The sequence below is a fragment of the Candidatus Nitrosopumilus sp. genome (genome assembly GCF_028278985.1).
In the GTDB taxonomy this organism is placed as follows: Archaea; Thermoproteota; Nitrososphaeria; order Nitrososphaerales; family Nitrosopumilaceae; genus Nitrosopumilus.
The window spans coordinates 1-44,606 of record NZ_JANQTA010000014.1; the positions used below are offsets into that span (position 1 = coordinate 1).

The following is a 44,606-nucleotide window of genomic DNA, read 5'->3' on the forward strand; positions in this document are numbered from 1 at the left end:
ACTCCCGAACCCCAAAGTCCAAGAGGTTCATTACCAAAAGAATCATCAGAAGAACTTGCTCAAGAATTGGATTTAGCTCCAGAACCTGTTACTGAAGAAACTCCAGAACCAAAAGAGGAAGAAGCTACCGAAGAACAATTAGCTTACTTGGAAAAACTCCAAGAACAAATTAATGATTTAGAGGGAATTCTTCAATCTCAATCAACTGAACCACAACCAGAGCCTGAACCAGAAGAGGAAGAAGCTACTCCAGAACAATTTTCTCAATTAGAATTACTTCAAGATCAAATTGATGAACTTGAGAAAGCAATCTCTAATAATGCAAAAAATCAATCATCAAAAAATGATTCAAGCTCACTTAACAATGTAAAAGAACTTGAGAAAGAAATTGAAAAATTAGAAGCAGCAGATGTTGAGCACGAAATTATTCAAAAACTTCAAAAACAAAATAAAAAATTAGATGCAATAGAGAAAAAACTCAATTCATCTCCAAAAACACAAGAAAAACCTGTTCAATTTGAAAATGTCCCTGAGGCCTACTGTGTTAAATGTAAAGCTAAGAGGCCCATTAGTGAACCTGAAGAAACGGTTATGAAAAATGGAAGACCTGCAATTAAAGGTCGTTGTTCAGTATGTAATTGTAAAGTTTTTCGAATAGGAAAAATGAAATAATTTTTTAGAATTTACATTTGTCCAGATTGCCACGCTTGATTGAATCTTTTAATGGCCTCTTGATATGCTTTAACAGAATCAGTTCCTGAGGTTTTCAAGAATCTCTCCCACTGTTCGTTAAATTTTTTCACTGATTCAATGTTTGTTTCTTTGAAAATGTTTTCCATCATCTTTGTTTGTTGCTTGATATATTCAGGTCCTATTTCTTCCCAAGTGTTTTCCCAACTTGAGCTAACTTTCTTCAATAATTCAGCATCCGATTCTAGAGCTTTTTGACATGCGTCATGATATGTCATCAATGTTTCATTAGTAGCCTTTTGCCATTGTGCTAGAGATTCCTTCCATCCATTTAATGCGGCATTATACTCTCTCCATGCTTTGTCAAATTCTGGTTTTTTTGAGGCTGCTTTGGCTTGCTTTTTTGGTTTTGCAGCTGCTTTTTTTGTGGGTTTTTTCTTTGCTGTAGTCTTTTTCTTTGCTGCCATAAATTCATTGAAAAAAGGTAGATGTTAAATCTTTCAACACTTTCATTGTTTGAAAAACAGGAATTAGATTTGAGATGCTTTAGTAAATTTTGTGGGATGAGTCTCATTTTTTGAGATAAACAATTCATAATGCTTTTTACAAAGATTTCTAGTTTCTCTGAAACTAATTTTAACTGTTTTAATTGATTGTAATTTACATTCTGAAATACTGCACTGCATGAATGATTTTTGAGATCTTTTCTAATAAAACTTTGAAATAATGATATAACCTGGCTAGATTTTTATCAATGAAATTATCATGAATTTTATGGATGATGATGAGAAAGGAAAACGATTCTTAGAATTAATTGATGAACAAAGTAATCTTCAGTGGAGTATTGTATCCAAAGTTTCAGCCTTGATCAAATCTGAATGGCAATCTTCAAACTTACAAAATGAGTTGAAAGAACTGGTTCAAAAACATGAATCAATTACAAAAGAATTGAACAGTTTAGATGAAAATAACAGCATGTTATAGTGCTGAATCTACCATTAATGCAATAAACAATACTGCAAGATATGGACTAGAGAATTTGAATAAAGTCCAAGAAGCTTTTTCCATTGGTTTTGCAATTACCCAGGCTGATAATGCAACCATTAATGCCCCTGATGCAATAGCAGTCCATAGATATACTCCTCCAATCATTGGTTCACCATTTTCTGTAGTGATGAAGAATGGTGCAATTGAGAACAGTACCATGACTACTGTTGATAATGCAATAGCTCTTGCTGATGTTTTCTCAGACTGTACAGCAGTTAACATTGGGACGTTTACTTTATTGTAATCTTCTTTGAAATGTAGAGTTAATGCCCAAATGTGCATTGGAATCCAAATAAACACTAATCCTGCCATTGCAAGTCCCATAGTCCACAAATCTGACATTGTAACTGCAACCCATCCAATCATTGGTGGTGAACCTCCACATAAACCTCCGAGAATAATGTTTGTTCTTGAATTTCGTTTTAATGCATACGAGTAAACAAGAATGTTGTTTAGTAATCCAAACGCAATAAATGCAGTAGCCCATAGTCCTTGTTCCAAAGTTGTTGTAAAAGAAATTCCAAATGCCAAAACTAATGAAATTCCTGCTAAAGCTAATCCAAAGTTTCTTGCTTTTACAGCTGGATAGATCCTTTTTGATGGAAGTGGTCTTCCTTTTGTTCTTTCCATAATTGCATCAATATCTCTATCATGATAATTTGTCAAAGTATTTGCTGCTGCAGAACCAGCTGCAACTGAAAATATCATTAATGCCCAAGTTGGAAGAGAAATTTCAATTCCATAAATATTGGATGCAGTTAAAGCTGCTCCAAATGCTGTAAATACTAACAAATACCAAATTTTTGGTTTTGTTAATTCATAATATACTGCAACACGGGATTCAGACTTTTGTTTTTGCAATATTATTCACTATCCTTTGATGGCATATATGGCATTGCTTTTGTTCGTGATTTCATCTCGATAAATGACTCTGAAGATTGGATCCCTTCAATTCTTCCTATTTTTTCAGAAACCATTTTGTGCATTTGATCCAAAGATCTTGAATACATTGTTACAAGAATATCAAATCTTCCTGTGACTTCGGCTACTTCTCTTACTCCATCAATTTTGAATAATTCATCAATAATATGATCTCGTTTTTTAGTATCCATGTTAATTCCCGTAAGGGCTTTTACATTATAGCCTAATTCAGGATCATTTACTACAATTGTAAATCGCTCAATTAACTTTCTTTTCACCAGTCTCTTAATTCTAGAATAAACAACTGATGAATTGACATTGATCTTTTTTGATAATCGTGGTACAGAAATTGAAGCATCATTAGATAATTCTGATAAAATCTGTAAATCCAGATCATCAACTTTTGCCGTTCAAAACACCCGAGTCGATCTAGATTTCTGGTTCTTATAAAGTTATTATTGAAAAAATTGCAAAAAAATGTCTAAATTTTACCTTTTTTGTATAGCATTTCTGCTAACAAAACTGCACCTTTTGCAGAACCCATTTTCTTGTTGTGTGAGAACAACATGTACTTTAGTCCTTTATCGAACAACTCTTCTTTCTCAACTCTACCAATTGTTGTAGTCATTCCATCTCCTACTGATCTTTCCATTCTTGGTTGAGGTCTTGTAGGATCTTCATGAAATGCATAGTACTCTTTTGGAGCTGATGGTAATCCTTCAACAGAAATACTTTGGTTGTAACTATTGTAAAGCTCTTTTGCTTTTGAAGGATCAATATCTTCTGATGTTTCTACAAAGACAGATTCAGTATGTCCATCAATTACTGGAACTCTTGTACATGTACAACTAACTCTAATATCAGCATCCTCAATCTTTCCATCCTTTAGTTTTCCTAAAATTTTTCTTGTTTCTAGTCTGACTTTACCTTCTTCTTTAGGAATGTATGGCAAGATGTTATCTGTAATGCCCATTGCTGAAACACCTGATTTTCCACCACCTGAAATTGCTTGCATTGAAGTCATCATGACTTTCTTTGCACCATATTTTTCAAGTAATGGTTTTAGTGTAATTGCTAATCCTGTAGTAGTACAGTTTGGTAATGGTGCAACAAATCCTTTCCAGTTACGGTTTTTCTTTTGAGTCTCAATCAATTCTGCTTGTTCATCATTTACTCCTGGAATGAGAATAGGAACATCTTCTTCGTATCTGTATGCAGAACTAGTTGAAACAACTGGTAATTCAGCTGCCATTTTAGTTTCAATATCTCTTGCAGCCTGTGACTCTACTGCTGAAAATATCAGGTCTAATTGTGATGTGTCTAACTCGTCAATTTTTTTGACAGTCATTGATTTGATGTAATCTGGGATTTCGCCACCGACATCCCACATGATAATTCCGCCTTCATTTCGAATGGCATCAAGATAATTCTTACCTGCTGAGCGCTCAGATGCAGCAATTTGTGTTACTTCAAACCATGGATGGTTGTTTAAGGATTGAACAAACTCTTGTCCTACCGATCCGGTAACCCCGATGATTGCTACTCTTTTTTTATCCATAATATTGGTAAATGATCGCTTTCAATTAATAATCGTTTTCTGAATTACCAAAACATACTAAATCGCCTAAACCCATTTTGAACTGTGAAAATAACGGTAAAATCCTCTATTGTGAAACATTCTCCAATATCTCATGGTGGCAAAAATTCCAGAAATCTTGATTCTGATGTACTGGATTTCAGCTCAAATGTGAATCCCTTAGGATGTCCAAAATCTGTAAAAAATCAACTAAAGGCAAATATCACAAAAATTGAGGATTATCCAGATTTTGATTCTGATTCACTCATTTCAAGCCTCAAAAAATATACAAAATTTGAAAAATCCCATATTGTTGTAGGCAATGGTGCCGTTGAATTAATCTATAATTTTTGTTCAGCATTCATATCAAAGAATTCTAAAGTCTTGATTGCAGTTCCAACTTTTCAAGAATATGAATCAGCTTCTTTACTAAACAATGCATCCTTAACTTTTTTCAAATCTATGGATCTAGCACAAGATCTTGATTCATTTATTTCAAAAATCCCAAAAAAAGGATTTGTGTTTATTTGTAATCCGAATAATCCTACTGGAACAATACTCTCACGTAAACAAATGTGTAAAATCATTTCTGCAGCAAAAAAATTATCAACATTAGTATTTGTTGATGAATGCTTTATTGAGATGGTTCCAAATTCAAATGAATCGATTTTAAATGACATTAAAAAATTTGATAATTTGTTTGTTTTAAGATCTCTTACAAAATCATTTGGAATACCTGGAATTAGAATTGGCTATGCCATTAGTTCTAAAAATATAATTTCAATAATGAAAAAGATCAAAATCCCATGGAGTGTAAATTCCTTAGCACAAGATGCTGGAATCACTGCACTATCAAACAAAGAATACCTAACTACTTCCAAAAAATTAATTCAACAAGAAAATAATTTTCTTCAAAATAAAATTAACAGCATCGATGGCTTTCATTGTTATGATTCAGCTACAACTTTTATTTTAATTAAAACCAAAAAGAATTCTACACTATTACAAAACAAATTATTAAAAAAGAAAATATTAATTCGTGATTGTAAAAATTTTCGTGGATTAAACAGTAATTATATTCGAGTAGCAATAAAATCTCATAAAGAAAACCTAAAACTTGTTTCAGCTTTGGAGAGTTTGAAATGAAATCATTAATGATTCAGGGAACTTCTTCTGGTTCGGGTAAAACAACTATGGTGGCTGCATTATGCCGAATCTTTTCTGACATGGGATATCGTGTAGCTCCATTCAAATCTCAAAATATGTCAAATTATGCCTATTCTACGCCTAATTTTGAGATTTCACGAGCACAAGCCATTCAGGCTATAGGTGCCAGATGTGAAATTACACCAAAACTAAACCCCATTTTACTAAAGCCGCTTGGAAATTACTATAGCATGGTGTATCTTGATGGAAAGCGATACAAGAAAATGCATGCAAAAGACTACTATGAAAAATTTGTTAATTCCAAAGGTATGAAGACTGCAACTGATTCTTTGAAAACTTTGCAGAAAAATTTTGATTTTGTAATTTTAGAGGGTGCAGGATCTCCTGCTGAAATTAATTTACAAAAATATGACATTGCAAATATGAAAATTGCATCAAAGGCAAATGCATCTGTTCTTTTAGTCTCTGATATTGATAAAGGTGGATCTTTTGCAAGTATTGTCGGTACGATATCTTTAATTGAAAAAAAATATCAAAAGCTTGTTCAAGGATTTATTTTTAATAAATTCCGTGGAGATATTGATGTCTTAAAACCAGGATTCTCAAAACTCAAAAAAATTACAAAGATACCTACCTTAGGAACCATTCCTACAATTGAAATTGGATTACCTGAAGAAGACTCACTTCATGCAAATCCAAAAAACATTTCTTGGAATAAGAAAAATCTTTCAAAAATTGATAATCAATTAGATAAACTTGCAAAAACTGTCAAATCTAATCTAGATATTAAAGCAATAGAGAGGATGATTAAATGATTCTAGAATCTATTTTGATAATTGGATTTGCAATATTATTAGATTTTAAGTTTGGTGATCCTAAAAGTAAGTTTCATCCCACTGCATGGATAGGAAATTTGATTGCAAAGTTAGTTCCAACTGCAAAAAATCCAAATCATATTGTTGAAAAAATTGGAGGAATCATGATTCTAAGTATTACTGCAGGAATTGTCTTCATTATAACTTCTGGAATAGTTTATGGTTTTTCACTTATTTCGGATTATTTTGTTTCAGTAATTGTTTCTGTAATAGTTGGTGGTATTTTGGTGAAAACTACATTTGCAATTCGTGGTATGGAAAATCATGCAAAAGCAGTTTTAGATTCTCTTGATGCAAACAAACTAGAAAATGCAAGGGACAATCTATCCATGATTGTCAAGCGTGATACCTCAAAATTGGACCAAAATCATGTAATTTCAGGCGTGTTGGAGAGCATTAGTGAAAATACTGTAGATGGAATCACAGGTCCAATGTTTTATTATGCATTATTTGGACTACCCGGAGCATTTGTCTATAGAGTTGTTAATACTGCAGATTCCATGATAGGTTACAAAACTGATTTATTCAAAAACATTGGTTGGTTTACTGCAAAGTGTGATACTGTTCTTAATTACATTCCTTCAAGACTTACAGGATTTCTGATGATAATTGCAGCGGCTCTATTACAAAATAATTGGAAAGAGTCCTACAAGATCATGGTTAGAGATGGACGAAAAACCGAAAGTCCAAATGCTGGATATCCAATGGCAGCATTAGCTGGTGCTTTAGGTACCAAATTTGAAAAAATTGATCATTACCAGTTAGGTGATGGGGAAATTCCATTGTCTAAAAAGCATGTTTATTCTGCAATTTCATTAATGAAAATTACTTCATTGTTGTTTTTTGGAATTGTTGTAATTCCAATAATTACTATTTTGTCTATGTTGGGATGGTGGATTCATGCTTAAAGAAATTGGATCTGTTTTTTCATTTCTCACTATATTCCCATCATCAAATGCAACAATAGAAAATATTGCAAAATACATGTATGTATTTCCAATTGTAGGTATTGTTATAGGACTGTTAATTGGTTCATTTGGATTTGGTTTATCATTTGTCTTTGATCCATTGCTTGTTAGTTTACTAGTTGTTGCATCTTTAGCAATCGTAACTGGAATTCATCATGCAGATGGATTAGCTGATTTTGCAGATGGATTGATGGTTAAAGGAAGTAAAGATAAGAAAATTTCTGCAATGAAGGATCTAAACACAGGTTCTGCTGGAATTGTAGCTATTGTGTTGTATTTGGTTGGATTAATCATGACAATTTCATTAACCTCTGGATTTGATTTATTCAAAGCAATTCTCATCAGTGAAATTCTTGCAAAATTCTCAATGGTACTGATGGCAAGCTTGGGAAATTCTGCTTCTCTAGGCTCGAGTTCTCCCTTTGTATCCATAATGAAAGATAAACGAAAACTTGCTGCAGCATTTTTGATAATGATTATTCCAGTACTGTTGATTGGTGAAACAACAGGCTTGATCATGCTTGGAGTAACAGTAACTTTAACGCTATTCATACTAGCCATTTCTACTCGTAGTTTTGGCGGAATTACTGGCGATGTCCTTGGAGCATCAAATGAACTTAGTAGGTTGGCATCATTGATGGTGTTTGTTTCTATATGATTGGAATAATCATGGCTGGAGGCAAAGGCTCTAGAATGAATTTAGATCGTGAAAAATTACTACTCAAATACAAAAAACCTGTAATTCTTCATGTAGTAGATTCTCTAAAACAATCAAATTGTTTTTCAAAAATTATTGCAATTACTAGTAGTAATTCCCCTCAGACAAAACAATTTTTAGAACAAAATAACATAGATACTCTTAATTCTTCAGGAGATGGATATGTTGAAGATCTTAATGTAGTATTACAAAAATTTGATGAAGATATTTTTGTTACATCTGGAGATTTACCTCTATTAGATTCATCTATTGTTCAAAAAATCTGTAATCTTTATGATTCTGAAAACATTTGGACAAGCATACTGGTTTCTAAACAGTTTTTAGATAATTTAGGTACGAAATCTGATTTTACAGTTACATGTAACAATAAAGAATGTAGTTATTCGGGAATCTCTATGATAAATTCTAAAAAAATCAATTCATTAGATAACATTGAAGAAAAAACTATCATTATAGATGATAAAAGAATTGGACTAAATCTAAATACCAAAGACGATTATCTTTTACTCGGCACTGCCTGAGATTTTACCATTAATTTTTGCTTTAGAACCAGTAGCTTCGGCAATTGTGTTTCCACATGAATTACATGCAACAGCAGTTGAAGCATGTGAATAAACTACTTGGACTTCACCACACTCATTACAATTGACTTTTTGGAATTTGCTTGATGGTTTTGGAATTTCAATATGATCTTTTTTCATGCTGCCACCAACTCAAATTTCTTAATTCTAATTCCAGGCTTGTTGAATTTCTTTTTACAAGCGGTACATGTCAAAATAGGAGTAACTTTCTTTGTAACTTTGGCTGGTTTTGCAAGTTTTGGGAATTTTTGTCCACCATAACCCTTTTTTCTTTCAGCGTGTCTACGCTCACCTCTTGCTGAACCTCTTCTCTTTCCAGCCTTGTAAATGGAGATCTTGTGGTCTTCGTGTGTCTTACACTTAGAACAGTACTTTCTGATCACCTTTGGAATGTTCATATCAACAAAACCTTCTGACCCGTAATTTAAGCATTGAATCTATAATAGGCATAAATTTCAATCAAAAATGTGAATTCAAGCCTAGCCAATTCAATTTCTTCATTGAATTCTGTTGCAATGGGTGACAAAAAAGCCGATCTAATTTTAAAAAATTGTAATTTACTTTCTGTTTATACTAGAGAAATAATTCCTAAAACTCAGGTTGCTATAGTTGATGATAGGATTGCATATGTTGGACCCGATGCATCGCATGCAATAGGATCAAAAACAAAGATTATTGATGTGAAAAATAAATTTGTCAGTCCTGGATTTGCAGATCCTCATTTACACATTGATCAATTTGTCTTACCTTCAGAATTTGCAAAACAGGCTTTGTTGTGCGGTGTTACATCACTTTTTTCTGATCCTATTGATGTCGTAAGTGTTGGTGGAAGCAGAGGATTTCAAGAATTTTTAAGACTTGGTGAAGATTTGCCAATTAGAATTTTCCAAGTTGTTCCTGGAGGATTACCTGTCGATGCAAAATTTAGCAATAGTAAAACAATGTCATTATCCCAAGAAAAATCTGCCATTAAACATCCTCATGTTCTTGGATTAGGAGAAGTATTTTCTTGGACTAAAGTAACTTTACGAGAACCAAAAACAATGAAATCTCTTTCTACTATGTTAGAGTGTGATTGTATTATTAATGGTCACACAGCAGGTGCAAGTGATAAAAAACTCAATGCATATGTTTCCTCTGGTGTTTTATCATGTCATGAACCAATTAATTTTGATCAAGTCTTAGAGAGATTACGTCTTGGAATGTGGATTATGATTAGAGAAGGCTCAATTAGACGTGATCTTAAAGAAATCATTCCAAGAGTATTATCTCATGGAACTTATCTAAATCGTCTAATGTTTTGTTCAGATGGTCTGGATCCATTGGACCTTTCGAAATTTGGTCATATTGATCATTGTATTAGAGAATCCATAAAGCTTGGATTAGAACCAATTGATGCAATTTCTATGGCTTCAAAAAATAATTTTGATTACTATAACATGAGCAAAGATCTTGGAGGAATTGCTCCTGGAAAATTAGCTGATATTCTAATCTTCAAAGATTTGAAATCATTTAGACCTACACAAGTATTTGTTGGAGGAAAATTAATCATTTCAGATGGAAAGTTTGTAACTCCAATAAAGAAGAAAACTATTCCTTCTTGGATAAAAAATACTGTAAAACTAAACAAATTCTCTAAAAAAAGCTTTGAAATCAAATCAAAGAAAAATCAAGTTACAGCAAATACAATTTCAATGCTAACTGAAATTATTACCAAAATTGGTTCAGTTGAACTTCAAGCAAAAGACGGTTTAGTTTCAGCATCTTTGGATTCTGATGTATGGAAAGTAGCTGCTTTTGATCGTACTCATGGAACAAAACGTCATTCAATAGGATTTTTAGAAAATTTTGGAGCTGAAATTGGAGCTTTTGCCTCTACATGGAGTTTTCATGAAAATGATATGATTGTAATTGGTTCAAATGATTCTGATATGGCTACTGCTGCAAATCATATTATCAAAAATCAAGGGGGACTGGTTGTAGTAAAATCTGGAAAAATTCTTTCATCATTACCATTACAATTTGCTGGAATTGTTTCTACTGACTCATTTGAGAAAGTCTCCAGCAATTTTGAAAAAATTAATAATTCTATTGTTGATTCTGGATGTAAATTTCCTAGACCTCATCTAATTCCATTATTCTTACCATTTTTGGCATTACCTTCTGTTCGAATTTTGTCAAGTGGAATCGTTGATGTCAAAAAACGTCAATACATTGAGCCGATCTACTAAGTAATGTTAAAAAGGGGGATTCAGGGGATGGATGCTGAATCTAATGGCATCAATTCAACAAGGACCAAATGGACCTGTACTAGTTCTCAAAGAGAGTGCTTTACAGCAAAAAGGCAAAGATGCTCAACAAAATAACATTGCTGCAGCAAAATTGGTTGCAGAGTTAGTTAAGAGTAGTCTTGGACCAAGAGGACTAGATAAAATGTTAGTTGATTCTTTAGGTGATGTTACAATTACAAATGATGGGGCAACAATTCTCAAAGAAATTGATGTACAGCATCCTGCAGCCAAGATGATGGTTGAAATCTCAAAAACTGTTGATAATGAAGTAGGTGATGGAACTACATCTTCAGTTGTCTTTGGTGGAGCTTTATTGGCAAGAGCAGAAGACTTGCTCAAAAAAGATGTTCATTCTTCAACAATAGTTGAAGGTTTTCAGACAGCAGCAGAAAAAACACTTGAAATCTATTCTGAATTATCAAAGAAAATTAAATCAGATGATAGAGAATCATTACTAAAAATTGCAACTACTAGTATGCAATCAAAATTAATTTCAGAAGACAGTGATACTTTATCAAAAATCGTTGTTGATTCCATTCTAAGTATTGCCACAAAAAAAGGTGATGAGTATTCAGTTGATTTAGAAAACATCAAAGTAGAAAAGAAATCTGGTGGCTCTATTCAGGATACTCAAATTGTAAAAGGCATTGTTCTTGACAAAGAAATTGTTCATAGTGGAATGCCAACAAAAATTGAAAAAGCAAAGATTGCATTGTTGAACTCTGCATTAGAAATTGAAAAAACTGAGATGAGTTCTGAAATTAGAATTACTGATCCAACTCAAATGCAGATGTTCTTAGAAGAAGAAAACAGAATGCTCAAGACTATGGTTGATAAACTTCATGATGTTGGAGTTAATGTTTTAATTTGTCAAAAAGGAATTGATGATATTGCACAACATTATCTTGCAAAACATGGAATAATGGCAGTTCGTCGTGTAAAAGAAAGTGATATGATTAAACTTTCAAAAGCTACTGGCGGTCGTGTAATTAGTAATCTTGATGATCTTTCAGAAAAAGATCTTGGTACTGCAGATATAGCTCATCAAAAGAAAGTTGAATCTGACAAATGGGTTTTCATTGAAGGTTGCAAACATCCACAATCTGTTACATTGCTAATTAGAGGTGGTTCTCAAAGAGTAATTGATGAGGTAGACCGCTCAATTCATGATTCCTTGATGGTTGTTAAAGATGTAATTGAAAAACCAGAAATTGTTGCTGGTGGTGGTGCTCCTGAATCATTTGCAGCATCTCAACTCAAAGATTGGGCTGATAATTTTGATGGTAGAGAACAACTTGCAATCAAAAAATATGCTGAGGCACTAGAAACAATTCCACTAACAATTGCTGAAAATGCAGGTATGGATCCAATTGATACTATGGCAAATCTTCGTGCAAAACAAAACCAAGGTAGAAAATGGACTGGAATAGATGCTCGAAACACAAAGATTGCCGATATGCTAGGAATTGATGTAGTTGAACCAATTGCAGTTAAGGAACAAATTATCAAATCTGCAACTGAAGCAGCTTGCATGATTCTTAGAATTGATGATGTTATTGCTGTATCTGGCGCACCAGGCGGCGGCGGAATGCCTCCAATGGGTTAGAATTTCTTAAAACTTAAGCCTGTTAATTTTTAATTGAATTTGTTGCATAGAGTAGGTGTTGATTTAGGTGGAACAAAAATTGAAGCTATTTTACTTGATGAAAATCTTAACACTATAGAACGTAAACGAATCCCCACCCCAAAAAATGATTATGAAGAAATAATTTCTTCAATTACTAATTTAGTTTCAGAAATAACTTCTAATGTTTCTGATTTTACTTTTGGAATTTGCACTCCTGGTGCAATATCAAAACAAACAGGTAAAATGAAAAATAGCAATACACAATGTCTTATAGGAAAATCTATTCAAAATGATTTGGAAAATAGATTAGGAATAAATGTTTTTCAAGAAAATGATGCAAATTGCTTTGCAATGGCCGAAGCTACAATGGGTTCGGCAACAAATCATTCTATGGTTTTTGGAGTAATAATGGGAACCGGTGTTGGAGGTGGAATTGTAATTGATAAAAAAATACATGCAGGTAGAAATCTAATTGCAGGTGAATGGGGACATCACATTTTGCATACTAATGGAAACCCATGTTATTGTGGAAAATTAGGCTGTGTTGAGGCTTATCTTAGTGGACCTGCATTAGAATTAAGATGGACTAGTCTTTCAAACGAATCAATTCAACTTCCAGATATTTTAACAAAATTGGATTCAGATATTGGGATTCAATGGAAAACAGAATTTTTAGAAAATTTTGGTATTGCATTAGCCAATGTTATTGATATTCTAGATCCTGATGCTATAGTACTTGGAGGTGGTTTGTCCAATATTGATTTTCTTTATTCCTTAGGTAAAGAAAACGTCTATGAAAAAGTCTTTTCAGACCACATTGATACGCCTATAATCAAAAATTCACTAGGTGATTCAGCAGGCGTATTTGGTGCAGCCTTGCTACCATAATTTCCAAATTGGAATCGTTTAGTCAAATAAATTGTAGACTATAGATATATCCACAGAAAAATAATAAAAATTAATAATATGATGCCTCAAAAATTTACAATCTTCTTTTCGTTATTGTTATTGATTCCAATTGGAACAGTTTTCGCTGATGAAGAGTTACCAATAATTTCAATTAATTTTCTTTCTGGTGATACAATTGATCTGGATGAGAGTCCTCAAATGCTTAGAGCTGAAATTGAAATTGAAAACTATAATCCTCAAGATGGATATCATTTCATGCAAATAATTAGATTAAATGATGGAGAAATAATCAAAGACACAGAGATTATGCCAAAAGTCATTGATGATGACGTATATGGAGTTCAAGTATTGCACTATCTTGAACAAGTTGACGATGAATCTGAATTAATTGGAGATTATGGATTTAGAGTTTATTCTGAATATGGTCCAAGTGAAGCTGTTTCTACATTTTCAATTATCAAATCAAGCATGCCTATTGTTACATCAGGAACTCTTGAGCAATTAGAAACTATTGAAGATACTACTGAAGAAATAACAGAAGATTCAACTGAAGAAATTACAGAAGAATTAGTTGTATCAGAATCTAAAATCCCATCATGGGTTCATGATATTTTTGTGTGGTATGCAAATGAAACTATATCAGAAACTGAACTTCTTTCAGCTTTAGAATATTTAATTTCTCAAGGAACAATTGATGTAAATTTATCTTAGTTTGGACATCCTTCCATTTTTGAAATAAAATAACCGTTAGTCATAATTTCAATTTCAATATCTTCTGGAACTGATTGCGTATGACAAAATTTACATTCTTCTGTAGTAACTTTTGATGATTCTTCACCAATTAATTTTAGCCATTCTTTTGCAAAGGAAATTGCTTTTTCAGTGTCATTTTTGTCAGTTACTACATCAAAATGCATGGTGTGGCCATCTTTAGCCTTAACATATGTATCAAAAACATGAAAGTCCATATCTTAGTTGTAATTTTCCTTTATTTTTAGGATTTTATCTACTATGATATTAACATCTGCATCTAATTCTGTACTCACCAAGATTAATCCTGCTCCTCCTATAGGAATTGTAATGCGATAAATTTTTTCATATTTTGCAAGTGCAAAAATAGGTTTTCCAATTTTCTCAGATGTCTTCTTACGTGTTGACCATCTGTATACAGCTTGAGAAAGAGAAGTTTCTGTTTCTTCACGTGATAAATAATTTTCAACTCCATCTCTCATCTTATCATAAAGTTCACCAAAATCATAAATTCCTATATAACGAATTTTTGAATCACAATCTAAGATCTCATCACAAATTTTTTCATATTCCATAATTATCACTATTGGGGTTCAATTGTTGCTGGGGGTTTGCTGGAAATTGTATATGTTACCCAAGTAACATCTTCAATTTCATTTGTAATTCTATTACTTATTTTTTCTAATAATCCATGTGGTAATCTCGTCCAATCAGCTGTCATTGCATCAATTGAATCAACAACCCTAATCATAACTATGTTGCCGTATTTCCTTTCATCTCCAACTACTCCCACTGCTCTATCATCACCAACTGCAGCATATGCCTGCCAAACTTTACTGTACAAATTTGCTTCAAGTAATTCATCCTCAACAATTTTACTTGCAATTTTACAAATCTCAAGTTTTGAAGGGGTTACTTCTCCAATAATTCTTACAGACAAACCCGGACCTGGGAATGGATGTCTCATGAATAATTTTTCTGGGACGTTGAGAATTTTTGCAATTTGTCTTACTTCATCTTTGTATAATTCTCTTAGTGGCTCTAAAATTTCTAAGTTTAACCATTCAGGTAATCCTCCTACATTATGATGTGATTTTATTACAGCTGCAGGTCCTTTAGAGACTCCACTTTCTATAACATCTGGATACAGAGTACCTTGTGCTAGCCATTTGAAAGGCCCACTTTTTTCAGCAAAATTGGTAAAAACACGCACAAATTCTTCTCCAACAATCTTTCTCTTCTCTTCAGGATCTGAAATTCCCTTTAACTTTCCAAGAAACTCCTGAGATGCATCAACAGGTGAAAAATTTACTTTGAAATTATCTCTGAACATTTCTTCAATTTCTTTTTCTTCATTCAGTCTTAGTAATCCATTATTTACAAAAACACATTTGAGTCGATCTCCTATTGCTTTGTGAATTAATAATGCTGCAACTGTTGAATCTATACCTCCACTAACTCCACACAAAACATTACCTTCGATTTTTGAAATTTTTTCAACAGATGACTCTATGAAACCTTCCATTGTCCATTCTTGTTTTGCATTACAAACTTTTAACACAAAATTTTTGAGAATTTCAGTTCCTTGTTCTGTATGCACAACTTCAGGATGAAACTGTATTCCATACACTGATTTTTCTTCAGAAGCAATAGCAGCAGCTTTTGCACTTTCAGTATGTCCAATTACTTGGAAACCTGGGGGAATTTGTTCAGCTTCATCACCATGACTCATCCATGCTCGTACTGATTCTCCTACACCATTGAGAAGATCCTTATCATTGTCAATTGTTAATAGTGAAGAACCGTATTCTTTGTTTGCTCTTTTTACTTTTCCTCCATATTTGTTTACGATTAATTGATGACCGTAACAAATTCCTAGTAATGGCAAATTCATTTCAAAAATCTTATTTTCAGGCATTGGAGCCTCTGAACTATACACACTTGAAGGACCTCCTGAAAAAATTATGCCTTTAGGATTATGTTTTTGTAATTCTTCATAACTAATGTCAAATGGAACTAGCTCTGCATAAACAGAAAACTCTCTTATTCTTCTACAGATTAGATGGCTATATTGAGAACCAAAATCTAAAACAACAATCTTATCCATGTAATCACTTGTTAATGTTTTCAAGCATTCTTGTTAATGACCATCCTGCAGTGTTGATTAATTCATTAACTCTTTCTTTTTGACGATAATTTTTGATAATAATTTCTCGAATATCTGAGCCATTTTTGTTGATTATGTAATCTATGACTGATTCCCTTTGTATGGTGCCATTTTCAGCCTCAACAGTATCCTTTTTCTTCATTTCTCCAATAATTCTATCTAAAAAGAATGATTTGAAAGGTGGAGTTTCAGCATCAATTTCAACATCATCGCCTAGAACAATTGACACCTGTTCAGGAGTAACGTAAGCATTTGCAATAATTTTTCCATCATTACCTTGCTTAATTGGAATAGAGTTTTCAGTAGATTTTTGAGGAATCTCTTTAGATACCACTTTCTTAACTCTGCCTAGTTGTGATGCTTTAGTAAAACTAGATTCTTTTAATGTAAGATCTAAAATTGTCAAATTTTTTTCGAGCAAATCGATCTTTTTTTGATGTTTTTCAATCTGCTCGATCAAATTTTCTTTCAAGGCAACAATGTCTTTCATTTGCTCCTCTGAGAATTTCATACTCTGATAAATGCCTGATGGGTATTAAATGCATTCTAGGTAATTATAATATCTACTTCTTTCAAAGAGATTTTTTTAAATCCCTTTATTGGTCGTGAGACCGTGAATAACTCTGATTTTGTAAAGGATGAAAGCCAAGTTAGCAGTTCTTCACCTTTCTTTAATTTTTTAAGTTTGATTTTTCTATCTGATTTTTTTGTTAAAGAATATCTTCCAATTTTCTCCCCAAAATCCATTCCTACTAAAATAATTTTTTTAGCACGAAAATGATTTGCTAAGAAAACACATCTGTCCCCATCTGTGAATCCTCCAAAATTTCTAATTTTCTTGTAATGTTTTGATTGAGTTGTCCCGACACAATTTTTAAATTTTTTTACCATGTTTAGGTTGTCAAAATTATCTTCATGTGCATGTACAACCATAATGCAATTTGTTTTTCCAATTTGTTCTAAACTTTCTTTGTCCCCATCTAGATCTGTAACAACTATGTCTGGAATAATTTTATTTTCTAATAGTGGTTTTAATGCACTATCTGCAACAATTTTGATAGTTTTTTTCATTTTTTTTAATTTAGGTATGCATCGTGATAATGATGGTCCTGCGCCTATAACAATCACATTTTGTTGTTTAATTTTTTTAGAAATTTTTTCATAATTACTTGATTTCTTCAAAATTGAATCTAAATATTTTGCAGATTCTCTATCTTTATTCTCATTATACATGAACTCTTTAAGAATTTCAGAATACTTTGTTTTCCACCCTGAAATCATCATATCACTCAAATTGGCTTAGTTTATGATAAATCATGTGACTAAAATTGCAAAAGTAAGCATCGGAAAATCAAATCCAGTTAGAATTATGGGTATTTTGAATACCAGTCCTGAATCATTCTACAAAAAATCTGTTAAAACATCTAAAACGATGATCAAAGATGCAGTAAAAAAAATTGAAGATGACGGGGCTGATTTTATTGATGTGGGTGGAATGTCTACTGCACCATATCTGTCTACAATTATTTCTGAAAAAATAGAGTCTTCAAGGATTCTAAATGCCATCAAAATTATTCAAGATCATTCCAATATACCGATTTCAGTTGATACATGTCGTTCACATGTAGCAAAAGTTGCATTGGAAAACAATGTTGAGATTATTAATGATATTTCTGGACTAAAATATGATGAACAAATGCAAAAAATAATTTCAAAATACCATCCAGATCTTATATTATGTGCATTTAGTAAATCCATTGTTAAAGGAAATCAAGTTGAAAAAACAAAGCAACTAATTGAACAAAGTCTTAAAATTGCTAAAAAATCAGGAATCTCATCACAAAAAATTGTTGTAGATCCTTCTATTGGATTTTTCCGAAAAACAGGCAAAGGTCCATTTTTTACAAAAATTTCATCAGATTGGGTTTCTCGCGATCTTTCAATCATTCAAAATCTTAAAAAAATCAAAGGAAAATTTCCAATTCTTGTTTCAGTTTCTAACAAATCTTTCATAGGTAGTATTCTGGAAAAAGAAGATCCCTCTGATCGGTTGCCAGGAACCATTGCTGCAGAAACAATTTCTGTTTTAAACGGAGCAGATATCATTAGAACTCATAATGTTGCTTCTGCAAAAGATGCAATTTCTATTGCCAAATATTTATCAAAATAACACAAAGGCTTATAATTAATCTCAAACTTTCTTAACAAGGTTTCATTGGAATTCAAAGAAGGATTAACTTTTGACGATGTGCTTCTTGTACCCAAATATTCAGATATCACAAGTCGAACCCAAACCGATCTAAGTACAAAATTATCACGAAATATCTCAATCAACATTCCATTTGTTAGTGCAAACATGGATACTGTTACTGAATCTTCGATGGCTGTAGCCATGGCTAGAGTAGGAGGAATAGGAATTATTCATAGATTTCTAACTATTGAAGAGCAGGCAAATGAAGTTCTAAAGGTAAAACGTTCTGGTAGTGTAATGATCGAAAACCCATATTCAATAAGTTCTGATAAATCCATTCAAGATGCTCTTGATATTGCTGAAGAAAAAGAAATCTCTGGACTTTTGGTTGTAGATTCCAACTCTAAACTAATTGGAATTGTAACTGAAAGAGATTTACTCTTTGCAAATCAAAATGACAAGATTTCTGATGTGATGACTAAAGATGTTGTTACTGCAAATGTTGGTGTTTCATTAGATGATGCAAAACAAATGTTGCATAAACATAGAATTGAAAAATTACCTTTGGTTGATGAATCAGGAGCAATCAAGGGTCTGATTACTAGTAAAGATATTACAAATAATACAGATTTTCCTAATGCTTCAAAAGACAAGAAAGGTAGACCACTAGTTGGTGCAGCAGTAGGTGTAAAGGGGGATTTCTTGGAACGAAGCGAATCTCTCTTAGACGCAGGGTCTGATGTTTTGGTAGTTGATATTGCTCATGGTCATAGTGAAAACGCAATTAGTACTGTAAAAAATATCAAAAAAGCATTCCCTGATTGTGAATTAATTGCAGGAAATATTGCAACTGCACAAGGTGCTGAAGATTTAATCAAAGCAGGTGTGGATGCTGTTAAAGTTGGAGTTGGTTCTGGTTCAATTTGTATTACAAGGGTAATTACTGGTTCGGGAGTTCCACAACTTACAGCGGTTATGGATTGCGCAAAAATTGGTCGTGATCACGGAATACCAATTATTTCTGATGGTGGAACAAGAACTTCAGGTGATGCAACTAAAGCTTTGGCTGCAGGGGCATCTTCTGTTATGGTTGGTAGTATGCTTGGAGGAACCGATGAGTCTCCAGGCACTGTATTGACAAAAAATGGTAAGCGATTCAAAGTTTATCGTGGAATGGCATCATTAGCTGCTTCAATTGGAAGAAAATCAAAAGAAACAGGCTCAATTTCTCTTGAAGATGATCTTAATGATTATGTTGCTGAAGGAGTTGAGGCAATGGTTCCGTACAAAGGAACTGTAACTGATATTCTAAAACAACTTAGTGGGGGAGTTCGTTCTGGTCTTAGTTATTGTGGTGCCCATACAATTCCTCAAATGCAAGAAAATGCAGAATTTATCAAAATGTCAAGAGCTGGATTTGCTGAAAGTCAGCCTCATGATGTCTCTTTGATGTAGTTAATTTTTTAAACACCATTTAGAACAAATTAACTGTGTTATCAAAACGAACCATCATCGGTTTAGTTATCGGTTCTATAATTATGGGAATTGGTGCTTTATCATTAATCCAACATATTGGTACAATTACTATTGAAGAAGAACATTATGTAAAAGTGGGAGAATCTTCATTTTATACAATTCCTGCACCTGATGGTTCAAAACAATACATGAAAATTTCTGGTGACGCCTTTAACGTTACAATGTCTAGTCCTGGTGTTGGCTTACAAATTCCTGAATCGGCTCACAAAAATGAAGTAGAATTAGATTGGGTTCATCTTGAAGATGGAGAAACCAATATCAAAATTAAAAATACTGGTAATGAGGAATTATTAGTTACTGGTACTTTGATAAGAAGTTCAGATCCAATATGGTTTACTTATGATCTCATGGTCATTATTTCTGGCATGGTAATCATTGGATTTAGTATGGGCTTTACTCTAAGAAAACCAAAAGGCTTTTAGCTTTATTTTGCTGAAGGGTAGGAACCCAAAATTTTCATGAAAATTGTTTCTTGCTTGATACTGTCTAGCATCGATGAAATCTCAGAATTATTTCCATGTCCTTCAAAATCTACAAAGAAATTGTATTCCCATGCGCTTTCTTTAGTTGGTCTAGACTCTATTTTTGTTAAATTTACATTATTTTTATTAAAATTTTCAATTATTCTAAACAATGATCCAGGTTCATGCTTTATTGAAAAAATTATTGAGGTTTTATCTTTGCCAGATTCAGGTGATTTATCTTTAGATAATACTAGAAATCGAGTGTAATTATTGAGATTATTAGCAATTTTTTCTGCAATTATTGGCATTTGATATAGAGATGAGGCTGCCTTACTAGCAATACATGCACAATTATTCTTGTTTAATTCTTTGACAATCTTTACACTTCCAGCAGTATCATACGTTGGAATTGTTTTGAGATTTTTTTCTTCAATAAATTTTCTACATTGTCCTAAAGCTTGTGGATGTGAATACACAGTATCAATTTCCTCAATTTTTCCATTACCAATTAGACAATGTTCAATTTTGTGATATATTTCACCAGTAACATTTAGTGATGTTGAATAAAGCAAGTCGTAACTTTCTCCAACACTTCCCTCAATTGAATTTTCAACAGGTAATACTGAGTAATCTGATTTCCCTTTTGTGGTAGAAGCTAGCGTTTCAGCAAATGTACTATGTGGAATAGTAGTGATGTCTTCATTGAAAAATGAGTTTGCGGCTGCTTCACTATATGCACCTCGTTCTCCTTGGAACGATACCTGAGTCATTTTTAACCTCTCAAGCTAATAAAATCATTTTTACCAAAGTTTGTTGAAAGTTTTCTATCATCAATCCACGAGCATTCAATACATTTGACAGCATCTCGCATCTGTACAACTTTTTTTCCACATTTTCTACATTTCGTAAATAACACTCCTAATTCTGGCTCACTGATTGTAGCATGAATTGTTCCGTTTAGGTGATTTACAATTTTTAATGTAACAATATCATTTACTAATGCAACATTCTTTTTTCTGATATTTCTTGTTGAACAAACACATTCTACTTTTGATGTTGTAGGATTTCCATTGATGAACTCGATTGTAACTGCAATCATTGATGACATTACTGCTGCAACAGAGCCAATCACCACATCTCCTACTCTGGGAATTGATAGTGCTTTAGGGTGTTTTACGTTCGCAATTCTGGAAGATTTGTCAATATCTTTCTCACCTATTGTTGCAGCTCTTACCATGTCACCATCGTCAAATGTGTTATATCCAGCCTCATATTCTTCAATAGATGCTATTTTGTCTCCTGGAAAAATTGCATTTTCAGACATGTAATGATTTTTGACTTTGTGATTATAATTGTTTATGGTACCCCGATCCTGGTAAATCATATATCTGCAAAAAATTCTGGAAAAATGATGAAGGCACTGGTATATGATGAATATGCAATAAATGATGATTATTCTAAAATTTTACAAATCAAAGATATTCCTGAACCTGTACCAAAACCTAACGAAGTTGTTTTTAGAGTTGAAGCAGCAGCTCTAAACTATGATGATATTTGGGGAATGAGAGGAAAACCATTAGCAATCCCCTTACCACATATTTCTGGAACCGATGCTGCAGGTGAAGTTACCGCTGTAGGTGATGAAGTAAAAAATTTCAAAGTTGGTGATAGAGTTGTTTCTCACGGAAACATGTCTTGTAGAGTTTGTAAACGTTGTACTAGTGGAAGAGAATTTGACTGTAAACAAAGAAAAGTTTGGGGATTTGAAACTGGTCCTCTTTGGGGAGGATATTGTGAAAAAACCCATCTTCCGGAAGTTAACGTAGTAAAAATTCCCGAAAATATTTCATATGAAGAAGCCGCTGCGGCGTCAATGACACTTTTAACATCTTGGCATATGCTAGTTGGACGTGCAAAAATTCAACCTGGTCAAGTAGTCCTCATTATGGGTGGAGGTTCTGGTGTTGGAAATTATGGAATTCAAATTGCAAAATTATTTGGTTGCACAGTAATTGCAACTGCAAGTCCAGATAAACTAGACAAATTACTTGAACTTGGGGCAGATTATGCTGTTGATCATAGAAAAGAAGATTGGGATAAAGAAGTTCGCTCTATAGCAAAAAAACTCCCAAAACCATATGGTGAAGTAACTGGAGTTGATGTAATTTTTGAACACATTGGTGGTTCTCATTGGAATAAAGAATTGATGATGCTTAATTTCGGTGGAACAATCATTACAACTGGGGCGACAACTGGTTATATGGCAAAAACTGATTTACGCCATATTTTCTTTAAAGGAATCAATATTTTAGGATCAACTCAAGGAACAAGAGCAGAATTAGAACAAGGATTGTATTGGATGTCAAAAGGTAAAATAAAATCTATAATTGATTCTGAATATCCACTAGAAAAAGCTGTAGAGGCACATACTAGAATGCTCAAAGGTAAAGGAATGTTTGGAAAAATCATTATGAAACCAAATTTGTGACTTAGATGAGTGATCCAAAAATTAATTCCCTTTTAGATGAAGCAAATAGGCTTTTTTTAAAACACAAATTCACTGAAGCTATTAGATATTATGATCAAATTTTATTTGAAAATCCATCCCATTTGAGTTCACTAAACAATAAGGGATATGCATTAAGCAAACTGAAAGATTTTGAAAATGCTCTAAAATGTTATGATGCTGCACTAGAGGTTTTTCCAAATGATTTGTCTGTCATGATTAACAAAATTTCCTCTTTAAGAAAAACCAAAAAATTTCAAGAATCTTTAGAAATCTGTAATCAAATTTTAGAAAAAAATCCCAAATATAATATCGTATTATATCATAAAGAACGAATTCTTTTTTCAATGGAAAAATATGATGAATCTGTTAAATGCTGCAATAAAATTCTGGAAGATTACCCAAAAAATGAGGATGTATTATTTGACAAATCTTGTAGTCTTGTAATGAATTCCAATATTGAAGAATCTCTTCAAATCCTTGAATTAGCTATAAATCAAAATTCAAAATTTAGGACAAAGGCTACTCAATTGAAATGCTTTGAAAAATTGATTGATAATGCAAAATTTCAAGAATTAATTTCTAATTAAAGCCAATGAGGAATTTCTAGATATCCTTCAATACTTTCATTTCTTAGAATTTTCAATAGTGCATTAGCTTGTGGAGTAGACAAAACTGGTTTGTCAAACTGATTGTCTGTTGAAATTCTTGGACATGCCACTTGTACAAATGCATCGATTCCTTTCAAATTTTGTAATCTTTCGTTGGTGATATCTGTTAGAGCAAATAATTGGACTTCCTTTCCTTCTTTTTCTAATTCTCTTTTCATCTTGAGTGCAAATACTTTGGATAATTGTCCTTCTTTTAGTCCTACAATCACTCCAAAAGATTTTGCTTCTGCAGCTTTGTAGATAGCTAATGTTGCTTTCTTTTTTAATTTCTGAGCAAAATCAGTAATTTCTCTAACTTCATTAAAGTATGGATCTAAAACATAGGTAGGTAAATTGGTTGACAATGCAATTCCAGATGCATGAAAATTACTTTGTCCAAGGAAAACATAAGCATCAACTTCTTTTTTTAATTCTGTTGCGGGATAAAATTCACAACCAAAAACTTGTCCATCGTTTAGTTGACCCTTTCCTTTTCCAATCTTTACTTTGATGCCAGAATCTGTTAAAATTTTTTCAACTTTATCAACTTGATGTAAATGCTGACTATCAGTTACTAATGAAATAGTTTTTCCTTGAAGAATTTCTTTGCATTTCAATGCAACACTATCAAATTCAACATCATCAAATGCATCAACTAACACTAAATTTTTTTCTAATGATTCTGTATTGATTGTATGACCAATGTTAAATTGTATTTCAGCTCCTAATACTTTAGATCCGTTTGAATTAAGATCACATGTTCCCCATGTAGTATCTGCTAGGACATAAGCTGGAATCTTGTATTTTTTGGATATCTTTTTTGCTGTTTCTTGAACTTGGGGCAAAATCCCATCAGGTCCATTTAATGAGACAGAAGCAGGTTTTTTATCTTCTATTTCCCTGAATATTCTTTCTTCATCAACTATAATCAATTCAGCTTGGAACATGACTTTATTAATTTAAATCAACTGGACCTGACAACAAGTAAAAATGCTAGATTTTATCATGATGAATTATGTCAAATCAAACTATTCTGAATATTGGATTTGATGATACTGATTCTCCAAAAGGAATGTGTACAACTTTTCTGGCATTCAAAATAGTTGATTTACTTCTTAAACAAAATACCAAATTTGTTGATTATCCACGCCTAATTCGATTCAATCCAAACATCCCATGGAAAACCCGTGGAAATGGTGCAGTTTCACTAAGAGTAAAAACGAAAAATCCTAAAAAAATTAAACACGAGATCAAAAAATTAGTTACAAAATATTCTGATGTTAAAAATGGTGCTAACCCTGGCTTGGTATTTTTTGAAAGTGAACAGATTCCAAAAGATTTTTCAGACTTTAGTAGCCTTGCTATGTGGCAACTAATTAATCGAGACAATGCAAAAAAATTTGCTAAAAAAAATAATTTAGAATTTTTTTATCATGGAAATGGACAAGGATTAGTTGGTGCAATTGGTGCAATTGGATATGAATTTGATGATAATACTTTGGAATTACTAAGTTATAGAAGACAATCAAAATTTGGTACTCAGAGAAGTCTATCTACTCAAAGTGTCAAATTAATGCAAGAAAAAACATCTCCTGAAACCTTCAATAGTTTTGACACAAAAAAAGGCCGTATTCTAATTGCACCCCATGGACCTGATCCCGTATTTTATGGAATTCGTGGTGAAAATGTTGATTCTTTGTTACTAGCTTCAAAGATGATCAAAACAGATGAAAAATTAAATGGGTATATGATTTTTAAATCAAATCAGGGAACAGGAGATCATTTAAAAAATAATCTAACTCTTGAAAACTTAAAACCATATTCTTCAGGAAAATTACTTGGAATTGTTTCTAGCTCTCCAAAGATTTCAAAAGGTGGACATGTATTTTTTAAAATAAAATCAAAAAATTTTGAAATTAATTGTGCAATGTACAAACCAACAGGTATTACATCTGTAGCATCAAAGTTAATCAAAGGGGATAAACTACTTGTCGGAGGAGGAGTTAGAAAGGCATCAAAACTTCATCCAAGAACTCTAAATCTGGAATTCATCCAAATTCTACATTTAGAAAAACTATTGATTTCAAGAAATCCTCTTTGTAAAATCTGTAACAAAAACATGAAATCAAAAGGGAAAAATCAAGGATTTCAATGTGTGGTTTGTGGAAAAAAATCAAAAAATAAAATCATTTTAGAAAAAACAAGGGATTTGAGAGAAAAATCATATCTACCAATCATTTCTGCGCATAGACATTTGACAAGACCATCTCAGAGAGAAGGAAAGAAAAACAAGACAAAGTTTGAAGATTCGTTATGGTTTTCAATTAATTGAATTAGAATAGCGGGGAGTAGATTTGAACTACTGAACTGCGGGTTATGAGCCCGCCGGGATGACCTGGCTTCCCCACCCCGCTGAATCAAGATTGGAGGTTGGCCGTATATACGCTTTCTTAAATTATTGAAAGTAAATTAATATGATTTCAAAAAATAATTTCCTTATGGACAAACGAATTCAAATTGGAGCAATTGCTATAGCCGTAATCTTTTCAATTTTTGTTTTAACATCACCTTCAGATCCTATTCCTTTACCTGGACCTAATTCAAATTCAGAAAGTGATTTTGTAACTATATTGGCAACTAATTTGGATAAACCAAGAGCAATTGCAGTACATGAAAATAGAATTTTTGTAACTGAAAAAGATGGTTACATTAGGGTCATTGAAAATGAGATTTTGTTAGAATCTCCCCTTGCTACATTTAGAACTGTTGATGCATTTGATGCAGGATTACTAGGAATTGCGTTGCACCCTGATTTTTCAAATAATAATTCAATCTATGTTTTTGTTACTTATGAGGAAAATGAACAATTGTGGAACAAAATAGTTCGAATTACTGAATCAAATAACAGATTACAAGATGCAAAAACAATTTTTGATAAAATTCCTGGTTCGCAATTTACTAATGGGGGATTTTTAAAATTTGGACCAGACAATAAATTGTATGTTGGAACTGGAACAGTTTCTGACGCTTCTCATCTACCACAAGAACTTGATTCTCTTGCAGGAAAAATTTTGCGATTAAATGATGATGGTACAATTCCTGATGATAATCCATGGGAAAATTCTCCTGTATACTCTTTAGGTCATAGACATCCACAAGGAATCACTTGGGATTCCAGTGGAAATATGTTAGTTGCAGAATTTGGACCTGAAAAAAATGATGAGATTAATTTAATCAAGCCTGGAAAAAATTATGGTTGGCCTGAACAAGAATGTTCAGGAAATGACCAATTTGAAAATGCAATTCTCTGTTATGATCCAAGTATTGAACCTGGTGGAATCCTATTCTATTCAGGAGATCGACTTGATTTTGAATTTCCATTCATTATGGCCTCAATGAGAGCATTCAATCTTTACCAATTGGATTTTGAAGAAGGTCTAAGCTCCCAAAAATCTATTCTTAGTGGAATTGGGAGAGTACGTGATGTTGTTCAAGGTCAAGATGGTAGTTTGTATGTAATTACTTCAAATACCGATGGAAAAGGTTTTCCGGATAGCATGGATGATAAATTGTTGAGGATATTAAAGTAAAATGCCTGATTCATCAATTTCAAAATTTTTTGAAAAAACTAGAGATGAAAGATTAGATGTAATCAAAAATTTTGCTAATCTTTCTGATAAGGACATCAAATCACTTGAGCTTCCAGATGGAGGAATTACATTTGATAAAGCTGATAAAATGGTTGAAAATGCATTTGGAACATTTTCTTTGCCATTAGGAGTTGCCACAAACTTCAAAATTAACAATAAAGACTATCTCGTTCCTATGGTTATTGAAGAACCATCTGTAATCGCTGCTGCATCAAAAGCAGCTAAACTTGCTCGTCCTAAAGGTGGATTTACAGTTACAGTTGATGAATCTTACAGTATAGGACAGATTCAAGTTTTGGATGTAGATATTGATAACGCTATTTCTATAATCAAAGAAAATACCCAAGAAATTTTAGATCTTGCAAATTCAAAAAGTAATACACTATCAAAAATGGGAAAAGGAGCAAAGGAAATAACTTGTAAAAAACTTGATACTGATTTTGATCCTATGTTGATTGTCGAACTATTAATTGATGTAGGTGATGCAATGGGTGCAAATGTTACAAACACAATGTGTGAAGGAGTAGCTCCACTAATTGAAAAATTAACTGGAGGCAAATCACTTCTAAGAATTTTATCAAACTATTCTACAAGACGCATGGTAAAAGCATCTGCAGTTTTTGAAAAAGAATCTGTCGGAGGTAGTGAAGTTGTAGAAAACATGATTCATGCATATCAATTTGCAAAACATGATGTGTATAGGGCTGTTACTCACAATAAGGGAATTATGAATGGTATTATTGCAGTTGCTAATGCGACTGGACAGGATAGTCGTGCAATTGAGGCTGCTGCAAATGCTTTTGCATCAAAAACAGGGCAGTACAGATCATTATCAGAATGGACAAAAGACTCAGAGGGAAATTTAGTTGGAACATTGGAAATTCCATTATCTGTGGGAATTGTTGGTGGAATCATTAATGTGCATCCAGTAGCAAAAATTTGTTCCAAAATTTTAGGTGTAGATTCAGCCAAAGAAATGGCGTGTATTATCACTGCTACAGGCCTTGCTCAGAACTTTAGTGCTATGAGAGCATTGGCAACAGATGGAATTCAGAAAGGTCACATGAGACTTCATGCTAGAAATCTGGCATCTGCAGCAGGTGCTTCAACTGAACAGATTGACAGAATTGTTTCTCAGATGATTAAAGAAAACAACATTTCAGTAAATAGAGCAAAAGAATTACTTGAACAAAATTAATGACGTTATTATATAGACAGATTGAGAGATGATACCATGTCTGAAATAAGATTTGCAATTCCAAAGGGAAGTCTAGAAGAAGCTACATTCAAGCTATTAGAAAGATCTTGGACAAAAGTAAATCGTAAGAGTAGAACCTATAGAGTATATCTAGACGATCCAAAAATTATAGTAAAAATGCTGAGACCTCAAGAAATTCCCACGTTAGTTAATGAGGGATTGTATGATGTAGGAATTACAGGTAAAGATTGGGTTGGAGAAACCAAATCTGATGTAGAACCAATATTAGATTTAGAATATGGAAAAATTAGACTAGTTATTGCATTTCCAGATAATTACAGATACAAAAATCTAGATGCAATGATTGCAGATTATGCTAAAAAGAAAAAAACCTTGAGAATTTCTTCTGAATATCTTACAACTGCATCTCGCTTCATCAAGAATTGTAAATCATACAAAAAATATTTTGGAAATAAAGATCCTCAAATTGTTACCCCTTGGTTACGTATTGGAACCAACAAATCTGTACAAATTCATCTATCATTTGGTGCAACTGAAGCAAAACCTCCTGAAGATGTAGATGCTATAATGGATGTTACAGAGACTGGAACTACACTAAAACAAAATAAACTAAAAATTGTAGATGAAGTTCTTACTTCAACAGCTCACTTGATAGTAAACAAAAAATCACTCAAAGACAAAGCAAAAAGAGAAAAGATTTTTGACATTGTCACTTTGATGCGTGGAGCAGTTCACGGCAAAAAATATCTTCACATTTATCTAAATGTTGAAGAGAAGAATTTGCCAAAACTTCTTAAACAAATTCCATCACTGAAAAAACCAACAATCAGCCCGTTAAGTGAAGCTGGTTGGTTTGGAGTCAATACAATTATCAATAAATCTGACTTTCACAAAATAATTCCAAAATTACGAAAGATTGCACAGGGCTTAGTTGTCCATGAACCACGACAAATATTGGAACTAGAGGAGATCAAACGTGATGAAGAAAATTGATGAAAATCATTTCAATCAAAAACACTGAGCAGTTTCTAAAGAAAATACGCACAAAAAACTCTTCAAAAAACCAAAAAATTGTAGAATCTATTCTCAAAGACGTTAAAAAGAATGGAGATTTTGCAATCAAAAAATATGAAAAAAAATTTGGTGCAGGAAAAATTTCTTCATTAAGAGTTACAAAACGTGACATTTCTAGTGCATACTCTAAAGTTTCAACATCTGATATTTCTGCCATCAAGCTTGCAAAATCTCGATTATCAAAAGCAGAATCAGCTGTAAAACGTCAGTTAAAGGATATCAAAATACAATCAGGCGGAACAAAACTTTCTAAATCATTTGTTCCCATAGAAAGTGTTGGGTGCTATGTTCCAGGTGGTACTGCCAGATATCCTAGTTCTGCAATAATGTCAGTAATTCCAGCTAAAGTTGCTGGTGTAAAACGAATTGTTGTTGTATCTCCACCAAATTCTAAAGGCGATATAGATCCTCTTACGGTAGTAGCAGCAGATATTTGTGGTGCCACTGAAATTTACAAAACAGGTGGAGTACAATCAATTGGAGCTTTATCTTATGGTACGCGTTCTATAAAAAAAGTAGATAAAATTGTAGGACCCGGCGGATCATTTGTAACTCTTGCAAAATATCTAGTTAGTAATTCTACATCTATTGATATGATGGCAGGACCAACCGAACTTGGAATTGTAATTGATTCATCAAGTTTTAGTGATTTTGCTGGACTAGATCTGATTTCTCAAGCTGAACATTCTTCAGATACTTTTTGTTTTGCACTAACCACAAATAGTTCAATTGCAAAGAAAATTCAATCTAGTGTAAACTCTAAACTAAAAAACATAGAGCGCTCTAATATTGTTAAATCTAGTCTAGAATCAAATGGTTTCATTGCAGTTTGTAAACCATCAGATATTATTGAAGTTGCAAATGAACTTGCACCAGAACACTTGGAGATACTAAGTAAAAATCCAAATAAATGGAACAAAATCAAGAATCCAGGCACGATTTTGATAGGAAAGAACAGTCCTTCTTCAGCAAGTGATTACCTGTTAGGCTCAAATCATATTCTTCCTACCAATGGATTTGGAAAGACAAGAGGCTCGCTTTCTGTACTAGACTTTATCAAACTTCTAACAAAGATTGAAACTAGCAAAAAAGATTTACAGAAAATTTCAAAATCTATGAAGAATCTTACATTAGCAGAAGGATTGCCTAATCACTATGAAGCAGTTAGAGGTAGATTGAAATGAAAAATTCATGGTATGCAAAAAAATTAGATGAATTTTCAAAGCTTGGTGGATACAAAAAACCAGAAAAATTTGATGATGTCCTAAAGCTTGACTCTAATGAGAATTTTGTAATAAACAAAAAATTCCAACAAGATGTTATCTCTTATGCTAGAACAAATTCTGATGTTAGAGAGTATCCATTAGGTGGAGTTGACAAACTTGTATCTAAATTATGTAAATATCTAAAAATTCCAGAAAATATGATTGGTGTAGGGAATGGCTCTGACCAAATTCTAGATCTATTTCTAGCAAATCTTGCATCAAAAAATACTAGAATCTTAACATCGGATCCTACATTTGGATTCTTTGAGGAACGATGTAAGCTATATTCAATTCCGTGTACAAAAATTCCATTTACTTCCGATATGAAACTTGATATTAAAAAATTTGATACAAATCTTAAAAAATGTAAGATTCTTTATTTAGATTCTCCCAATAATCCAACTGGATTTCAGTTCTCTAAAAGTCAGATTGAATCTTTAATCAAAAAATTTGATGGATTAGTTATTGTAGATGAGGCATATGGCGAATTTGCTGATTCATCTACTATTTCATTAACAAAAAAATATGATAATCTAATTGTTGTCAAAACTTTTTCTAAGGCATTTGGTCTTGCAGGTCTTCGTATAGGGTATTTTGTTGCAAATAAGAAAATTGTTGAAGTATTCAATCAGGTATTACAGTATCCTTATCCTATCAATACACTTGCAATTGAGGCTGGAATTGCGTCTCTTGACAAGGTAGATCAAATGAAAGATGCTGCAGAAACAATCAAGACTGAACGAAAAAGGATTATTGAAAATCTTCGAAAATATGATGCTTTTACAGTATTTGATTCAAAGGCAAATTTTGTTCTATTTGATGCTAAGGGTGCAGACAAACGTGTTTTCTCTGCACTAGTTGAACAAGGAATTTCAATTCGAAAACTAGGCAAAATTGGTTCTCATTCAGGATGTTTACGTGTTACAGTAGGGACAAAAGAAATGAATTCAAAATTCCTTTTGGCAATTCGTGATTTATTAGGATAAAAATTGAATAATCAAACATTTGATTCTATAATATTTGATTGTGATGGAGTACTAGTAGACATTACTCAGTCTTATGACAAAACAATTGATAAAACATGCAAATACATTCTCAAGGAGTTTGGTCAAATTAATTCAATAACAATTGATCATAAGATAATTGATGGATTCAAAGCATCAGGTGGGTTTAATGATGAAGTTGATTTAGCATATGCTGCAATTTTATCACTTTATACAGCTGACAAACTTAATGAAGTACCGTCAGAATTTATTTACAAAGTTATTTCAAATGCGGATAAGACTGGCATTATTTCTGTTCAATCATATCTTGAATCACTTTTTGATATTTCGGATATGCTCTCAAAATTGGGCTCATTAAATGACAGACACAATAATCCTGTTTATTCAATATTTGATCAATTATTCTTTGGTCCACAACTTTATGAGAAACTATTTGGTAAGCAATCAAAATTCTCTGAAGAAGGAATGATTTCAAATGATAAAGTGATTCTATCAAAATCACTGTTGCAAACATTACAAAAACAATTTGGACAAAAAATGGCAATAGTTACAGGACGAGGAATTGAATCCATTAGTTATTCCTTAAAAGACATGATTAATTATTTTGATACTAAAAGTTCTGCATTTTTGGAAGATGAATCTAGAGATTTAGCAAAACCTAATCCTGCAAGTTTGATTCGTGCAATTCAATCAATGAAATCTAAAAACTGTCTTTACGTAGGTGACTCTATGGAAGATTACATGATGGCCAAGGATGCATCTCTTGCAGGGAAATCTACCACATTTTGCGCAATTGTAGGCACAAGTACAAATCCTGATGACAGACGTAGATTATTTTCCAACTCTGGTGTGGATTTGATTTTGGAATCAATTAATGATATTCCGAAGGTATTAAATTTAGTTTGATTAAATATCAATATTCTCAGGTGATTTGATGAAAAAACGTTCAAGTAAAATCAAACGTGAAACTAAGGAAACAAGTGTTTCCGTTATAGTCAATATTGATGGTACTGGAAAGACTATGGTATCAACTGGTGTAAATTTTATTGATCACTTGATTACAGCATTTGGAAAACATGCAATGTTGGATCTAACTGTCAAAGCAAAATCACAAGACAACATTGTACATCATTTGATTGAAGATACTGCTATAACAATCGGAAATGCATTAGATGAGGCATTAGGAAATAGAATGGGTATCACTAGATTTAGCTATGCTTCTGTTCCAATGGATGAATCATTAGCTGAGACATCTGTAGATTTAGTCAAAAGGCCTTTTTACAAATTGACCCTATCTATTAAGAGAACAAAGATTGAAGATGTTTCAAAAGAAGATCTTGAACACTTTTTCCAATCTTTACTTCAGAACCTAAACAGCTGTATTCACCTTACAGTAAAGTATGGAGACAATGATCATCACAAAGTAGAGGCTGCAATGAAATCTCTAGCTGTTGCTTTTAGAATCGCATGTTCTAAGGACTCAAAGCAAAAAGGTATTCCAAGTACAAAAGGCGCAATGTAATGACAAAGATTGCAATATTTGATTATGGAGCTGGAAATATTTTCAGCCTCAAAAATGCATTAGAAAAACAAAATGCTACCGTAGAAGTTCAAACTAGAGTAGAAAATCTTAGAGAGTATGATGGAATCTTTTTACCGGGTGTTGGTAATTTTGATCCTGCAATACAAAGTATCAATCGTAATTCTACAGATTTTTTACAAGTTGTAGGTGATACACCCGTTTTTGGAATTTGTCTAGGTATGGAGATGTTTTTTGAGACAAGTCAAGAAGGAAACGAAAAAGGTCTAGGAATAATCAATGGTGATGTCATAGTCTTGCCCAATACCCTAAAGGTACCTCACATGGGATGGAATGCCCTAGAGATAAAACAAGAAAATAAAATTCTTGAAGGAATAGAAAATGGATCATGGGTATATTTTGTTCATTCGTATAGAGCAAATCCAACAACCCAGAGTGTCATTATTGCTGAATCTGATTATAATGTAAAAGTTCCTGCAATTGTTCAAAAGAATAATTATTTTGGAACTCAATTTCATCCAGAAAAATCAGGTGATGTTGGAGCAATAATGCTGAAAAATTTCTTGCGAGAGTGCAGCAAATGAAAATAATTCCTGCAATTGATCTGATGGATGGACAGGTAGTACGACTTTACAAGGGAGATCCAAAACAGAAAACAGTTTACAGTGATGATCCTGTTTCTATTGCCAAGCAATGGGAAGAAGATGGTGCTGATATGCTACATATTGTTGATTTGGATGCAACAATTGGAACTGGAAGTAATCTAGATCTAATACAAAAAATTTCCCAAGAATTAACAATTCCTGTTGAGATTGCAGGCGGACTGCGTAATGAATCAATTATTGATAGAGCGATGTCTTTTGCTACTAGAGTTGTAATTGGAACTTTGGCATTCCAAAACAAAGAGTTGCTACAAATAATTGCAAAAAAACACACATTTTCAAAAATTGTTATTTCAGTAGATCATGTTGATGGATATATTGTGACTCATGGGTGGCAAGAGAATACAAAAACTCCCTTGCTTCATGCAATTAACGAATTTGTAGAAATGGGATTTACAGAATTTTTACTAACAAATGTTAGTAAAGATGGTACTTTGGAAGGACCAGATTTAGAATTTCTAGAAAAAGCATGTGCAATTGAAAAAACAAATGTAATCGCTAGTGGTGGCATATCAAATGTTAATGATGTATCAAATGTTCAAACTAAAAATGCCTTTGCAGTAATTTTAGGAAAAGCATTGTATGAAAACAAAGTTTCAATAAAGGAGGCAAAACAGGTTGTTAACTAAGAGAATTATTCCTTGTTTGGATGTGGATAATGGACGTGTTGTTAAAGGATTAAACTTTGAATCAATCAAGGATGCTGGAGATCCAGTAGAACTTGCATCAAAATATAGTAAAGATGGAGCTGATGAATTAGTATTTTTGGATATCACTGCATCACAAGAAAAAAGAAAAACAATCAAAGAATTAGTTTCTAATGTTGCGAAAGTAATTGACATTCCGTTTACTGTAGGTGGTGGTGTTAACAGCATGGATGATGCTAGAAATATTTTACTTAGTGGTGCAGACAAAGTTGGTGTTAACACAGGTGCAGTAAAGAATCCTAAATTACTAACAGAGCTTATGACAATTTTTGGCAAACAATGTGTTGTAATAGCAATAGATGCTAAACGAAACTATTCTGAAGACTCTACCAAAACAATGTTTGAAGAGAATGGCAAAAAATTTTGGTTTGAGGTTTTCATTTATGGAGGAAAACAAGAAACTGGACTTGATGCAATTCAATGGGCAAAAAAAGCAACCGAATTAGGCGCTGGAGAAGTTCTTTTAACAAGTATTGATCGAGATGGAACAAAGGATGGATATGATGTCATTCTTACCAAAAGAATAGTAGATACAGTTTCTGTGCCTGTTATTGCTTCAGGTGGTTGTGGGAAACCTGAAGATATGTATGATATTTTTGAAAAATCTGATGTTGATGCAGCACTTGCAGCTTCAATATTTCATTATGAGAACCAGTCAGTTAATCGAGTAAAAGAAATTCTTAAAACTAAAAGCATTTCAGTCAGGTTATAATGGAAATAAACGTTGAAACATTAGGAACAAAATCAATTGATGAAATCGATTTTGAAAAAAGTGGCGGATTGGTACCTGTTATTGTTCAGGATGTATCCACCAAAGAAGTTTTGACTTTGGCATATTCTAATAAGGAATCACTTGAGCTTGCCAAGAAAACTGGCAATTCTTGGTTTTGGAGTCGTTCAAGAAATAAACTATGGATGAAAGGAGAAGAATCTGGAAATACTCAAAAAATCGTAAAAATTTTTGTTGATTGTGATTCTGATGCAATAATATATCTTGTTGAACCATCTGGACCTGCATGCCATTTGGGTGAAAGAACTTGCTTTCATAATTCCTTAGAATAATTCATTAACATACTGGATTGAAATTATTTTTTGAACCTGGTAATGTTTGATTAATAATCTTAAATTCTAAATTAGTATATTCTGTTCCTCTGAAAACAACTCTCCATTCTCCAATTATGTCATCAATTGAACATATACCTCTAGTCTTTGAGATTTGAGGTTCTATGTAATAATTGAATGCTTGTTTATTTGCTCCATCAAAGGGTACTGTTAGATATACTGAGTAATGTGTTCCATTACTTGGTTTAAGAAAAACAACTTGCCCTTTTTCTGAAAAATCTAAACCTCCAATTCTAACAAAAATTTTCTCACCTAAAACATATTCACTTCGATCAATTTGAAATGGTCCCGATGTGATCCATTCCCTATCTCTTGGAGTATATTCATTTTCTAAATTTATTGCTTCAATTTCATTAAGTTTATCACTAATTTCTGATGTTTCTTCTTGAGGTCTAAGTTCTCTATCTAAAGCATCTTCAACTTCCATTGATTCTGAATTTTGATTACTTGTAAACGCAATTCCTGCAATAACAATTACAATTCCTATGATAATTGGAATGATAATTTTTGAATTCAACACTGTATGGATCTTCATAAAATCTCTAAAAACCTTCCTGCAAATTGAATTGTTTATGAAATATTGATTTTTCCCAATTTTTTTACCAAAATTATCAAAATTTCAATAATTTTTATCACATTGGTAATCTTTTCATTTATTAAATTTCTATCATTAAAAATTAAGTAATACTTAACTTGATATTAGGATTTTTTATCTATATTAGCAGAGGAGAAATTGATCTTGGCTAGAATTTCACTACAATGTAGAGAGTGCAAAAAGGACTATGACTCTACTTTCAAGTATATCTGTGATGATTGTTTTGGACCTCTTGATGTCAAATATAATTTTCCTCCCGTAACTAAGGACACATTTACTAATCGAGAAAAAACCTATTGGAGATATTTTGAATTACTTCCAATAGAAAACAAATCAAATATTGTAAGTATTGATGCAGGAATGACTCCTCTTACAAAAGCAGAGAAATTAGGTGAACAATTAGGACTAAAAAATCTCTATATCAAAAATGATTCTGTTAATCCAACATTTTCATTTAAAGATAGACCAGCAGGAGTTGCAATTTCCAAAGCTAAAGAATTTGGAATGTCTGCAGTTGGTTGTGCCTCAACTGGTAATCTAGCTTCTGCTACTGCAGCACATGCAGCTAAAGGGGGTTTTCCATGTCATATTTTTGCACCAAGTAACATAGAGATGGCAAAAATAGCCCAAGCACTATCTTATGGTGCAAATTACATTGCAGTTGATGGAACTTATGATGATGCAAATAGAATTGCTGCACAAATTGGTGATAGTAAAGGAATTGGAGTTGTAAATATCAATATGCGTTCTTACTATGTAGAAGGTTCTAAAACTTTGGCTTACGAAGTAGCGGAACAACTTAATTGGCAAGTACCTGATCAATTAATTGTTCCAGTAGGAAGTGGTGCAATGCTTAATGCTATTTGTAAAGGATTTGAAGAATTACAATCTGTATCTTTACTTGGGGATGTTTCTAATATGCATATGATTGCGGCACAACCTCATGGATGTGCTCCTGTAGTTGATGCATTTAAAAAAAATAGTACTGAAGTTATTCCAGTTGAAAATCCTGATACTGTTGCAAAAAGTTTGGCAATTGGGGATCCTGGTGATGGTCGGTATGTTCTCAAACGATTACAACAATATAATGGATTTGCAGAAGAATCAAACAACCAAGAAATCCTTGATGCAATTTTACTCTTAGCAAAAACTGAAGGGATCTTTACTGAACCAGCTGGTGGAGTATCTGTAGCTGTATTACAAAAAATGGTAGAACAAGGTAAGATTGATGCAAATGATAAAGTTGTATGTTATGTTACTGGAAATGGTTTGAAAGCTACTGAATCAATTATGGAAGTATTGCAAAAGCCTACAGTTATGAAGGCAGACGTGGGAGAAATATCGGCGGTAGTTAACTAAGATGGCAAATATCACATTTACAATTCCTTCGGTTCTAAATCAAGGTGGAGGAGAGAAGAAAACTGAGATTTCAGCAGAATCATTAACTGATGCATTTGCAAAAATTTCTGAAATCATGGGTGATGACTTTAAACGTCGTGTACTAGAAGGTGATGGAACCCCTCGTTCTCTAATCAATATATACATCAATGGCAAAAATGCCAAATTTTCTGATGGAATGAATACTGTTCTAAATGATGGTGATGAGGTTTACATATTGCCAGCAGTTGCAGGTGGCTCTGAAGAACTTTCATCAAAGGAACTTGATAGATTTTCCCGTCAAGTAATGCTTGAAGAAATTGGTTATCAAGGACAATTGAAATTAAAAAATGCTAAAGTATGTGTTGTTGGAACTGGAGGTTTAGGACACCCAATAATTTCTAGATTAGCTACAATGGGAGTTGGTAATTTGCGAATCATTGATCGAGATGTAATTGAATTATCAAACCTACATAGACAAATAATGTTTGATGAAGATGATGTTGGCCAAGTAAAAGTAGAAGTAGCTGCAAAAAAATTGCAAAAATTAAATCCAGAATGTAAAATTGAAGCACTTGCTATTTCAATAAATGATTATACTGCATTAGAAGTTGTCGAAGGATGTGATGTTGTAATTGATGCACTTGATAGTGTTAATGCAAGATATGCATTAAACAAAGCATGTGTTGAATTTAACATTCCATTTGTTACTGGAGCTGCAGTTGGAACATCAGGACAAGCTTTTACAATCTTACCAAAAAAATCTGCATGTTATTTTTGCATGTTCCCTGAACTAAATGAAGATACAATGCCAACATGCAGCATTGAAGGTGTTCATCCACCAATACTTTCTATTGTTGGTGCAATCGAAGTTGCCGAAGCTGTAAAAATAATTCTTGGAAAAAAACCAAATCTTTCTGAAAGAATTTTACATATTGATTTAGAAAATCTTGATTTCAACAGCACTAGAACATTTAGAGCAGATGAATGTCCAATTTGTGGAACTGGAAAATTAGAAGTTGTACAAAAAGAAGAATTGATTTTAGAAGAATTATGTGGAAGAAACAGAGGAAAGCGAACTTACTCTATTACCCCAACTGAAATTTTTGATCTTAATATTGATGATGTAACATTGATTGCAAAAGAAAAAGGATTCATTGTTGATAATCAAGGTGACTTGGGACTATCTATGAGAACAAATGATTTGTCTGTAAGTTTCATGAAAAAAGGCTCAGCTGTTGTTGTTGGGCCAAAGGACGAATCTGAGGCTATCTCATTGTACAAAAGCCTCTTAGGTAAAGAGATCAAAGCAGGAATTTAGCCTGTAAAAATTTCATAAAATAGTAGTAAATAATAAAAAATCCAGGGATCAATAGTACAATTATAAAATAATTTGAAAAAATTGGATCCCGATTGCATAGAAAATATATCAAATTTGAGATTTTTATGAAATAATCTCAAGATCTGACAGAATTGTGGACAATTTGTCCATTAGGCTTAAATACAAATTTTTGAGAAAAATGCTAATAACATGAATAACGAAATAGGACGTAAAATAACTAGTCTTACATTAATGGCAATTATGGTTGCCGGTGGTATGACATTTGCAGTTCCTGGTATGTTACCAGCTGCACATGCAGCCAACGCTAACCTATTTGTTTCCGCAGAAAACTCACAGTTTGACAACTACATGGTAGGACCTCAAGTAATTGAGGTAGTCGTAATTGATTCAGATATCAACGATACAGATGAAGGAAAAGGTGAGCCAGACGTTACAGTAAACGGTAAGATCCTGAGAATGGTTCAAGCCGTCGATGGTAACTGGTATGGTTACTTTGCAGATAGAAATCAAGCACAAATTGCTGATAATACTGCAACAGGTAACGCCGGTTCTGGTTTAGACTTTGGTTCATTCTGTAGTGCAGATTCCGCAGACGATGTATTGGGTATTGATCTTACTGATACTGACGGTGTAGCAATTCCAAACGCTACCAGTACTGGTGGTGCTTTGGTAGACGGTAATGCCGCTGGTGGAGCTATCACAGCAACTTGTGATGGTACAGCAGCTGGTGTTAACGCCGCCTTAGAAAACAACGTCGTAAGAGAACCAAAAGATGTTAACTTAATGACCGGTGTTACTGGTGGTCAAGTTGGCCAAATTGGTTTAGTAAGCTTACCTGGTACTCAAGGAACTGAAAACTGGCCTTTCGTACAACTCTATGAATTAAATCCAACTGGTAATGTAGTCGTACAGTACAACAAAGGTGGTGGTGTTCAATCTACAACACTTACTTTTGATGAAGCTGATGACTTTGCCGGTATTGAATTAGATAGAGGTGTATATCCACAAGGTGCACAAATTCATGCAACAGTTACAGACGTATGGTTAAACATTGACCCAACTGATGAAGACTCTTGGACATTTGGTGCCAATGCAGGTAACTCAACTGCAGCCGGCCCACACTACCAAGTCTTTGATGAAAACGGACAATCCGGTGGTACAGCAATTAGAATTGCTGATACCGACATACTCATGTGTGAGGATTGTCAATTCTTCCTTGATACAAATACTCAAGGTGCAGATAACGAAGTAGTAACCCTTCAGGATAACGGAGATTCAATCCTCGTTAACCTGAATGCTACTCAAGGTAGCACTGCAGCTGGTGCAAACAATGCAACCGCATTCGGTGTATTGGCTGCAACAGCAACATTGGGAACAGGTTCACTTCCAGTTACCATCACAGAACAAGGTCCAAACAGTGGTGTATTTGGTACATATGATGAATCAGATGAATCAGTACTAAAAATCACAACCGATGCAGCAAGGGGAACCTCTGCAACTGTTGATTACAATGATAGCCCAACTACCGTACTTGTAGGATTTGACTTTGCAACAATTGATATCCAACCAGTCGATGATACATGGAATTCTGGTGAAGCAATTCCAGTAGTCATTGTTGATGGAGATCAAAACAAAAACAGCAGAGTAGATGAAGACATAACAATATCAGACCCAACCTTCACGATCATTCCAGCATTAGCTACTGGTGATCCATTTACAATTGGCGAGAGTACAACAACTCCTACTGTAAACATTGGTAATGGTACTATTAGTAAAGGTGCAATTTCTACTGCAGGCGATGCCGCAATAGGAACTGTAGGTAGTATCACTATCGCATTAAATGCTACAGCAGGTAACCAAACTTCCACAATTTCAGTCGATCCATTTAGTCAAAGAGCAATCTTAGACCAAACAGCAAATGCAACTGCACAAGTTGGATTTGTCATTGTTGACTTGAAAACAACCATGGAAGAACTACAAAATACTATTAGCCAAAATGGTACCAGAAATGATGGTGTAGCATTTAACTTCTTCAATTATAATGTTGATTCATTCGGTCAAAGTGACGTAAGTGTCTACTTACTCAACAAGACTCAGAATATTCTCAACACTAATGATGAATTTGTTAATACAGCAGGTACTAACGCAGTTGTTCTTGCAGCTAACGCTACAGGAGCCGAGTACATCTCACTAGATGATCTCGATGCTAACTTGTTCACAGACACAAATCCAAGTGATAATAACATTGGTCTCTTATTCGAATTCGAATATGATGGTGATGAATCAAATGGATTTGTTGGTATTGACGATAAAGAAGTAATTGTAGCTGACTTCATGTCATTTGGTTTCAGTGATGATGGTGTGCAATCTGGTGAAAGATTCGCAAACCAAATCATCAGACTTGAAGCTGAAGAAACAGGCGATAACACAAGTACCTTCGAAGGTGAATTAGAATACTTCATGGTTAACCAATTAAGTATCCAAGAAGCAGGCACCTTTGAAATTGGTACTTCTGGTGATGATCCAACATTCATAGTAATTGAGGATCTTACTGACGAAGATGCACCAAGAATCTCATACAATGATTTAGGTGCAGATGGTGTAGTTACCCCAGTTTCTGACCAAGAAGAAGCTCCAAGCCACTCTGGTGTTGTTTCTCTAAATCAAGATTCTTACAAGATAGCTGATACTGTTGTCATTACTTTAGAAGACGCTGATCTTAACGTAGACTCTGATCTTATTGACATCTTTACTGTAGTCGGTCCAGGAACCGGAGCAACCGAAGATATGGTTGGTTCTGAAACCAGTCAAGCTTTGAGCTTTGGTGAACTTGGTAGATTACTTGATGTCACATTTGATGATATACAATGGGAAACTCCTGATGTAAATTCCTGTACCGCAGATGGTGAAACTGATGCTACAAACTCATTAGAGGATGTAACAACTGACACTGGACTCGGTGCAACCGGATTTACTTTGATTGAAACAGATACAGAATCTGGTGTTTTCACAGGTGACTTCCAAATCCCAGCATTCTGGTGTAGAAACGCAGACACAACCGCAGTAGGTTCCGAACAAGCATACGAAACAACCACTGGTCTCGATATCGAAGTTAACTATGTTGACTTCAGAGATGCCTCTGGTGAAATCGTAGAAGTTGGTGACTCTGCAGGTGTCCGCGCAAACACTGGTTCCGTTAGCCTTGACAGAACAGTCTATCCAGTTCCATTCGGTGGTACTGCTGACTTTACTGGTGCTAACACAGAATCTCCAGACGGTAGATCCATCTTCCCAGTCCACGCTAGTGGATTGACAGATGCAAACTCCGAATTAGATAATGGAGAATTCTTGCTAGGAGGAGATCTAAGCGTACACATTAGAGTAAACGATCCAGACTTTGACGTAAACCCAGCTGGTGAAGATACAATTGCACAAAACACCACAAACACCAACGTAGGTCCAGTTAAGATCTCTGTTCTCAGAGGTGCTTCAACTGTCGTACTTGGTTATGCAGGTGGTCCAGCAGAGCTAAATGGCCCAATTGATGTCGCTGACAACAATGCCAATGCTGCTAGACAATTTGGTCCAATTAACGAAATCGCACCAGACGCAGGTATTTACGAATTAGATCTAACTGTTAAATTCACCGATGGTCCAGCTGACGCACAATGCCCATCCAATGTGAGTTACACTCAGATTGGTAACGGTGATGGCGATGGCGACACTGATGAAGTTGTAGACAGATTTGATGCAGCAGATGGCGATGGTAATGATTACTGTATCTTACAAGGAGATATTCTCCAAGTAGAATACACTGATCCAGCTGACGCTTCTGGTGATATCAACACTGTTACTGATTCAGCAACATTTGACCTTAGAAACGGTGTATTGCAATCCGACAAATCCGTATACATTATCGGTTCCGATATGATCTTAACACTCATTGAGCCAGACTTCGATCTTGACAATGATGCTGCTGAGACATATGACTTAGACTTAATCGAATGGGACTCTGATGCTGCAACCATTTCCATGGGTAACCTTGGTGGTGCAGCAAATGCAGCCGCATTTGACCCAGAACCAACTGACTTTAGAGAAACAGGTGACAGCACTGGTATCTTCCAGATTGTTATCGAAATTCCTGAAGAATTAGATGGTGACAGATTAGAAAGAGGAGAAGAAATTATTCTCGAGTATACTGACTGGGGTCCATCCGGATCTGATTATGTAGGTGATGAAGATGAAGATGTCAACTTGACTGTCTTTACTTCTAACTTCGGAGCAACTGTAGAGCTTGACCAAAAAGTATACTCTTGGACTGACAAAGTTTACATTACTATCGTAGCACCAGATCACAACTTCGACAGTGACTTAGTTGATGAAATCGGTGACACTGATTTAGACCCAATAAAGGTCTCAACCAGAGGATCTGATCTTGACAACTATAAACTCGTTGAAACTGGAACCGACACAGGCATCTTTACTGGTGAGGTTATCCTTACTGGTTTCACACACGATGCTGATGGTGATTCCACAACTGGTACTGACGGTAATGATGTAGTTTCCGGTACTGCCACAGGTAACGGTCCAACTGATGGACTCTTACCAGCTGATGATGATGACGGACTTACTGTCTCCTTTGAATTCTCAGAGGATGAAACTGTAGTCGGTTCAGCACTCATTAGATGGAATATCGGTGAAGTTCAATGGTTAGAAGCAAGCTATCCAGCTAGCGGAACAGGTGTTGTAAGAGTAATTGATCCAGACATGAACTTAGATCCAGAAGCAGTCGACAACTTCGAAGTCGACGTGTGGTCTGACTCCGTTGCCGGAGGTATTGACCTTACTGTAACTGAGACAAATGAGGCAACCGGAATCTTCGAAGGTACTGTATTCTTTACAGTTGCTGACGAATCATCTGGTCACAGACTCAGAGTCGCAGAAGGTGACACAGTCACCGCAGAATATGAGGACAATACACTACCTGATCCATACACAACTGCAGATGAACTTGATATTACTGCCACTTCACTAATTGGTACTGTTGTACCACCTCTCGAGAGAGCACCAGCTGCTAACTTGAGAACAGTTGATGCATTCGGTAACAGCTTAGATTCTGTTTCCGTTGACCAACAGGTGCAAATCAGTGCTGACTTAGCAAATGGTCAGGATAGAGAGCAATCATTCGCATACTTGGTACAGATTCAGGATGCAAACGGTGTCACAGTCTCACTAGCATGGATTACAGGTTCACTATCTGCTGGTCAATCATTCAGCCCAGCTTTATCATGGATTCCAACTGAAGCAGGAACATACACTGCTACTGCATTCGTTTGGGAGTCTGTTGATAATCCTACGGCATTATCACCACCAGTTAGTACAACTGTCAACGTAAGCTAAAACTAGTTCACATTA

General features: G+C 33.9%; 47 protein-coding genes and 1 tRNA gene. 31 read left to right on the plus strand and 17 right to left on the minus strand.

Annotated elements, in window-relative coordinates:
• Nucleotides 1-672, plus strand: a 672-nt coding sequence (locus Q0941_RS04740; protein ID WP_299291882.1) for a DUF5679 domain-containing protein, incomplete at its 5' end; no start/stop codon positions are given.
• A gap of 11 nt (nucleotides 673-683) precedes the next feature.
• Here the strand turns inward: Q0941_RS04740 and Q0941_RS04745 are convergent.
• Together Q0941_RS04745 and Q0941_RS04750 are read right to left on the minus strand one after the other, a co-directional pair.
• Nucleotides 684-1,157, minus strand: a complete 474-nt coding sequence (locus tag Q0941_RS04745) for a hypothetical protein (protein ID WP_299291884.1) — start codon at nucleotides 1,155-1,157, stop codon at nucleotides 684-686.
• A 63-nt stretch (nucleotides 1,158-1,220) separates the two neighbouring features.
• Nucleotides 1,221-1,376 carry a hypothetical protein gene (locus Q0941_RS04750; protein WP_299291886.1) on the minus strand — a complete coding sequence of 52 codons (156 nt, stop codon included), beginning with the start codon at nucleotides 1,374-1,376 and terminating at the stop codon, nucleotides 1,221-1,223.
• Between the two features lie 88 nt (nucleotides 1,377-1,464).
• Between Q0941_RS04750 and Q0941_RS04755 the strand changes: the two genes are divergently transcribed.
• Nucleotides 1,465-1,674, plus strand: a complete 210-nt coding sequence (locus Q0941_RS04755) for a hypothetical protein (RefSeq protein WP_299291888.1) — start codon at nucleotides 1,465-1,467, stop codon at nucleotides 1,672-1,674.
• Here Q0941_RS04755 and cyoE read toward each other — a convergent pair.
• The 3 genes from cyoE to asd form a co-directional block, all read right to left on the minus strand.
• A complete protein-coding gene (gene cyoE, locus Q0941_RS04760) occupies nucleotides 1,669-2,598 on the minus strand; it encodes a heme o synthase (RefSeq protein WP_299291890.1) in 930 nt (309 codons plus the stop codon). The genes Q0941_RS04755 and cyoE overlap by 6 nt on opposite strands.
• Nucleotides 2,599-2,600: 2 nt before the next feature.
• Entirely contained in the window at nucleotides 2,601-3,050 is a 450-nt protein-coding gene (locus Q0941_RS04765) for an Lrp/AsnC family transcriptional regulator (RefSeq protein ID WP_299291968.1), read from the minus strand.
• 89 nt (nucleotides 3,051-3,139) lie between these two features.
• Nucleotides 3,140-4,216 carry an aspartate-semialdehyde dehydrogenase gene (gene asd / locus Q0941_RS04770; protein WP_299291892.1) on the minus strand — a complete coding sequence of 359 codons (1,077 nt, stop codon included), beginning with the start codon at nucleotides 4,214-4,216 and terminating at the stop codon, nucleotides 3,140-3,142.
• An 84-nt stretch (nucleotides 4,217-4,300) separates the two neighbouring features.
• On the opposite strand from asd, the gene Q0941_RS04775 reads away from it, so the two are divergent.
• From Q0941_RS04775 to Q0941_RS04795, 5 genes are read left to right on the plus strand one after another with little or no spacing between them, the layout of a single operon-like run.
• Nucleotides 4,301-5,380: a histidinol-phosphate transaminase gene (locus Q0941_RS04775; RefSeq protein ID WP_299291894.1), complete on the plus strand. Its 1,080-nt coding sequence runs from the start codon at nucleotides 4,301-4,303 to the stop codon at nucleotides 5,378-5,380.
• On the plus strand, nucleotides 5,377-6,216 hold the full coding sequence (locus Q0941_RS04780; protein WP_299291896.1) for a cobyric acid synthase: 840 nt from the start codon (nucleotides 5,377-5,379) through the stop codon (nucleotides 6,214-6,216). The genes Q0941_RS04775 and Q0941_RS04780 overlap by 4 nt, the downstream gene beginning before the upstream one ends.
• Complete coding sequence (locus Q0941_RS04785) at nucleotides 6,213-7,184, plus strand: cobalamin biosynthesis protein (RefSeq protein ID WP_299291898.1); 972 nt, start codon at nucleotides 6,213-6,215, stop codon at nucleotides 7,182-7,184. Before Q0941_RS04780 ends, Q0941_RS04785 begins: the two co-directional genes overlap by 4 nt.
• Nucleotides 7,177-7,902, plus strand: coding sequence for an adenosylcobinamide-GDP ribazoletransferase (gene cobS, locus Q0941_RS04790; RefSeq protein ID WP_299291900.1), 726 nt, complete (start codon nucleotides 7,177-7,179; stop codon nucleotides 7,900-7,902). The genes Q0941_RS04785 and cobS overlap by 8 nt, the downstream gene beginning before the upstream one ends.
• A complete protein-coding gene (locus Q0941_RS04795; RefSeq protein WP_299291902.1) occupies nucleotides 7,899-8,483 on the plus strand; it encodes an NTP transferase domain-containing protein in 585 nt (194 codons plus the stop codon). The genes cobS and Q0941_RS04795 overlap by 4 nt, the downstream gene beginning before the upstream one ends.
• Here the strand turns inward: Q0941_RS04795 and Q0941_RS04800 are convergent.
• Both Q0941_RS04800 and Q0941_RS04805 read right to left on the minus strand, forming a co-directional pair.
• On the minus strand, nucleotides 8,466-8,663 hold the full coding sequence (locus Q0941_RS04800; protein WP_299291904.1) for a 30S ribosomal protein S27e: 198 nt from the start codon (nucleotides 8,661-8,663) through the stop codon (nucleotides 8,466-8,468). The two genes, Q0941_RS04795 and Q0941_RS04800, sit on opposite strands and share 18 nt — an antisense overlap.
• Entirely contained in the window at nucleotides 8,660-8,941 is a 282-nt protein-coding gene (locus Q0941_RS04805; protein WP_299291906.1) for a 50S ribosomal protein L44e, read from the minus strand. The genes Q0941_RS04800 and Q0941_RS04805 overlap by 4 nt, the downstream gene beginning before the upstream one ends.
• A 117-nt stretch (nucleotides 8,942-9,058) precedes the next feature.
• Between Q0941_RS04805 and Q0941_RS04810 the strand changes: the two genes are divergently transcribed.
• From Q0941_RS04810 to Q0941_RS04825, 4 genes are all read left to right on the plus strand, one after another.
• Nucleotides 9,059-10,774, plus strand: coding sequence for an adenine deaminase (locus Q0941_RS04810; RefSeq protein WP_299291970.1), 1,716 nt, complete (start codon nucleotides 9,059-9,061; stop codon nucleotides 10,772-10,774).
• 43 nt (nucleotides 10,775-10,817) lie between these two features.
• The gene (gene thsB / locus Q0941_RS04815; RefSeq protein ID WP_299291908.1) at nucleotides 10,818-12,440 is read left to right on the plus strand and encodes a thermosome subunit beta; all 1,623 of its coding nucleotides are present in this window, start codon (nucleotides 10,818-10,820) and stop codon (nucleotides 12,438-12,440) included.
• Nucleotides 12,441-12,479: 39 nt separating this feature from the next.
• Nucleotides 12,480-13,349 carry an ROK family protein gene (locus tag Q0941_RS04820; protein WP_367277472.1) on the plus strand — a complete coding sequence of 290 codons (870 nt, stop codon included), beginning with the start codon at nucleotides 12,480-12,482 and terminating at the stop codon, nucleotides 13,347-13,349.
• Nucleotides 13,350-13,463: 114 nt separating this feature from the next.
• Nucleotides 13,464-14,081, plus strand: a complete 618-nt coding sequence (locus Q0941_RS04825) for a hypothetical protein (RefSeq protein WP_299291912.1) — start codon at nucleotides 13,464-13,466, stop codon at nucleotides 14,079-14,081.
• Here Q0941_RS04825 and Q0941_RS04830 read toward each other — a convergent pair.
• From Q0941_RS04830 to Q0941_RS04850, 5 genes are read right to left on the minus strand one after another with little or no spacing between them, the layout of a single operon-like run.
• Complete coding sequence (locus Q0941_RS04830) at nucleotides 14,078-14,338, minus strand: DUF2024 family protein (protein ID WP_299291914.1); 261 nt, start codon at nucleotides 14,336-14,338, stop codon at nucleotides 14,078-14,080. The genes Q0941_RS04825 and Q0941_RS04830 overlap by 4 nt on opposite strands.
• Before the next feature lie 3 nt (nucleotides 14,339-14,341).
• A complete protein-coding gene (locus Q0941_RS04835) occupies nucleotides 14,342-14,695 on the minus strand; it encodes a hypothetical protein (protein ID WP_299291916.1) in 354 nt (117 codons plus the stop codon).
• A gap of 8 nt (nucleotides 14,696-14,703) precedes the next feature.
• Nucleotides 14,704-16,227 carry a glutamine-hydrolyzing GMP synthase gene (guaA, locus tag Q0941_RS04840; RefSeq protein ID WP_299291918.1) on the minus strand — a complete coding sequence of 508 codons (1,524 nt, stop codon included), beginning with the start codon at nucleotides 16,225-16,227 and terminating at the stop codon, nucleotides 14,704-14,706.
• A 4-nt stretch (nucleotides 16,228-16,231) separates the two neighbouring features.
• Nucleotides 16,232-16,798, minus strand: a complete 567-nt coding sequence (locus tag Q0941_RS04845; RefSeq protein ID WP_299291920.1) for a hypothetical protein — start codon at nucleotides 16,796-16,798, stop codon at nucleotides 16,232-16,234.
• Nucleotides 16,799-16,833: 35 nt separating this feature from the next.
• Nucleotides 16,834-17,571, minus strand: coding sequence for a 6-hydroxymethylpterin diphosphokinase MptE-like protein (locus Q0941_RS04850; RefSeq protein ID WP_299291922.1), 738 nt, complete (start codon nucleotides 17,569-17,571; stop codon nucleotides 16,834-16,836).
• A gap of 34 nt (nucleotides 17,572-17,605) precedes the next feature.
• Here Q0941_RS04850 and folP point away from each other — a divergent pair, with 34 nt between their 5' ends.
• The 3 genes from folP to Q0941_RS04865 are packed head-to-tail and all read left to right on the plus strand — an operon-like array spanning nucleotide 17,606 to nucleotide 20,436.
• Nucleotides 17,606-18,457 carry a dihydropteroate synthase gene (gene folP, locus Q0941_RS04855; protein ID WP_299291924.1) on the plus strand — a complete coding sequence of 284 codons (852 nt, stop codon included), beginning with the start codon at nucleotides 17,606-17,608 and terminating at the stop codon, nucleotides 18,455-18,457.
• 45 nt (nucleotides 18,458-18,502) lie between these two features.
• Nucleotides 18,503-19,933 (plus strand): IMP dehydrogenase, encoded by a 1,431-nt coding sequence (gene guaB / locus Q0941_RS04860; protein WP_299291926.1) that lies wholly within the window; start codon nucleotides 18,503-18,505, stop codon nucleotides 19,931-19,933.
• A 35-nt stretch (nucleotides 19,934-19,968) separates the two neighbouring features.
• Complete coding sequence (locus Q0941_RS04865) at nucleotides 19,969-20,436, plus strand: hypothetical protein (RefSeq protein WP_299291928.1); 468 nt, start codon at nucleotides 19,969-19,971, stop codon at nucleotides 20,434-20,436.
• A 2-nt stretch (nucleotides 20,437-20,438) separates the two neighbouring features.
• Here the strand turns inward: Q0941_RS04865 and pheA are convergent, their stop codons facing one another.
• Nucleotides 20,439-21,248 carry a prephenate dehydratase gene (gene pheA / locus Q0941_RS04870; protein WP_299291930.1) on the minus strand — a complete coding sequence of 270 codons (810 nt, stop codon included), beginning with the start codon at nucleotides 21,246-21,248 and terminating at the stop codon, nucleotides 20,439-20,441.
• Between the two features lie 2 nt (nucleotides 21,249-21,250).
• Nucleotides 21,251-21,802 (minus strand): exosome complex RNA-binding protein Csl4, encoded by a 552-nt coding sequence (locus Q0941_RS04875; RefSeq protein WP_299291932.1) that lies wholly within the window; start codon nucleotides 21,800-21,802, stop codon nucleotides 21,251-21,253.
• Between the two features lie 87 nt (nucleotides 21,803-21,889).
• Between Q0941_RS04875 and Q0941_RS04880 the strand changes: the two genes are divergently transcribed.
• Together Q0941_RS04880 and Q0941_RS04885 are read left to right on the plus strand one after the other, a co-directional pair.
• A complete protein-coding gene (locus tag Q0941_RS04880) occupies nucleotides 21,890-22,966 on the plus strand; it encodes a zinc-binding dehydrogenase (RefSeq protein ID WP_299291934.1) in 1,077 nt (358 codons plus the stop codon).
• Nucleotides 22,967-22,971: 5 nt separating this feature from the next.
• Nucleotides 22,972-23,574, plus strand: a complete 603-nt coding sequence (locus Q0941_RS04885) for a tetratricopeptide repeat protein (protein WP_299291935.1) — start codon at nucleotides 22,972-22,974, stop codon at nucleotides 23,572-23,574.
• Here Q0941_RS04885 and dph2 read toward each other — a convergent pair.
• Entirely contained in the window at nucleotides 23,571-24,566 is a 996-nt protein-coding gene (gene dph2, locus Q0941_RS04890; RefSeq protein WP_299291937.1) for a diphthamide biosynthesis enzyme Dph2, read from the minus strand. The genes Q0941_RS04885 and dph2 overlap by 4 nt on opposite strands.
• Before the next feature lie 83 nt (nucleotides 24,567-24,649).
• On the opposite strand from dph2, the gene Q0941_RS04895 reads away from it, so the two are divergent.
• Entirely contained in the window at nucleotides 24,650-25,966 is a 1,317-nt protein-coding gene (locus Q0941_RS04895; protein WP_299291939.1) for a tRNA(Ile)(2)-agmatinylcytidine synthase, read from the plus strand.
• Between the two features lie 7 nt (nucleotides 25,967-25,973).
• Here the strand turns inward: Q0941_RS04895 and Q0941_RS04900 are convergent.
• A tRNA-Met gene (locus tag Q0941_RS04900) sits at nucleotides 25,974-26,048 on the minus strand.
• Between the two features lie 84 nt (nucleotides 26,049-26,132).
• On the opposite strand from Q0941_RS04900, the gene Q0941_RS04905 reads away from it, so the two are divergent.
• Genes Q0941_RS04905 through hisI form a run of 11 tightly spaced genes read left to right on the plus strand, consistent with a single transcriptional unit; the run spans nucleotide 26,133 to nucleotide 35,817 of the window.
• A complete protein-coding gene (locus Q0941_RS04905) occupies nucleotides 26,133-27,224 on the plus strand; it encodes a PQQ-dependent sugar dehydrogenase (protein WP_299291941.1) in 1,092 nt (363 codons plus the stop codon).
• A 1-nt stretch (nucleotide 27,225) separates the two neighbouring features.
• Complete coding sequence (locus tag Q0941_RS04910) at nucleotides 27,226-28,482, plus strand: hydroxymethylglutaryl-CoA reductase, degradative (protein WP_299291943.1); 1,257 nt, start codon at nucleotides 27,226-27,228, stop codon at nucleotides 28,480-28,482.
• Nucleotides 28,483-28,518: 36 nt separating this feature from the next.
• Nucleotides 28,519-29,496 (plus strand): ATP phosphoribosyltransferase, encoded by a 978-nt coding sequence (gene hisG / locus Q0941_RS04915; RefSeq protein WP_299291945.1) that lies wholly within the window; start codon nucleotides 28,519-28,521, stop codon nucleotides 29,494-29,496.
• Nucleotides 29,496-30,761 carry a histidinol dehydrogenase gene (gene hisD / locus Q0941_RS04920; RefSeq protein ID WP_299291947.1) on the plus strand — a complete coding sequence of 422 codons (1,266 nt, stop codon included), beginning with the start codon at nucleotides 29,496-29,498 and terminating at the stop codon, nucleotides 30,759-30,761. Before hisG ends, hisD begins: the two co-directional genes overlap by 1 nt.
• Nucleotides 30,758-31,828, plus strand: coding sequence for a histidinol-phosphate transaminase (gene hisC / locus Q0941_RS04925; RefSeq protein WP_299291949.1), 1,071 nt, complete (start codon nucleotides 30,758-30,760; stop codon nucleotides 31,826-31,828). Before hisD ends, hisC begins: the two co-directional genes overlap by 4 nt.
• A gap of 3 nt (nucleotides 31,829-31,831) precedes the next feature.
• Nucleotides 31,832-32,752 carry an HAD family hydrolase gene (locus tag Q0941_RS04930; protein WP_299291951.1) on the plus strand — a complete coding sequence of 307 codons (921 nt, stop codon included), beginning with the start codon at nucleotides 31,832-31,834 and terminating at the stop codon, nucleotides 32,750-32,752.
• A 28-nt stretch (nucleotides 32,753-32,780) separates the two neighbouring features.
• A complete protein-coding gene (locus Q0941_RS04935; RefSeq protein ID WP_299291953.1) occupies nucleotides 32,781-33,368 on the plus strand; it encodes an imidazoleglycerol-phosphate dehydratase in 588 nt (195 codons plus the stop codon).
• The gene (gene hisH, locus Q0941_RS04940) at nucleotides 33,368-33,970 is read left to right on the plus strand and encodes an imidazole glycerol phosphate synthase subunit HisH (protein WP_299291955.1); all 603 of its coding nucleotides are present in this window, start codon (nucleotides 33,368-33,370) and stop codon (nucleotides 33,968-33,970) included. Before Q0941_RS04935 ends, hisH begins: the two co-directional genes overlap by 1 nt.
• A complete protein-coding gene (gene hisA, locus Q0941_RS04945; RefSeq protein WP_299291957.1) occupies nucleotides 33,967-34,677 on the plus strand; it encodes a 1-(5-phosphoribosyl)-5-[(5-phosphoribosylamino)methylideneamino]imidazole-4-carboxamide isomerase in 711 nt (236 codons plus the stop codon). The genes hisH and hisA overlap by 4 nt, the downstream gene beginning before the upstream one ends.
• A complete protein-coding gene (hisF, locus tag Q0941_RS04950; RefSeq protein ID WP_299291958.1) occupies nucleotides 34,667-35,467 on the plus strand; it encodes an imidazole glycerol phosphate synthase subunit HisF in 801 nt (266 codons plus the stop codon). The genes hisA and hisF overlap by 11 nt, the downstream gene beginning before the upstream one ends.
• Nucleotides 35,467-35,817: a phosphoribosyl-AMP cyclohydrolase gene (gene hisI / locus Q0941_RS04955; RefSeq protein WP_299291960.1), complete on the plus strand. Its 351-nt coding sequence runs from the start codon at nucleotides 35,467-35,469 to the stop codon at nucleotides 35,815-35,817. Before hisF ends, hisI begins: the two co-directional genes overlap by 1 nt.
• Nucleotides 35,818-35,821: 4 nt before the next feature.
• Here hisI and Q0941_RS04960 read toward each other — a convergent pair whose 3' ends face one another.
• Nucleotides 35,822-36,394, minus strand: coding sequence for a hypothetical protein (locus tag Q0941_RS04960; protein ID WP_299291972.1), 573 nt, complete (start codon nucleotides 36,392-36,394; stop codon nucleotides 35,822-35,824).
• A gap of 222 nt (nucleotides 36,395-36,616) precedes the next feature.
• Here Q0941_RS04960 and thrC point away from each other — a divergent pair, with 222 nt between their 5' ends.
• The 3 genes from thrC to Q0941_RS04975 all read left to right on the plus strand — a co-directional run bounded on the left by thrC (nucleotide 36,617) and on the right by Q0941_RS04975 (nucleotide 44,591).
• Nucleotides 36,617-37,831, plus strand: coding sequence for a threonine synthase (thrC, locus tag Q0941_RS04965; RefSeq protein ID WP_299291962.1), 1,215 nt, complete (start codon nucleotides 36,617-36,619; stop codon nucleotides 37,829-37,831).
• Nucleotide 37,832: 1 nt separating this feature from the next.
• The gene (locus Q0941_RS04970) at nucleotides 37,833-39,170 is read left to right on the plus strand and encodes a ThiF family adenylyltransferase (protein ID WP_299291964.1); all 1,338 of its coding nucleotides are present in this window, start codon (nucleotides 37,833-37,835) and stop codon (nucleotides 39,168-39,170) included.
• A 210-nt stretch (nucleotides 39,171-39,380) separates the two neighbouring features.
• On the plus strand, nucleotides 39,381-44,591 hold the full coding sequence (locus tag Q0941_RS04975) for a hypothetical protein (protein ID WP_299291966.1): 5,211 nt from the start codon (nucleotides 39,381-39,383) through the stop codon (nucleotides 44,589-44,591).
• Nucleotides 44,592-44,606 lie beyond the last annotated feature (15 nt).

What these genes read in the sequence shown, in the direction of transcription:
- Q0941_RS04745 (WP_299291884.1), bottom strand. Translation starts at nt 1,157, where the DNA reads ATGGCAGCAAAGAAAAAGACTACAGCAAAGAAAAAACCCACAAAAAAA.
- Q0941_RS04750 (WP_299291886.1), bottom strand. Translation starts at nt 1,376, where the DNA reads ATGCAGTGCAGTATTTCAGAATGTAAATTACAATCAATTAAAACAGTT.
- Q0941_RS04755 (WP_299291888.1), top strand. Translation starts at nt 1,465, where the DNA reads ATGGATGATGATGAGAAAGGAAAACGATTCTTAGAATTAATTGATGAA.
- asd (WP_299291892.1), bottom strand. Translation starts at nt 4,216, where the DNA reads ATGGATAAAAAAAGAGTAGCAATCATCGGGGTTACCGGATCGGTAGGA.
- Q0941_RS04780 (WP_299291896.1), top strand. Translation starts at nt 5,377, where the DNA reads ATGAAATCATTAATGATTCAGGGAACTTCTTCTGGTTCGGGTAAAACA.
- Q0941_RS04785 (WP_299291898.1), top strand. Translation starts at nt 6,213, where the DNA reads ATGATTCTAGAATCTATTTTGATAATTGGATTTGCAATATTATTAGAT.
- cobS (WP_299291900.1), top strand. Translation starts at nt 7,177, where the DNA reads ATGCTTAAAGAAATTGGATCTGTTTTTTCATTTCTCACTATATTCCCA.
- Q0941_RS04795 (WP_299291902.1), top strand. Translation starts at nt 7,899, where the DNA reads ATGATTGGAATAATCATGGCTGGAGGCAAAGGCTCTAGAATGAATTTA.
- Q0941_RS04800 (WP_299291904.1), bottom strand. Translation starts at nt 8,663, where the DNA reads ATGAAAAAAGATCATATTGAAATTCCAAAACCATCAAGCAAATTCCAA.
- Q0941_RS04805 (WP_299291906.1), bottom strand. Translation starts at nt 8,941, where the DNA reads ATGAACATTCCAAAGGTGATCAGAAAGTACTGTTCTAAGTGTAAGACA.
- Q0941_RS04810 (WP_299291970.1), top strand. Translation starts at nt 9,059, where the DNA reads ATGGGTGACAAAAAAGCCGATCTAATTTTAAAAAATTGTAATTTACTT.
- thsB (WP_299291908.1), top strand. Translation starts at nt 10,818, where the DNA reads ATGGCATCAATTCAACAAGGACCAAATGGACCTGTACTAGTTCTCAAA.
- Q0941_RS04830 (WP_299291914.1), bottom strand. Translation starts at nt 14,338, where the DNA reads ATGGACTTTCATGTTTTTGATACATATGTTAAGGCTAAAGATGGCCAC.
- Q0941_RS04835 (WP_299291916.1), bottom strand. Translation starts at nt 14,695, where the DNA reads ATGGAATATGAAAAAATTTGTGATGAGATCTTAGATTGTGATTCAAAA.
- guaA (WP_299291918.1), bottom strand. Translation starts at nt 16,227, where the DNA reads ATGGATAAGATTGTTGTTTTAGATTTTGGTTCTCAATATAGCCATCTA.
- Q0941_RS04845 (WP_299291920.1), bottom strand. Translation starts at nt 16,798, where the DNA reads ATGAAATTCTCAGAGGAGCAAATGAAAGACATTGTTGCCTTGAAAGAA.
- Q0941_RS04850 (WP_299291922.1), bottom strand. Translation starts at nt 17,571, where the DNA reads ATGATGATTTCAGGGTGGAAAACAAAGTATTCTGAAATTCTTAAAGAG.
- pheA (WP_299291930.1), bottom strand. Translation starts at nt 21,248, where the DNA reads ATGACTCAGGTATCGTTCCAAGGAGAACGAGGTGCATATAGTGAAGCA.
- Q0941_RS04875 (WP_299291932.1), bottom strand. Translation starts at nt 21,802, where the DNA reads ATGTCTGAAAATGCAATTTTTCCAGGAGACAAAATAGCATCTATTGAA.
- Q0941_RS04880 (WP_299291934.1), top strand. Translation starts at nt 21,890, where the DNA reads ATGAAGGCACTGGTATATGATGAATATGCAATAAATGATGATTATTCT.
- Q0941_RS04885 (WP_299291935.1), top strand. Translation starts at nt 22,972, where the DNA reads ATGAGTGATCCAAAAATTAATTCCCTTTTAGATGAAGCAAATAGGCTT.
- Q0941_RS04895 (WP_299291939.1), top strand. Translation starts at nt 24,650, where the DNA reads ATGTCAAATCAAACTATTCTGAATATTGGATTTGATGATACTGATTCT.
- Q0941_RS04905 (WP_299291941.1), top strand. Translation starts at nt 26,133, where the DNA reads ATGGACAAACGAATTCAAATTGGAGCAATTGCTATAGCCGTAATCTTT.
- Q0941_RS04910 (WP_299291943.1), top strand. Translation starts at nt 27,226, where the DNA reads ATGCCTGATTCATCAATTTCAAAATTTTTTGAAAAAACTAGAGATGAA.
- hisG (WP_299291945.1), top strand. Translation starts at nt 28,519, where the DNA reads ATGTCTGAAATAAGATTTGCAATTCCAAAGGGAAGTCTAGAAGAAGCT.
- hisD (WP_299291947.1), top strand. Translation starts at nt 29,496, where the DNA reads ATGAAAATCATTTCAATCAAAAACACTGAGCAGTTTCTAAAGAAAATA.
- hisC (WP_299291949.1), top strand. Translation starts at nt 30,758, where the DNA reads ATGAAAAATTCATGGTATGCAAAAAAATTAGATGAATTTTCAAAGCTT.
- Q0941_RS04935 (WP_299291953.1), top strand. Translation starts at nt 32,781, where the DNA reads ATGAAAAAACGTTCAAGTAAAATCAAACGTGAAACTAAGGAAACAAGT.
- hisH (WP_299291955.1), top strand. Translation starts at nt 33,368, where the DNA reads ATGACAAAGATTGCAATATTTGATTATGGAGCTGGAAATATTTTCAGC.
- hisA (WP_299291957.1), top strand. Translation starts at nt 33,967, where the DNA reads ATGAAAATAATTCCTGCAATTGATCTGATGGATGGACAGGTAGTACGA.
- hisI (WP_299291960.1), top strand. Translation starts at nt 35,467, where the DNA reads ATGGAAATAAACGTTGAAACATTAGGAACAAAATCAATTGATGAAATC.
- Q0941_RS04970 (WP_299291964.1), top strand. Translation starts at nt 37,833, where the DNA reads ATGGCAAATATCACATTTACAATTCCTTCGGTTCTAAATCAAGGTGGA.
- Q0941_RS04975 (WP_299291966.1), top strand. Translation starts at nt 39,381, where the DNA reads ATGAATAACGAAATAGGACGTAAAATAACTAGTCTTACATTAATGGCA.